At 72.5% G+C, this 57,671-nt stretch carries 45 protein-coding genes, 1 tRNA gene and 1 pseudogene (1 of these 47 running past the window's edge); 30 read left to right on the top strand and 17 right to left on the bottom strand.

Annotation, left to right across the window (positions count from 1 at the left end):
* The 16 genes from ADL34_RS21760 to ADL34_RS21835 form a co-directional block, all read left to right on the top strand.
* Nucleotides 1-784: phosphopantetheine-binding protein (locus ADL34_RS21760; protein WP_159038967.1), on the top strand; the 784-nt coding region annotated here is incomplete at its 5' end.
* Complete coding sequence (locus ADL34_RS37055) at nucleotides 781-8,016, top strand: amino acid adenylation domain-containing protein (protein WP_062668544.1); 7,236 nt, start codon at nucleotides 781-783, stop codon at nucleotides 8,014-8,016. The genes ADL34_RS21760 and ADL34_RS37055, both read left to right, overlap by 4 nt.
* A gap of 48 nt (nucleotides 8,017-8,064) precedes the next feature.
* Nucleotides 8,065-8,271: an MbtH family protein gene (locus tag ADL34_RS21770; RefSeq protein ID WP_062668543.1), complete on the top strand. Its 207-nt coding sequence runs from the start codon at nucleotides 8,065-8,067 to the stop codon at nucleotides 8,269-8,271.
* A gap of 2 nt (nucleotides 8,272-8,273) precedes the next feature.
* Nucleotides 8,274-9,239, top strand: coding sequence for an ATP-binding cassette domain-containing protein (locus tag ADL34_RS21775; RefSeq protein ID WP_062668542.1), 966 nt, complete (start codon nucleotides 8,274-8,276; stop codon nucleotides 9,237-9,239).
* Complete coding sequence (locus tag ADL34_RS21780) at nucleotides 9,236-10,078, top strand: ABC transporter permease (protein WP_062668541.1); 843 nt, start codon at nucleotides 9,236-9,238, stop codon at nucleotides 10,076-10,078. Before ADL34_RS21775 ends, ADL34_RS21780 begins: the two co-directional genes overlap by 4 nt.
* Before the next feature lie 113 nt (nucleotides 10,079-10,191).
* Nucleotides 10,192-10,443, top strand: a complete 252-nt coding sequence (locus tag ADL34_RS21785; RefSeq protein ID WP_062668540.1) for an acyl carrier protein — start codon at nucleotides 10,192-10,194, stop codon at nucleotides 10,441-10,443.
* A gap of 44 nt (nucleotides 10,444-10,487) precedes the next feature.
* Entirely contained in the window at nucleotides 10,488-11,717 is a 1,230-nt protein-coding gene (locus tag ADL34_RS21790; RefSeq protein ID WP_062668539.1) for a beta-ketoacyl-[acyl-carrier-protein] synthase family protein, read from the top strand.
* Nucleotides 11,718-11,726: 9 nt separating this feature from the next.
* Entirely contained in the window at nucleotides 11,727-12,854 is a 1,128-nt protein-coding gene (locus tag ADL34_RS21795; RefSeq protein ID WP_062668557.1) for a beta-ketoacyl synthase N-terminal-like domain-containing protein, read from the top strand.
* Nucleotides 12,851-13,579 (top strand): 3-oxoacyl-[acyl-carrier-protein] reductase, encoded by a 729-nt coding sequence (gene fabG / locus ADL34_RS21800; RefSeq protein ID WP_062668538.1) that lies wholly within the window; start codon nucleotides 12,851-12,853, stop codon nucleotides 13,577-13,579. Before ADL34_RS21795 ends, fabG begins: the two co-directional genes overlap by 4 nt.
* Nucleotides 13,579-15,306: a phytoene desaturase family protein gene (locus ADL34_RS21805; protein WP_062668537.1), complete on the top strand. Its 1,728-nt coding sequence runs from the start codon at nucleotides 13,579-13,581 to the stop codon at nucleotides 15,304-15,306. The genes fabG and ADL34_RS21805 overlap by 1 nt, the downstream gene beginning before the upstream one ends.
* 50 nt (nucleotides 15,307-15,356) lie before the next feature.
* Nucleotides 15,357-16,388 carry a 2,3-diaminopropionate biosynthesis protein SbnB gene (gene sbnB, locus ADL34_RS21810; RefSeq protein WP_062668536.1) on the top strand — a complete coding sequence of 344 codons (1,032 nt, stop codon included), beginning with the start codon at nucleotides 15,357-15,359 and terminating at the stop codon, nucleotides 16,386-16,388.
* Between the two features lie 99 nt (nucleotides 16,389-16,487).
* Nucleotides 16,488-16,949: a MaoC family dehydratase gene (locus ADL34_RS21815; RefSeq protein WP_062668535.1), complete on the top strand. Its 462-nt coding sequence runs from the start codon at nucleotides 16,488-16,490 to the stop codon at nucleotides 16,947-16,949.
* A 146-nt stretch (nucleotides 16,950-17,095) separates the two neighbouring features.
* A complete protein-coding gene (locus ADL34_RS21820) occupies nucleotides 17,096-18,415 on the top strand; it encodes a sensor histidine kinase (RefSeq protein WP_062668534.1) in 1,320 nt (439 codons plus the stop codon).
* Nucleotides 18,379-19,023 (top strand): response regulator transcription factor, encoded by a 645-nt coding sequence (locus tag ADL34_RS21825; protein ID WP_062668533.1) that lies wholly within the window; start codon nucleotides 18,379-18,381, stop codon nucleotides 19,021-19,023. The genes ADL34_RS21820 and ADL34_RS21825 overlap by 37 nt, the downstream gene beginning before the upstream one ends.
* Nucleotides 19,024-19,163: 140 nt before the next feature.
* The gene (locus ADL34_RS21830; RefSeq protein ID WP_062668532.1) at nucleotides 19,164-19,460 is read left to right on the top strand and encodes a hypothetical protein; all 297 of its coding nucleotides are present in this window, start codon (nucleotides 19,164-19,166) and stop codon (nucleotides 19,458-19,460) included.
* 346 nt (nucleotides 19,461-19,806) lie between these two features.
* Nucleotides 19,807-20,478 carry an enoyl-CoA hydratase-related protein gene (locus tag ADL34_RS21835; protein WP_062668531.1) on the top strand — a complete coding sequence of 224 codons (672 nt, stop codon included), beginning with the start codon at nucleotides 19,807-19,809 and terminating at the stop codon, nucleotides 20,476-20,478.
* A gap of 49 nt (nucleotides 20,479-20,527) precedes the next feature.
* Here ADL34_RS21835 and ADL34_RS21840 read toward each other — a convergent pair whose 3' ends face one another.
* The 4 genes from ADL34_RS21840 to ADL34_RS21855 form a co-directional block, all read right to left on the bottom strand.
* On the bottom strand, nucleotides 20,528-20,866 hold the full coding sequence (locus tag ADL34_RS21840) for a MerR family transcriptional regulator (protein WP_062668530.1): 339 nt from the start codon (nucleotides 20,864-20,866) through the stop codon (nucleotides 20,528-20,530).
* A gap of 153 nt (nucleotides 20,867-21,019) precedes the next feature.
* A complete protein-coding gene (locus ADL34_RS21845) occupies nucleotides 21,020-21,301 on the bottom strand; it encodes a CBS domain-containing protein (protein WP_062668529.1) in 282 nt (93 codons plus the stop codon).
* 120 nt (nucleotides 21,302-21,421) lie between these two features.
* A complete protein-coding gene (locus tag ADL34_RS21850; protein ID WP_402549295.1) occupies nucleotides 21,422-22,882 on the bottom strand; it encodes a DEAD/DEAH box helicase in 1,461 nt (486 codons plus the stop codon).
* A gap of 293 nt (nucleotides 22,883-23,175) precedes the next feature.
* Entirely contained in the window at nucleotides 23,176-23,379 is a 204-nt protein-coding gene (locus tag ADL34_RS21855) for a cold-shock protein (protein ID WP_062668528.1), read from the bottom strand.
* A 475-nt stretch (nucleotides 23,380-23,854) separates the two neighbouring features.
* Here ADL34_RS21855 and ADL34_RS21860 point away from each other — a divergent pair, with 475 nt between their 5' ends.
* The 5 genes from ADL34_RS21860 to ADL34_RS21880 all read left to right on the top strand — a co-directional run bounded on the left by ADL34_RS21860 (nucleotide 23,855) and on the right by ADL34_RS21880 (nucleotide 30,923).
* Nucleotides 23,855-24,052: a hypothetical protein gene (locus tag ADL34_RS21860; RefSeq protein WP_062668527.1), complete on the top strand. Its 198-nt coding sequence runs from the start codon at nucleotides 23,855-23,857 to the stop codon at nucleotides 24,050-24,052.
* Nucleotides 24,053-24,175: 123 nt separating this feature from the next.
* On the top strand, nucleotides 24,176-27,937 hold the full coding sequence (locus ADL34_RS21865; RefSeq protein WP_062668526.1) for a toll/interleukin-1 receptor domain-containing protein: 3,762 nt from the start codon (nucleotides 24,176-24,178) through the stop codon (nucleotides 27,935-27,937).
* Nucleotides 27,938-28,080: 143 nt separating this feature from the next.
* A complete protein-coding gene (locus tag ADL34_RS21870) occupies nucleotides 28,081-29,427 on the top strand; it encodes a glutamate decarboxylase (RefSeq protein WP_234375070.1) in 1,347 nt (448 codons plus the stop codon).
* Between the two features lie 274 nt (nucleotides 29,428-29,701).
* The gene (locus ADL34_RS21875; protein WP_063892352.1) at nucleotides 29,702-30,262 is read left to right on the top strand and encodes an SMI1/KNR4 family protein; all 561 of its coding nucleotides are present in this window, start codon (nucleotides 29,702-29,704) and stop codon (nucleotides 30,260-30,262) included.
* A gap of 178 nt (nucleotides 30,263-30,440) precedes the next feature.
* A complete protein-coding gene (locus tag ADL34_RS21880) occupies nucleotides 30,441-30,923 on the top strand; it encodes a DUF5994 family protein (RefSeq protein WP_062668523.1) in 483 nt (160 codons plus the stop codon).
* Between the two features lie 88 nt (nucleotides 30,924-31,011).
* Here the strand turns inward: ADL34_RS21880 and ADL34_RS21885 are convergent, their stop codons facing one another.
* From ADL34_RS21885 to ADL34_RS21915, 6 genes and pseudogenes are all read right to left on the bottom strand, one after another.
* Nucleotides 31,012-31,359, bottom strand: coding sequence for an STAS domain-containing protein (locus tag ADL34_RS21885; RefSeq protein ID WP_062668522.1), 348 nt, complete (start codon nucleotides 31,357-31,359; stop codon nucleotides 31,012-31,014).
* 311 nt (nucleotides 31,360-31,670) lie between these two features.
* The gene (locus ADL34_RS21895; RefSeq protein WP_062668521.1) at nucleotides 31,671-32,375 is read right to left on the bottom strand and encodes a DUF5994 family protein; all 705 of its coding nucleotides are present in this window, start codon (nucleotides 32,373-32,375) and stop codon (nucleotides 31,671-31,673) included.
* A gap of 94 nt (nucleotides 32,376-32,469) precedes the next feature.
* Nucleotides 32,470-33,658: pseudogene (locus tag ADL34_RS21900) on the bottom strand (PP2C family protein-serine/threonine phosphatase).
* A gap of 133 nt (nucleotides 33,659-33,791) precedes the next feature.
* Entirely contained in the window at nucleotides 33,792-34,304 is a 513-nt protein-coding gene (locus ADL34_RS21905; protein WP_234375071.1) for a DUF5994 family protein, read from the bottom strand.
* Between the two features lie 103 nt (nucleotides 34,305-34,407).
* A complete protein-coding gene (locus ADL34_RS35015) occupies nucleotides 34,408-35,535 on the bottom strand; it encodes an STAS domain-containing protein (RefSeq protein WP_079034183.1) in 1,128 nt (375 codons plus the stop codon).
* A 573-nt stretch (nucleotides 35,536-36,108) separates the two neighbouring features.
* Nucleotides 36,109-36,181 (bottom strand) — tRNA-Arg (locus ADL34_RS21915).
* 200 nt (nucleotides 36,182-36,381) lie between these two features.
* Here ADL34_RS21915 and ADL34_RS21920 point away from each other — a divergent pair.
* On the top strand, nucleotides 36,382-36,957 hold the full coding sequence (locus ADL34_RS21920) for an NADPH-dependent FMN reductase (RefSeq protein WP_062668519.1): 576 nt from the start codon (nucleotides 36,382-36,384) through the stop codon (nucleotides 36,955-36,957).
* Nucleotides 36,958-37,033: 76 nt separating this feature from the next.
* Here ADL34_RS21920 and ADL34_RS21925 read toward each other — a convergent pair whose 3' ends face one another.
* Together ADL34_RS21925 and ADL34_RS21930 are read right to left on the bottom strand one after the other, a co-directional pair.
* Entirely contained in the window at nucleotides 37,034-38,680 is a 1,647-nt protein-coding gene (locus ADL34_RS21925; RefSeq protein WP_062668518.1) for an IclR family transcriptional regulator domain-containing protein, read from the bottom strand.
* A 78-nt stretch (nucleotides 38,681-38,758) separates the two neighbouring features.
* A complete protein-coding gene (locus ADL34_RS21930) occupies nucleotides 38,759-40,042 on the bottom strand; it encodes a M6 family metalloprotease domain-containing protein (RefSeq protein ID WP_062668517.1) in 1,284 nt (427 codons plus the stop codon).
* A 372-nt stretch (nucleotides 40,043-40,414) separates the two neighbouring features.
* Between ADL34_RS21930 and ADL34_RS21935 the strand changes: the two genes are divergently transcribed.
* Entirely contained in the window at nucleotides 40,415-41,059 is a 645-nt protein-coding gene (locus ADL34_RS21935; protein WP_062668516.1) for a TetR/AcrR family transcriptional regulator, read from the top strand.
* Nucleotides 41,060-41,304: 245 nt separating this feature from the next.
* Nucleotides 41,305-42,846 (top strand): MFS transporter, encoded by a 1,542-nt coding sequence (locus ADL34_RS21940; RefSeq protein ID WP_062668515.1) that lies wholly within the window; start codon nucleotides 41,305-41,307, stop codon nucleotides 42,844-42,846.
* Nucleotides 42,847-42,965: 119 nt separating this feature from the next.
* On the opposite strand, the gene ADL34_RS21945 is transcribed toward ADL34_RS21940, so the two are convergent.
* Nucleotides 42,966-43,481: a MarR family winged helix-turn-helix transcriptional regulator gene (locus ADL34_RS21945; protein WP_062668514.1), complete on the bottom strand. Its 516-nt coding sequence runs from the start codon at nucleotides 43,479-43,481 to the stop codon at nucleotides 42,966-42,968.
* Between the two features lie 192 nt (nucleotides 43,482-43,673).
* Here ADL34_RS21945 and ADL34_RS21950 point away from each other — a divergent pair, with 192 nt between their 5' ends.
* The 3 genes from ADL34_RS21950 to ADL34_RS21960 all read left to right on the top strand — a co-directional run bounded on the left by ADL34_RS21950 (nucleotide 43,674) and on the right by ADL34_RS21960 (nucleotide 46,841).
* Entirely contained in the window at nucleotides 43,674-44,459 is a 786-nt protein-coding gene (locus ADL34_RS21950; RefSeq protein ID WP_062668513.1) for a dioxygenase, read from the top strand.
* A 379-nt stretch (nucleotides 44,460-44,838) separates the two neighbouring features.
* Nucleotides 44,839-45,837, top strand: a complete 999-nt coding sequence (locus ADL34_RS21955) for a sigma-70 family RNA polymerase sigma factor (RefSeq protein ID WP_062668512.1) — start codon at nucleotides 44,839-44,841, stop codon at nucleotides 45,835-45,837.
* A gap of 350 nt (nucleotides 45,838-46,187) precedes the next feature.
* Entirely contained in the window at nucleotides 46,188-46,841 is a 654-nt protein-coding gene (locus ADL34_RS21960; RefSeq protein ID WP_079034179.1) for a TetR/AcrR family transcriptional regulator, read from the top strand.
* On the opposite strand, the gene ADL34_RS21965 is transcribed toward ADL34_RS21960, so the two are convergent.
* Entirely contained in the window at nucleotides 46,838-47,806 is a 969-nt protein-coding gene (locus ADL34_RS21965; protein WP_062668554.1) for a helix-turn-helix transcriptional regulator, read from the bottom strand. The two genes, ADL34_RS21960 and ADL34_RS21965, sit on opposite strands and share 4 nt — an antisense overlap.
* A gap of 185 nt (nucleotides 47,807-47,991) precedes the next feature.
* On the opposite strand from ADL34_RS21965, the gene ADL34_RS21970 reads away from it, so the two are divergent.
* The 3 genes from ADL34_RS21970 to ADL34_RS21980 all read left to right on the top strand — a co-directional run bounded on the left by ADL34_RS21970 (nucleotide 47,992) and on the right by ADL34_RS21980 (nucleotide 51,797).
* On the top strand, nucleotides 47,992-49,611 hold the full coding sequence (locus tag ADL34_RS21970; RefSeq protein WP_079034178.1) for an MFS transporter: 1,620 nt from the start codon (nucleotides 47,992-47,994) through the stop codon (nucleotides 49,609-49,611).
* 146 nt (nucleotides 49,612-49,757) lie between these two features.
* Nucleotides 49,758-49,952, top strand: coding sequence for a hypothetical protein (locus ADL34_RS21975; RefSeq protein WP_062668510.1), 195 nt, complete (start codon nucleotides 49,758-49,760; stop codon nucleotides 49,950-49,952).
* A 48-nt stretch (nucleotides 49,953-50,000) separates the two neighbouring features.
* A complete protein-coding gene (locus tag ADL34_RS21980) occupies nucleotides 50,001-51,797 on the top strand; it encodes an HEXXH motif domain-containing protein (protein WP_062668509.1) in 1,797 nt (598 codons plus the stop codon).
* A gap of 23 nt (nucleotides 51,798-51,820) precedes the next feature.
* Here ADL34_RS21980 and fxsT read toward each other — a convergent pair whose 3' ends face one another.
* The 3 genes from fxsT to ADL34_RS21995 all read right to left on the bottom strand — a co-directional run.
* The gene (gene fxsT, locus ADL34_RS21985) at nucleotides 51,821-55,660 is read right to left on the bottom strand and encodes an FxSxx-COOH system tetratricopeptide repeat protein (RefSeq protein WP_234375072.1); all 3,840 of its coding nucleotides are present in this window, start codon (nucleotides 55,658-55,660) and stop codon (nucleotides 51,821-51,823) included.
* Nucleotides 55,657-56,604 carry an ATP-binding protein gene (locus ADL34_RS21990; protein ID WP_062668508.1) on the bottom strand — a complete coding sequence of 316 codons (948 nt, stop codon included), beginning with the start codon at nucleotides 56,602-56,604 and terminating at the stop codon, nucleotides 55,657-55,659. Before ADL34_RS21990 ends, fxsT begins: the two co-directional genes overlap by 4 nt.
* Nucleotides 56,605-56,713: 109 nt before the next feature.
* Nucleotides 56,714-57,671 carry the 3' portion of an effector-associated domain 2-containing protein gene (locus ADL34_RS21995; RefSeq protein ID WP_159038968.1) on the bottom strand. It continues 524 nt past the right edge of the window, so only the last 958 of its 1,482 coding nucleotides appear in the window; its start codon lies off the right edge, out of view; the stop codon is at nucleotides 56,714-56,716.

Below are 57,671 nucleotides of genomic sequence, written 5' to 3' on the forward strand. Positions count from 1 at the left end.
GCGCGGCTATCTGGACGATCCGGGCCGGACGTCCACGACCTTCATCGCGGATCCGTTCGCGGGTTCGGGTGCGCGGATGTACCGCACGGGTGACCGGGTGGTGCAGCGTGGGGACGGGCAGCTGGAGTTCATCGAGCGCCGGGACCACCAGGTCAAGATCCGCGGACGCCGCGTCGAACTGGGCGAGATCGAGGCCACCGTCCGAGGGCTCGACCAGGTCGCCGACGCGGCCGTGGCCGTCGTCCCCGACGCCTCGGGCAACCCGCGCCTGGTCGGCTATCTGACCGGACCGGCCGTCACCCCCGACGCCGTACGGGACGAGCTGGCCCGGGTGCTGCCCGCCTACATGATCCCGTCCACCTGGCTCGTCCTGGACGCCATGCCGCTCACCGCGAACGGCAAGCTCGACCGCAAGGCCCTGCCCCGGCCCGAGCACGCGGACGACGCGCAGCCCACACGGGGCCCGCGCGACGAGCGCGAGGAGATCCTCTGCGGCATCCTCGCCGAGGTGCTCGGGACGCCGGCCGTCGGCGTCGACGAGGACTTCTTCGCGCTCGGCGGCGACAGCATCCGGTCCATCCAGGTCGTCAGCCGCGCCCGTACCGCCGGGCTCGCCCTCACCACCCGGGACGTCTTCACGCACCGCACGGCCGCCGCGCTCGCCCGCGCCGCCGCGGAAGCCGAGGCCGCGCCGGCGGCGCCCGAGCCCGAGGGCGAGCTGATCTCCCTGACCGACGACGAACTGGCCGACCTCGAATTCGAGCTGAGTGAGGATCTGTCGTGACCGAGCCGAGAACCAGGACCAGGATCAGCGAGGTCCTCCCGCTCTCCCCGCTCCAGCAGGGCCTGCTCTTCCTGTCCTCCTACGACCGCACCGGCCCGGACCTGTACACGCTCCAGTTCGTCGCGGACATCGACGGCGACCCGGGGGACGTGGAGCGCCGGCTGCGCGCCGCGTCCACCGCCCTGCTGCGCCGCCACCCGAACCTGCGGGCCTGCTTCCGCAACCGTAGGAACGGCGAGCCGGTGCAGGTCGTCCCGCACGAGGACGAGGTACGCCCGCCGTGGTCCGTCCACGACCTCGCGGACCTGCCCGAGGAGGAGCGGGAGGCGGAGGCGGCCCGGATCGCGCGCGAGGACCGGCTGCGGCGCATCGACCCGGCCCGCCCGCCCCTGATGCGGTTCGCCCTGCTGCGGCTCGGCGCGCACCGCTGCCGGCTGGTGTGGTCCGTGCACCACATCCTCGTCGACGGCTGGTCCCTGCCGCTCGCGGTGCGCGAGCTGACGCTCCTCGCCGACGAGCGGGGCGCGGCCTCCCTGCCCGAGCCCCCGGCCTACCGGTCCTTCCTCGGCTGGCTCGGCACCCGCGACCGTGCCGCGGCCCGTACGGCCTGGGCGGGGCTGCTGGAAGGGCTCGACGGACCCGTGCGGGTCGCCCCGGACGCGGACGGCGCGGACACCGGGCTCCCCGAGACGGACCAGGCCCGGCTGTCCCAGGAGGACACCGCCGCCCTCACGGCGTGGGCGCGCGGACGCGGGCTGACCCTCAACTCCGTGGTGCAGGGCTGCTGGGCGGTGCTGCTGGGCCGGCTCACCGGACGCGACGACGTGGTTCTCGGCGCCGTCACCTCCGGGCGGCCCGCCGAGGTGCCCGGAGTCGAGTCGATGATCGGGCTGTTCGCCAACACCCTGCCGGTGCGGGCCGACGTACGGCCGTGGCGGCGGGCGAGCGAGCTGTTCGAGGAACTGGCCCGGCAGCAGCTGGAGATGATGCCGCACGAGCATCTGCCGCTCGCCGAGGTGCAGTCCGCGAGCGGCGTCCAGGGCGACCTCTTCGACACCGTGCTCGCCTTCCAGAGCTACCCGCTGGACGAGGAGGGGCTGCGCCGGGAGACCGGCGGCACCGTGAGCGCGGCCCGGGTGCACGCCGCCACCCACTACCCCCTCCACCTCACCGTCGTACCGGGGGAGCGGCTGGAACTCCAGCTGGCGTACCGGCCGTCCGTGCCGGGCGGCGCGAAGGTGCTCGGCCGGCTCGTGCGCGTCCTGCGCCAGGTCGCCCAGAACCCGGACGTCCTCCTCGCCGGCCTCGGCGGACTCGCGCCCGAGGACGAGCGGCGCGTCCTCACCGAGTGGAGCGGCAACCCCGCGTCCGGCCCGGACACCGCACGTCGAGCGACCGTCCCGGAGCTGTTCGCCGCGCAGGCCGCCCGCACCCCCGACGCGGTGGCGGTCACCGCCGGCGCCGACCACCTCACCTACCGGGAGCTGGACCGCCGCGCCAACCGGCTCGCGCACCTCCTCGCCGCCCGGGGCGCCGGGCCGGAGACCTTCGTGGCGGTGTCGCTGCCGCGCGGCGCCGACCTCGTCGTCGCCGTCCTGGCCGTACTGAAGGCGGGCGCCGCCTACCTGCCGCTGGAGCCCGCCCACCCGGCCGACCGCGTCGCCCACACCCTGCGCGACGCCCGCCCCGTCATCCTGCTGACCCGCACCGGCACCGACCTGCCCATCGGCCCCGGCACCGCCCGCCTCGACCTCGACACGGCCGCGACCGGCGCCGAGCTCGCCGCCCAGCCGGACACCGCTCCCCGGACCGCCGTCACCCCCGGCCACGCGGCCTACGTCATCTACACCTCCGGCTCCACCGGCCGCCCCAAGGGCGTGGTGGTGCCGCACCAGAACGTCGTCCGGCTGCTCGACTCCACCGACGCCTGGTTCGGCTTCGGACCGGACGACGTGTGGACGCTGTTCCACTCCATCGCCTTCGACTTCACCGTGTGGGAACTGTGGGGCGCCCTGCTGTACGGCGGACGCCTGGTCGTCGTCCCGCACGACGTGTCCCGCTCGCCCGACGCCTTCCGGGACCTGCTCGCCCGCGAACGGGTCACCGTCCTCAACCAGACCCCGTCCGCCTTCTACCAGCTGATGCGCGCGGACGCCGACGCGCGGGACGAACTGTCCCTGCGGCACGTGGTGTTCGGCGGTGAGGCCCTCGACCTCGGCCGACTCGCCGACTGGTACGCGCGGCACGCCGACGACGCCCCGCGCCTGGTCAACATGTACGGCATCACCGAGACGACGGTCCACGTCTCCCACCAGGAACTGGACGCCGCGACGGCCGCCGCCGGCGGGGGCAGCGTCATCGGGCGCGGCATCCCCGACCTGCGGGTGTACGTCCTGGACGGCGCGCTGCGGCCCGTGCCGGCCGGAGTGCCCGGCGAGCTGTACGTGGCCGGTCCGGGTCTCGCGCGCGGCTATCTGGGGCGCCCCGGGCTGACCGCCGACCGGTTCGTGGCCTGCCCGTTCGGGCCGCCCGGCGCGCGCATGTACCGCACCGGCGACCTGGCCCGGTGGCGGGACGACGGCACCCTCGTCTACCTGGGCCGCGCCGACCAGCAGGTGCAGCTGCGCGGCTTCCGCATCGAGCTCGGCGAGATCGCGACCGTCCTCGGCGGGCACCCGCGTGTCGCCGAGGCGGCCGTCGTCGCCCGCGAGGACCGCCCCGGGGACCAGCGGCTGGTCGCGTACGTCGTCACCGACGACGACTTCCGCGACCGTGAACTGACGGCATCCATCAGGGACTTCGCCGCCTCACGGCTGCCCGAATACATGGTCCCCGCCGCCGTCGTCCGGGTCCCCGCGCTGCCCCTGACCGCCAACGGCAAGCTCGACCGCCGCGCCCTGCCCGCCCCGACCTACGCCACCTCCGACCGCGCCCCGCGCACCCCCGCCGAGGAAACGCTGTGCGCGGTCCTCGCCGATGTGCTCGGCCTCGAACGCGTCGGTGTGGACGACGACTTCTTCGCGCTCGGCGGGCACTCGCTGCTCGCGACCCGCGTCGTCAACCGGGTCCGCGCCGAACTCGGCGCCGACCTGGGCCTGCGCGACCTGTTCGAGGCCCCGACGGCCGCCGCGCTCGCCGCCCGCCTGCCCGCCGCCGCACCCGGCAGACCCCCGCTCACCGCACGCCCCCGCCCCGCCACCCTGCCCCTGTCGTACGCCCAGCAGCGGCTGTGGTTCATCGAGCGGCTCGGCGCCCCGGGCGGCCTCTACACCATCCCGCTGGCCGTCCGGCTGAGCGGCCCCCTGGACGTACCGGCGCTGGAGGCGGCGCTCGGTGACGTCGTCGCCCGGCACGAGGCGCTGCGGACGGTGTTCCCGGCCCGCGCCCTGCCGTCGTCCGCCTCCACCGAGCCGGCCGGCACCGGGGCCTCCCCCGTTCCCGGTGCCGGCCCCACCGGGGGCGTCGGCCCGGCCGAGCAGCGAGTGCTCGCACCGGCCGACGCCCCCGTCCCACTGCCGGTGACCGCCGTCGACGAGGCGGGCCTGGACGCCGCGCTGGCCGCCGAGGCGGGCCGCGGCTTCGACCTGGAGCGGGAGATCCCGCTGCGGGCCCGCCTGTTCGCGGCCGGCCCCGGCGAACACGTCCTGCTGCTCGTCCTGCACCACATCGCGGGCGACCGCTGGTCCCTCGCACCCCTCACCCGCGACCTCACTACCGCCTACGAGGCGCGCCGCGCCGGCCGCGCCCCCGCCCCGCGCCCGCTGCCCGTGCAGTACGCGGACTACACGCTGTGGCAGCGCGAGGTCCTCGGCGACGAGCACGACCCCGGCAGCGAGCTGGGCCGCCAGCTCGCGCACTGGACGAAGGCCCTCGACGGGCTCCCCGAGGAACTCCCGCTGCCCTACGACTTCCCGCGCGGCACCCGCGCCGGGCACCACGGCGGTCTGGTCCGCGCCGACGCCCCGCAGGAACTCGTCCGCGCGCTGCGCGCGTTCGCCGCGCGGTCCGGCGCCAGCGTCTTCATGGTCCTGCAGGCCGCGCTCGCCGCCCTGCTGACCCGGCTCGGCGCGGGCACCGACATCCCGCTCGGCACCCCGGTGGCGGGACGCTCCGACGAACAACTCGACGACGTCGTCGGCATGTTCGTCAACACGCTCGTGCTGCGCACCGACACCGGCGGCGACCCGGACTTCCACGGACTGGTCGCCAGGGTCCGCGAGTTCACCCTGTCCGCGTACCACCACCAGGACGTGCCGTTCGAGAAACTCGTCGAGACGCTCAACCCGGAACGGTCGATGTCCCGGCACCCCCTGTTCCAGGTCATGCTGGGCGTCCAGCAGGACGCGGAACTGCCCCGAGGCGGCACCAGCGGCGGCCTGACCGTACGGCCCCGGGAGGTGCCCGGGTCCACCGCGAAATGGGACCTGTTCCTCCAGTTCACCGAGGAGGGCGCCGACGGCCTGTCCCTCGCGCTGGAGTACCGCACCGACCTCTTCGAACCGGCCACCGCCCGGCGGATCGCCGACGCCTGCCTGCGGCTGCTGGGCTCGGCGCTGGCCGACCCCGACGCACCGCTGTCCCGGCTCGACGTCCTCGACCCGGCCGAGGGCGCCTACCTGCTGGAGCGGGGCACCCGCCACACCGGCACCGACCGGACCACCGTCACCGAACTCGTGGCCCGCCGCGCCGCCGCCGCACCGGACGCCGTCGCCCTCGTCCACACCGGCGCCGACGGCCGCCGCGCCGAGACCACGTACGCCGGCCTGGACGCGGCCGCCAACCGCCTCGCCCACCTGCTCGCCGGACGCGGCGTCGGCCGCGGCGACCTCGTGGCGCTGCGCCTGGAGCGGGGGCCGGCCACCGTCACGGCCCTGCTGGCCATCGCCAGGACCGGGGCGGCGTACCTGCCGCTCGACCCCGCCCACCCGGTGGAGCGGACGCACGGCATGCTGGCCGACAGCGGGGCCCGGCTGCTGCTCACTGAGGAGACGCTGGCGGACGCCACGGCCGGCTGCCCCGCCGACGTCGTCGTCCTGGACGCCCCCGACGTGCGGGGCACCCTCGCCCACCTCCCGGTCACCCCGCCGGACACCGCCCCGCCCCGCCCGGACGACCTCCTCTACGTCATCTACACGTCCGGCTCCACCGGACGCCCGAAGGGCGTCGCCGTCACGCACCGCGCCGCCGTACGGCTCGTCCAGGGGCTGCCCGAACTCGCCCTCACCGACGGCGACACCTTCCTGTACTTCGCGCCGGTCGCGTTCGACGCGTCCACCTTCGAGATCTGGGCGCCGCTCGCCCACGGCGCCCGGCTCGCGATCTGCCCGCCGGGCCCCGCCGACCCCGGAACGCTGGGCGACTTCTGCCGGCTGGCCGGGGTGAGCGTGGCCTTCCTCACCACCCAGTTCGTCAACGCCGTCGCCGACACCCGGCCCGACGCGCTCGCCCCGCTGCGGGTGCTGCTGACCGGTGGCGAGGCGCACTCCCGCGACCACCTCGACCGGCTGCGCGCCGCCCTGCCCGGCACCCGCGTGTACAACGTGTACGGGCCCACCGAGGCCACCACCTTCGCCACCCTCCAGGACTGCGCCGAGGCGGCCGACGCCCCGGCCGGCGTGCCCATCGGACTGCCCATCGGCGACACCCACGCCCATGTCCTGGACGAGGCGCTGCGGCCGGTGCCGCGCGGTGTGGTCGGCGAGCTGTACCTGGCGGGGCCGGGTCTGGCGCTCGGCTATCTCGGCCGGCCCGGCGCGAGCGCGGAACGGTTCGTCGCCTGCCCGTTCGGCGCGCCCGGGCAGCGGATGTACCGCACCGGCGACCTGGTGCGCTGGGACGCACGCGGCCGGATCGACTACGTGGGCCGCGCCGACCAGCAGGTGAAGATCCGCGGCTTCCGCATCGAACCCGGCGAGATCGAACGCCATCTGACCGGCCACCCGGCCGTCGCACGGGCCGCCGTCCTCGCCCCCGCCGGACCCGGCGGGCAGCGCCGGCTCGTCGCCTACGTCGTCCCCGCGCCCGGCCGCTCCGCGCCCGACGCCTCCGACCTGCGCGCCCACCTGGCCCGCTCCCTGCCCGGCTACATGGTGCCCGCGGCCTACGTCACGCTGCCGGACCTGCCGCTCACCCCGAACGGCAAGCTCGACGTCCGCGCCCTGCCCGCCGCCGCAACCGCCCCCGCCGACCGGACCGTACGGCCGCCGCGCACCGACGCGGAACGCATCCTGTGCACGGCCGTCGCCGAGGTGCTCGGCACCGGACCGGCCGGCCCCGACGACGGGTTCTTTACCCTCGGCGGCGACAGCCTCAAGGCGATCCTGCTGGTCAACGCCGCCGCCCGGGCCGGACTGCGGATCAGCCTCGCCGCGGTCTTCGAACACCGGACCCTGGAGTCGCTCGCGGCCTCCGCCGCCGTGGCGGGCGAGGACGTCGACCCACTCGGCCCGATGCTGCCCATCCGGCCCGCCGGCATCCTGCCCCCGCTGTTCTGCGTCCACGGCGGCCTCGGCTTCGGCATCCCCTTCGCCGCGCTCGCCGAACACCTCGACCCAGCCCGGCCCGTGTACGCCCTCCAGGCCCGCGGCCTCACCGCCGGGGAGCCGCTGCCCCGGGACCTCGGCGAGGTCGCCGACGACTACGTGCGGCGGATCCGCGCCGTCCAGCCGGAGGGGCCGTACCACCTGCTCGGCTGGTCCTACGGCGGAGTCGTCGCCCACGAGATGGCGGTCCGGCTGCGCGCCGCCGGGCAGGACGTGGCCTACCTGGCCAACCTGGACGCCTTCCCCGGCGACGCGGACGGCGCCACGCCCACCGACGAGGAGTTCCTCGCCGACTTCCTCACCGAGGCGGGCGTCGGCACCGCGGGGCTCGACACCCTCACCCCGGCCGCCGTCGCCGCCCACCTCGACCGGCTCGGCGGCCCGCTCGCCGGGCTCGGCGCGGCCACCCTGGAGCGGCTGCTCCGCGTCATGCGCAACCACCTCGACCTGTTCCGGCGCTTCACCCCCGGCCGGTTCGACGGCTGCCCGATGACGCTCTTCCTCGCCGCCGAGGGCGTCACCGGGGAGGAACGCGCCCTGCGGGCCAAACGCTGGGAGCCGCACCTCGCGGCCGCCCCGACGACGTACGACGTCGACTGCGGCCACCAGCGGATGCTCGCCCCGGGCCCGGCGGCCGTCATCGGCCGTCACGTCGAACACGACCTCGCCGCCCTCGCGGCCGCCCGCTGACGCGGACACCCGAACGTCCGACCCTTCCGCACAGATCAGGAGAACCCCATGGCCAACCCCTTCGACAACGAAGACGGCACCTTCCTCGTCCTCGTCAACGACGAGGGGCAGCACTCCCTGTGGCCGTCCTTCGCGGCCGTGCCCGACGGCTGGCGGGTCGTGCTCGACGCGACCGACCGGGCCACCGCCGTCGCCCACGTGGAGAGCAACTGGACCGACATGCGTCCGCTCAGCCTCCAGCGGCAGGCGGGCTGAGCGTGTCCTCGTCCGACATCGCCATCCTCGCCGAGGGCCTCGGCAAGACGTACCGCTCCCACACGGCGCTGCACGGCATCGACCTGTCGGTGCCGGCCGGCACCGTCCTCGGTGTCCTCGGGCCCAACGGCGCCGGCAAGACGACCACCGTGCGCATCCTCGCCACCCTCGTCCAGCCGTCCGCCGGCCGGGCCACGGTCGCCGGGCACGACGTCGTCCGGGACAGCCGCGAGGTGCGCCGGCGCATCGGCCTGGCCGGCCAGTACGCGGCCGTCGACGAACTGCTCACCGGACGCGAGAACATCGTGCTGCTCGCCAGGCTCCTACGGTTCGGACGGCGCGGCGCCGCCCGGCGCGCCACCGAACTGCTCGAACGCTTCGAGCTCACCGAGGCCGCCGACCGGCCCGTCGGCACCTACTCCGGCGGGATGCGCCGCCGCCTCGACCTCGCCACCTGTGTCATCGGCGAGCCCGAGGTGCTGTTCCTCGACGAACCCACCACCGGCCTCGACCCCACCAGCCGGGCCGTGCTGTGGGACATCGTCCGCGACCTCGTCGCCGGCGGGGTGACCATCCTGCTGACCACCCAGTATCTGGAGGAGGCCGACGAACTCGCCGACCGGATCGCCGTGATCGACGCCGGACGCGTCATCGCCGAGGGCACCCCGCAGTCCCTCAAACGGCAGGTCGGCAGCGAGTTCCTGGAGGTCACCGTGGCCCGCCCGGAGAACCTGGGCGACGCGGTGGCCGCCCTGTCCGGGCTCGGCGGCCGGCCCCCGGCCGTCGACGAGGGCGCCCGCCGGGTGTCGGTGCAGCTCGGCCCGGACGGCCTGGACGAGGTGGCCCGCGCCGCGCTCGCCCTGCGCGAGAAGGGCGTGCCCCTCGCCGACTTCGAACTGCGCAGGCCCACGCTCGACGACGTCTTCTTCGACCTCACGGGCACCGGCCGGAAAGAGGAGACCCAGTGACGGCCACGGCCACGACGACCCGCCCCGCGCGCTCCGGGGGCGCCCTCACCGGGCACTTGGGGGACACCCTGGCGCTGGCCGGCCGGCACCTCACCCATCTGCGGCGCTCACCCGGCCGGCTGATCCTCGTCACGATGAACCCGCTGGTCATGCTGATCGCCGTCGGCTACCTGTTCCGCAACTCCATGCAGGTCCCCGGTCACGTGGCCTACGAGGACTTCATCATGGCCGGCATCGCCATCCAGGTCGGCCTGACCAGCGTCGGCCCCACCGCGATCGGCGTCGCCCTCGACCTGCGGCACGGCCTGGTCGACCGTTTCCGCTCCCTGCCGATCTCCCCGGCGTCCGTACTCGTCGGACGCACCCTGTCCGACCTGTTCGTCGGCGCCGTCAGCCTCACCGCCGTGTCCCTGGCCGGCCTCGCCGTCGGCTGGCGCCCGCACGAGGGCGCCCTGCGCACCGCCGCCGGATTCGCCGTCCTGCTCGCCTTCGTCTACGTGATGCTCTGGGTGGGAATTCTGCTCGGCACGACCCAGAAGAACGTCGAGGCCATCGACGGCACCGGCGCCCTCGTCCTCGTCGTGTTCAGTTTCCTGTCCAACGCCTACGTGTCCGTGGGCGGACTGCCCGGCTGGCTGCGCCCGGTCGCCGAATGGAATCCGGTGACGAGCGTCATCACCACCTGCCGGCGGCTGTGGGGCAACGACCCCGCGGGCGCCGCCGGGACCGGGTTCCCCGCCCAGCACCCCGGGACCGTCACCGCCATCACGCTGACCGCGCTGCTGGTCGTGGCCGTGCTGGGCAGCGTCCGGGGCTTCCGGCGGGCCGTCGGACGCTGACCCGGCAACGCCCGTCAGCGGTCCATCAGTTGGACGTCAGCGCGCAGTCACCGGCGCTCACTACGTTTTTCCGCGACAGCAGAACTCAACCGTCATAAACGGAGGAATCAGCAATGACGACGGTCGCTCCCGAACGCCTCAGCCGTATCCGGGAAATCATCGCCGAGAACATCGACGTCGACCTCGGCACGCTTTCCGACACGGCCCTGTTCATCGACGAACTCGGCGCCGACTCGCTGAAGCTCATCGACGTCCTCAGCGCCCTGGAGATGGAGTACTCCATCGTCATCGACATGAACGAACTCCCCAGGATGGTGAACGTCGAGGCCACCTACCAGGTGACCGCGGCGGCCGCCGGCTGGTGACCGGCACCCCCCGTCCCGAGCGTCCGTCCCTCCGAAGGAGTCCCATGTCCACCGCACCAGCACGCCGCCGGGTCGTCCTCACCGGCTTCGGGGTGATCTCCAGCATCGGCACGGGTGTCGAGGAGTACACGGCGGGGCTGCGGGCCGGCCGCTCCGGCGCACGGCCCATCACCCGGTTCGACACCGAGGGCTTCGGCCAGAACACCGCCTGCGAGGTCCCCGACTTCGAGCCCGGGCGGTGGATCCGCAACGTCCCCCTGGACGACATGGGCCGCGCCGGCCAGTACGCGGTCGCCGCCGCGCGGATGGCCGTCGAGGACGCCGGGCTCACCGAGGCCGACCTCGGCGAGCGGCCCGCCGTCGTCACCGTCGGCACCACCGACGGCGAGTCCCACGACATCGCGCTGCTGCTGGAGCAGGAGCTCGCCGCCGGCGACCCCGAGGCGATGGACCCGGTGCTGTCCCGCCGCGTCAACGCGGGCCGCCTGTCCACCGTCATCGCCCGCGAACTGCGCATGCCGAACGTGGAGGCCACCACCGTCACCACCGCCTGCGCCGCCGGGAACTACTCCATCGGCTACGGCCTGGACGCGATCCGCACCGGCGAGGTCGACCTCGCGCTGTGCGGCGGCGCCGACGCCGTGTGCCGCAAGGCGTTCGCCCTGTTCAAGCGGTTCGGCGCGCTCACCCCGGACGTGGTGCGGCCCTTCGACAAGGACCGCCAGGGCATCCTCACCGGCGAGGGCGCCGGCATCCTCGTCCTGGAGAGCCTGGAGTCCGCGCTCGCCCGCGGAGCCCGCATCCACGCGGAGGTCCTCGGCTACGGCCTCAGCTGCGACGCCGCCCACCCCACCGCGCCCAACCGCGACGGCATCGCGCGCGGCATCCGCCTCGCCCTCGACGACGCCGGCGTGCAGCGGGAGGACGTCGACTTCATCTCCGCGCACGGCACCGGCACCAAGGCCAACGACAAGACCGAGTCGGCCGCCATCGTCGACGTGTACGGCGACAGCCCGCCGCGCACCGTCGCCGTGAAGTCGATGCTCGGCCACTCCATGGGCGCCGCCAGCGCGCTCGGCGCGATCGCCTGCGGCATCGCCCTCGAGGAGGGCTTCATCCCGCCCACCATCAACCACCGCGAGACCGACCCGGACTGCCCCCTCGACGTCGTGCCCAACCGGGCCGTGGAGGCGGACGTACGGATCGTGCAGAACAACTCCAGCGCCTTCGCCGGCAACAACGCCGTCCTGATACTCGGCACGTACGGGGAGTGAGTGACGACCATGAGCACCGCAACAGCCAGACCGGAGGCCACGCTGCCGCCCGGCACACCCGTCATCACCGGCTGGTCGGCCGTCTCGCCGTACGGCGTCGGCCGTGAACACTTCGCCGCCGGGGTCCGCGCCGGCGCCAAGACGGCCGTGAAGGCGGACGCCGCGCTCGGCTCCCTGCCGTCCTCCGACGTCTGCGTGGTGCCCGGCTTCGACATCCAGGAACTGCTCGGCAAGCGCGGCACCGCCAAGATGGACCGGCTCACCGCGCTGGCCCTGGTCGCCTCCGACGGCCTCCTGCTGGACGGCGACGGCAACCGCGTCGTCGAGACCGACGACCTGACCGGCGTCGTCCTCGGCATCACCATGGGCAGCCTGGAGAACGTCACCGACTTCCTGCGCCAGTCCTACACCAACGAGCGCCCCTTCTACGTCGACGCCGGACGCATCCCGTTCGGCAGCCTCAACCACGCCGCCGGCGCCACCGCCATCCGGCACGGCCTGAAGGGCCCCAACACCACCGTCGCCGGCGGCCGGGTCAGCGGCCTGCTCGCCCTGAACTACGCGCGCCGCCTGATGCACCAGGGCCGGGCCACCAAGTACCTGGTGGGCTCCGCCGAGGAGTTCTCCGCCGCGCACGCCTGGTTCGAGCACACCGCCGCCGCCCCCGGCGACCCGGCGCCGCTGCTCGGCGAGGGCTGCGGCCTCTTCCTCCTCGAACCCGCGGACACCGCCGAACGCCCCGCGCTGGCCGCCGTGCTGAGCGTGGAGACCCGCGTCGACATCGACGACGACCCGCGGGCCGCCGTCACCGCCTGCGCCCGCCGCGCCCTCGACCGGGCCGGCGTGGACGCCGCGGACCTGTGGGCCGCCGTGCCGTGCGCCGCGCCCACCGCCGCCGGACACGCCGAGCACGAGGCCCTCGCCGCCCTCGCCCCCGCCGACGCGCTCTCCCGCGTGCCGTCCATGGAGCTGCTCGGCGACACCAGCGCCGCCTCCGCCTCGTTCCAGATCGGCGCCGTCCTCGCGGTCGCCGAGACCGACCCCGGCTCGGCGGGCCGCACCGCGCTGGTCACCGCCGTCGACCGGGACGGCGCGGTCGCCGCGGCCGTCCTGCGCCTGATGGGAGAGCAGCGGTGATCGCACTGGTCAGCGGCGGCTCCCGGGGCATCGGCAGGGCGATCGTGACCCGCCTGGCCCAGGACGGGTACGACGTCGCCTTCTGCTACCGCTCCGACGAGGACGCCGCCGAACGCCTCACCAAGGAGGCCGCCGAGCACGGCACCCGGGTCACCGCCACCCGCTGCGACGTCGCCGACGCCGACGACGTACGCGACTGGTACGCGCGCACCGAACGCGAGCTCGGCCCCGTCGACGCCGCCGTCACCTCCGCCGGCATCACCCGGGACCGGCCGCTGGTGCTGATGCCCGAGGACGACTGGAACCAGGTGCTGCGCACCAACCTCGACGGCGTCTACCACGTGTGCCGGGCCGCCGCGTTCTCCATGAGCAAGCGCCGCAGCGGCGCCATCGTCAACCTGTCGTCGGTCGCCGGCGTGTACGGCAACGCCGGGCAGGCCAACTACGCCGCATCCAAGGCCGGGATCATCGGCTTCACCAAGTCCCTCGCCAAGGAGTGCGGGCCGCGCGGCGTCCGCGTCAACGTGGTCGCGCCCGGCCTCATCGAGACCGACATGGTCGGCGGCATGCCGGAGGCCGCCCTGCAGCGGCAGCTGAAGAACGTGGCCCTGGGCCGCCTCGGCCGCCCCGAGGAGGTCGCCGACCTGGTGTCGTTCCTCGTCTCCGAGCGGGCCGCGTACATCACCGGCTCGGTCCTCGAGATCCACGGCGGCGGCACCTTCTGATGAGCGGCGGAACCCGACCCCAGCAGCGCGGCCCCCGCGACCTCGACGGCCGGCACTACGACGCGATCGTCGTCGGCAGCGGCATCGGCGGCCTCGTCGGCGCCGGATACCTGGCCGCCGACGGCCGCCGCGTCCTCGTCCTCGAACAGCACGACGTGGCCGGCGGCAACGCGCACGTCTTCCGGCGCCGCCGCAAGTACGAGTTCGACGTCGGCACCCACTACCTCGGCGACTGCGGCGAGGACGGACTGCTGCCCGCCGTGCTGTCCGGGCTCGGCGTACGCGACCGCGTGCGGTTCCGACCCATGGACAACGAGGGCGGTTTCGACCGGATCATGACGCCCACGGCCACCGTGGACGTCCCGGCCGGCTGGGAGCGGTACCGGGCCCGCCTCAAGCAGGCCCTGCCCGCCGAGGCGGACCGCGTCGACCGGTTCGTCGACCTCGCCGTCGCCGTGGCCGGCGCGAGCCGCGCCGGGCTGATGGGCGAGTCCATGGTCGAGCTGTTCCGCCGCTCCCCGCAGACGATGCGCTGGACCCGCCGCACCCTCGGCCGGGCCCTCGACCACTGCGGACTGTCCCCGAAGGGCCGCACCCTGCTCGCCGCCCAGGCCGGCAACTACGGCGCCATGCCCGACGGGATCGGCTTCGCCGAGCACGTCAACATCATGGACCACTACCTGCGCGGCGCGTACTACCCGGAGGGCGGCGGCCAGACCCTCGTCGCCGCGTTCGTGGAGGCCCTGGAGTCCTGCGGCGGCGAGCTGCGCACCCGCACCGAGGCGCGCCGCATCCTCATCGACGACGGACGCGCCACCGGCGTCGAACTCGCCGACGGGCAGCGCGTGTTCGCCCCCCTGATCGTCTCCAACGCCGACTACCGGCGGACCGTCCTCGACCTGTGCGGCGGCGAGGAGTCCTTCCCCGCCGACCTGGTCGCCCGGACCCGCGCGGCGACCATGCGCAGCGCGGTCGTCGCCGTGTACGTCGCCCTCGACACCGAGCTGGACGGCCTGCCCAACGCCAACATCTGGTGGCACGACAGCGACGACATGGAGGCCGCCCACGCCGACGTGCTCGACCGCTACGAGCGCCACGGCGTCTTCGACCGCGTCCCCCAGCTCGCCTTCTCCTTCGCCTCGCTGAAGGACCAGGGCTCGAAGGCGGTCTGCCCGCCCGGCCACAGCAACTTCCAGCTGATGACCGGCTGCCCGCCCGGCCATGCCTTCTGGGGTGTGCGCGGCGGACCCGCTGACGGCGAACCGTACCGCCGCGACCCCGCCTACCTGGCCCGCAAACGCGAGGTGACCGAGCTGGTCCTGGACGCCGCCGAACGCGTCCTCGGCCCCTTCCGGGACCGGATCACCCATGTGGAGACCGCGACCCCGCTCACCAACGAGCGCTACATCCGCGCCAGCGGCGGCACCCCGTACGGCATGGCCAGCTGGGGCTCCGACGGCCGCCGCCCGGACGTGCGCACGGACGTCGAAGGGCTCTACGTCGTCGGCCAGAACGTCCGCTACGGCAGCGGTGTCGGCGGCGTCGCCACCGGCGGCATGGCCGTGGCCTCCCAGATCCTGGGCCGCCCCCTGCTGGCCGAGGTGTACGGCGGCACGGTCCTCGGCGACCCCGCCCGGCTGCCCGAGAGGCACCCGGACTGGGACCCGCTGCTGGTGTCCCGCGGCCGCGCCCGGCAGGACGCCAAGGGCCTCGCCCGCATCGGCTGACCCGGCCCCCGCCCCGTACGACCCTTCCACCTCTCAGGAGCAGCATCCCCATGACTCAGGTCCCCCCTTTCTCCGTCGTCTCCGGCGCCCAGGTGCACCGGGCGCTCGACGGGCACGAGAACGAGGTGGTCGCGGCCGTCGAGGCCGCCTACCGGCTGCACGGCGAGGGACGGACGGTCAACCCGGACTCGTACTTCCTGCGGTTCCCGGACCGTCCGTCGTCCCGGATCATCGCGCTGCCCGCCTCCGTCAAGGGCGACGTCGGCGTGCACGGCATCAAGTGGATCTCCAGCTTCCCGGAGAACGTGGCCGCGGGCATCCCGCGCGCCTCCGCCGTGCTGATCCTCAACGACGCCGAGACCGGCTACCCGTTCGCCTGCCTGGAGAGCTCCATCATCAGCGCCGCCCGCACCGCCGCCTCGGCGGCGCTGGCCGCCGACCGGCTCAGCACGGCCCGCGGCACCCGGCCCACCCGGGTCGGCTTCGTCGGCGTCGGCCTGATCGCCCGCTATCTGCACACCTACCTCGCGGCGAGCGGCTTCGACTTCGAGGCGATCGGCGTGCACGACCTGTCCGCCGAGCACGCCGAGGGCTTCCGCGGCTATCTGCGGCGCGCCGAGGGCGACGGCGTCGACATCACCGTCCACGACAAGGCCGAGGACCTGATCCGCTCCAGCGACCTCGTCGTGTTCGCCACGGTCGCCGGGGAACCCCACGTCACCGACCCGCAGTGGTTCACCCACCACCCGCTGGTGCTGCACGTCTCCCTGCGCGACCTGTCACCCGAGATCGTCCTCGACTCCTGGAACGCCGTCGACGACGTCGAGCACTGCCTGAAGGCCGGCACCTCCCCGCACCTGGCCGAACAGCGCGCCGGGAACCGCGACTTCGTCGCCGGGACCCTGTACGACGTGCTCACCGGTGCCGTCACCCCGCCGTCCGACCGCACGGTGATCTTCTCCCCGTTCGGCCTCGGCGTCCTGGACCTGGCCGTCGCCAAGCACGTCTACGACCGCGTCGCCGCCGCCGGTGAACTGCACACCGTGCCCGGCTTCTTCCACGAGCTGAAGCGGTACGGCTGAGCCACCGCTGACGAACGACTGACGGCGCGCTGACGGCCGGGGCTCTCTGGCCGGGGCGCGCCTTGTCCCTGTCCCGAACAGCCCAACAGAATCGACGTCATGAGATCTTTCGCCAGTCTGGCCGACTTTGCCGCCGCCACCGGCGAACACCTGGGGTACAGCGAGTGGCAGCGGGTCGGCCAGGACCGGGTCGACCGGTTCGCCGAGGCCACCGGCGACCTCCAGTGGATCCACGTGGACCCCGAGCGGGCGGCGCACAGCCCCTTCGGCGGGACCATCCTGCACGGCTACATGACCCTCGCCCTGCTGCCCGAGATGATGCGCGCCATCTTCGACATCGAGAAGATCGAGATGGGCGTCAACTTCGGCCTGGACAAGGTGCGTTTCCCCCGGCCCGTACCCGTCGGCTCCCGTGTCCGCGGCGGCGCCCGGCTGACCGGCGTGCGCGAGACCCCCGCCGGCCACCTCGCGGCCGTCCGGATGACGGTCGAGGTGGAAGAGGGAGGACGCCCGCGCTCGGCCTGCGTCGCGGACACCCTGTCGCTCTTCATCGGCCCCTGACCGATCGGCGGGTGGAACCAACCCCCCTTTCCAGCCGCCGAAGAGGGGAGTTTTCCCCACCGCGCCGACACCCCGGCCGTGGCCAGAATGAGGACACGGGCGTTTCGGCCCACGTACCGCACAGGCAGCAGAGAGGAGCGAGCCGTATGGACCGCACGATGCAGCTCGGGGTGAACCGCGCGCCCGACGAGATCAGGGGATTCTCGGTCGCGGCCGGACTGGTCGGGCTGCGCAGGGTGATGACCCTGTGCTGGATGGCGTCGGCGGCCTTCGGCCGGTCCCTGGCGGTGTCCGGGGCGATCTGGCTGGTGGGGCCCGGCCTCGGCGTGGTGCCGCGCGCCATGGAGGGCGTGCGCAACCTCGCCGCCCGCCAGCGCGAGCTGGCCCTGCGCTGGTCAGGGGTGGAGATCCCCGGCCCGCCGGGACCGCTGCCCCCCGCCCCCGAGGGAGCGTCCGGGGCCGCCGCCCGCTACCGGTGGATCATGAGCGACCCGCAGACCCGCCGGGAGTGGGTCTGGGTGCTCGTCGACCCGCTGGCCGGCGCGTTCTTCGCGTTCTTCCCGCTGGCCCTGATCCTCAGCGGTGTCTGGGGCGTCTTCCTCGCCTTCTTCGGCGTCCCGCTGTCCGTCGAATGGGACGGCCTGTGGTACCAGTTCATCCCGATCGAGGGCCAGGCCACCGCCGTCCTCGCCGGCGTCCTGGGCGTCCTCCAGGTGCCGCTCGCCCTGTGGGTCGCGCCGCGCGCCGTCCGCCGGCACGCCCTGTACACCCGCTCCATGCTCGCCCCCAGCGAAGCCGAGCTGATGGCCAGCCGCATCCAGCACCTGGCCACCACCCGCTCCGACGCCGTCGACACGCAGATGGCCGAGATCCGCCGGATCGAACGCGACCTGCACGACGGCGCCCAGGCCCGCCTGGTCGCGATGGGCATGACCCTGGACGCCGCCGAACACCTCCTGGAGACCAACCCGGAGGCCGTGCGCGCCCTGCTCATCGAGGCCCGCGAGTCCTCCTCCAAGGCGCTGGAGGAGCTGCGCGACCTCGTCCGGGGCATCCACCCGCCGGTCCTCGCCGACCGCGGACTCGCGGACGCGGTACGGGCGTTGGCGATGATCTGCCCGGTCCGCACCGAGGTCCACGTCGACCTGCCGGGGCGTCCCGAGATGCCCGTCGAGTCCGCTGCGTACTTCGCGATCTCCGAGATCCTGACCAACGTCGCCAAGCACTCCGGCGCCGACCGGGCCTGGATCGACATCCGTTACGATCGCGGGATGCTGCGCATCACCGTCACGGACGACGGCCAGGGCGGTGCGGACGTCTCGCGCGGCACCGGTCTGCGGGGCATCGAGCGCCGGCTCGCCACCTTCGACGGCGTCCTCGCCGTCAACAGCCCCGTGAACGGCCCGACCATGGTGACGATGGAGCTTCCGTGCGTATTGCCCTCGCCGAAGACCACTTCCTCCTGAGGGACGGGCTGATCCGTCTCCTCGGCGCCCACGGCCACGAGGTCGTCGCCGCCGTGGACAACGGGACGGAACTGCTGGACGCGCTCATCGAGCAGCAGCCGGACGTCGCGGTCGTCGACGTCCGGCTGCCGCCGACGTTCACGGACGAGGGCCTGCGCGCGGTGCTGGCCGCCCGCGAACGCGTCCCGGACCTCCCGGTCCTGCTCCTCTCCCAGTACGTCGAGCCGCTGTACGCCCGCGAGTTGCTGGCCGGCGGCGGCCGGGGCGTCGGCTACATGCTGAAGGACCGCGTCACCAACGGCGGCCACTTCCTCGACTCCATCCGCCGGGTGGCCGAGGGCGGCACCGCGATGGACCCCGAGGTGATCTCCAAGCTCCTGGTCCGCAAGGAGCGCGACGAGGCGGTGGGCAGCCTCTCCGAGCGCGAGCGCGAGGTCCTGGAGTGGGTGGCGCAGGGCCGTTCGAACGCGGGGATCGCCCAGGGCCTGTTCATCTCCGAGAAGGCCGTCGCCAAGCACATCGGCAACATCTTCACCAAGCTCGGCCTGCTGCCGACGGACGGGGACAACCGCCGGGTGCTGGCCGTGCTGGCGTATCTGGACCAGTAGCGGGGGTGTACGGGGTGCGGTGAAAGATGACGATCATCGGCGAGTCGCACCGACATGTCGTATTTCGTCACATTAGCCTCTCGTAACTGTACGAAGTCGATCTCTCGCGGATCGCACCCTCACACCTCTCCGGAGATGACATGCACAAGCTTCGCAAGGCTGCCGTCGTGGTCGTCGCCCTCGGCAGCGCCGGAATCCTGGCCAGCGGCACCGCCACGGCCCAGGGTCTCGACGGGCACGGTGACAAGAAGGGCGGGGACAAGGTCAGCGTCCTGCAGAGCTCCAACTGCAAGTCGCACGACCTGAACCTGGACGTCCTCGGCGAGGTCGGCGTCCTGAACGGCGCCCTGGCCAACGCGCTCAACGGCGAGGGCGACCCGGCCGCGCAGAACACCCACCTCGGCTCGAGCATGGGCTGCGACAACAGCGCGTTCTGAGGTCCGCCCGGAGGAACGGCGTTCCGCGCCACGCCTCTCGGGGCGGGGACCGGCCGGTGGAGTACGGGCCGTGAGGAACACCCGGCCCAAGGCCGGTCCGCCGAGTGGACGCGTCAGCGCCTGAGGTGCGATCGACTCCACGATCACCCCGATGACCGACCAGGGGCCCGACCCGCGCGAGCGGACCGGGCCCCTGGTCGGCGTTCGTGCTGCCGGTGGGGGCCGGCCTCCTGCGCCGACGCGGCCTGCCCCTTGCGCGCGGTATGCCGCCGTCATAAGTTACTAAGCGGTCGCTCATGAGTCGTTCCCCGCTCGCCCCTGCCGCCCGCCCCGAAGGAGAGCCGTCATGTCGTCGCTCGACCGCCAGGAAAACGTCTTCGTCCTCGACCTGGGGGACGGCGAGAACCGCTTCCACCCGGACTGGATCGCCGCCGTCGGGGGCGCACTCGACGTGGTGGAGAAGGCCGACGGCCCGCGCGCCCTGGTCACCTCCGCCACGGGCAAGTTCTGGTCCAACGGGCTCGACCTGGAGTGGCTCACCGCGCACGCCGACGAGTACCACGACTACGTCGTCTCCGTGCACCAGTTGTTCGCGCGCGTGCTGTCCCTGCCCCTGGTGACCGTGGCCGCTCTCCAGGGCCACACCTTCGCCGCCGGCGCGATGCTCTCCCTCGCCCACGACTTCCGGGTCATGCGCGCCGACCGCGGCTACTGGTGCCTGCCGGAGGCGGACATCGACATCCCCTTCACGCCCGGCATGTCCGCCCTCATCCAGTCCCGGCTCACGCCCCGGACGGCGCACGAGGCGATGGTCACGGCCCGCCGCTACGGAGGCGCCGACGCGGCGGCCGCCGGCATCGTCGACCAGGCGGTCCCCGACGACGCCGTACGTTCCACGGCGATCGAACTCGCCCAGGCCCAGGTGAACAAGGCGGGCGACACCGTCGGCACCATCAAGGCCCGGATGTACGGCCCGGTGCTGTCCACCCTGCGCTCCACGACGAACCCGCTGGGCTGACCTCACCCGCTGCGCTGACCTCACCCGCCGGGCTGACCCCTACGGCCGGTCAGTCCCCGGAACCGCCGGACCCCTTCTCGGCGGCGCGCCGGTACTCGGCGTTGATGCGCTGCGCCTCCTCGAGCTGGTCCTCGAGGATGATGATCCGGCACGCGGCCTCGATCGGCGTCCCCTGGTCGACGAGCTCACGGGCGCGGGCCGCGATCCGCAACTGGTAGCGCGAGTACCGGCGGTGCCCGCCCTCCGAGCGCAGCGGAGTGATCAGCCGCGCCTCGCCGAGCGCGCGCAGGAAACCCGGTGTGGTGCCGAGCATCTCGGCGGCCCGGCCCATGGTGTACGCGGGGTAGTCGTCGTCGTCCAGCCGGTCGCTGAGCGGGGAATCTGCCATGTCACCTCGATGTACAACGCGTCACGGGGCCCGGCGCCGACCGGCACCAGGGCCCCGCACCACATGTAACACCATGGGACCGTCCCGTTGCTCCGCCACCCTTGCTCGGGGCGGCGCCGGGACGCGACGACTCCGTCCTGCGCGCCTACGCGCCTACGCGGCGACCGGCGCCTCCAGGACGTCCCGCAGCCGGACCCGGTCCGTGTAGGCGGGGCTGCGCCGCAGGACGGCGAGCCGGGCCAGGGTGACCAGGCCCGTGCTCTCGTCGTCCGCGTCGCACAGGACGAGGTGGTCGACGCGGGCGCCGGCCATGAGAGACAGTGCGACCTCGACCGTCATGTCGTCCCGGACCCGCGGCCCGGCGATGTCCCGCCCGTCGGCCCCGGTCACGGGGGAGCGGTGTGCTGTCCGGTACTGCGGCTGGACCGTCGTCATGGCTGCTCCTGCGGGTGTGGGGGTCGGGTGGGCGGGCATGGCGCCGAAGCGTCGAGACACCGTGGTGCCGAGGCACCGGGGTGCCGGGGCACCGGGTGCCGGGGTATTCGGGCGGGGCCCCTAGGCGGCGGAACCGAACCCGGACGCGCGCCGCCCCTCCTGGCGCACGGCCTGGCCCCGTACCGGCGCGCCGCGCCCGGGACGCCGGCGGCCGCGGGACGAGGAGGACGCGCCGCGCGGGCGTGACGCTTCGGGCGCGGCGATGACGACCGGGACACCGGAAGGCGCCTGCGCCCCGGTGATCCGGCTCAGCTCCGCCTCGCCCGAGCGCACCTGGGCGATCCGGGGGCTGATGCCCGCCGCGTCCATCAGCCGGCTCATGCTCCGGCGCTGTCCGGGCGTCACCAGGGTGACGACGCTGCCGGACTCGCCGGCCCGGGCCGTACGCCCGCCGCGGTGCAGATAGTCCTTGTGGTCGCTGGGCGGATCGACGTTGACGACCAGGTCGAGGTTGTCGACGTGGATGCCGCGCGCCGCGACGTTGGTCGCGACCAGCACGGTCACCTGCCCGTTCTTGAACTGGGCCAGGGTCCGGGTGCGCTGCGGCTGGGACTTGCCGCCGTGCAGCGCCGCAGCCCGCACACCGCTGCTCAGCAGGTGCTTGGTCAGCTTGTCCACGGCGTGCTTGGTGTCGAGGAACATGATGACGCGGCCGTCGCGTGCCGCGATCTCCGTCGTCGTCCGGTACTTGTCCGCGTCGTGGACGTGGAGCACGTGGTGCTCCATCGTGGTGACCGCGCCGGCGGACGGGTCGACGGAGTGGACGACGGGGTCGCTCAGGTAGCGGCGGACCAGCAGGTCGACGTTGCGGTCCAGGGTGGCCGAGAACAGCAGCCGCTGCCCGTCCGGGCGCACCTGGTCGAGCAGCGCGGTGACCTGGGGCATGAAGCCCATGTCGGCCATCTGGTCGGCCTCGTCGAGGACCGTGATGCCGACGTCGTCCAGGCGGCAGGCGCCCCGGTCGATCAGGTCCTTGAGCCGTCCCGGCGTCGCGACGACGACCTCGGCGCCGGCGCGCAGCGCGCCGGTCTGCCGTCCGATCGACATCCCGCCGACGACCGCCGCCATACGCAGGCCCACGGAGCGGGCGTACGGGGCGAGGGCGTCCGTGACCTGCTGGGCGAGCTCACGGGTGGGGACGAGGACGAGGCTGAGCGGCCGCTTCGGCTCGGCACGCCGCCCGGCCGTACGGGCCAGGAGGGCGAGGCCGAACGCGAGCGTCTTGCCGGAGCCGGTGCGGCCCCGGCCGAGGACGTCACGACCGGCGAGCGAGTTCGGCAGGGTGGCCGCCTGGATCGGGAACGGCACGGACACGCCTTCGTGGCTGAGCGTCGCCATCAGCTGCCCGGGCATGTCGAGGTCGCTGAACGACGTCGCGGCGGGCAGGGCGGGCGTCTTCGTCACCGGCACCGCGAACTCGTCGCTCCGGCGCCCGCCGGTCCGCCGGGGACCGGAGCCACGCCGGAAACGGTCGGGGGCGCGGGAGGTGCGGGTGTCGGATGTGCGGGGATTACTGGACATGCGGGAACGCTGCATGCGGAACCTTCCGTCGGGGCACGCAGCAAGGAATTCCCGCAGCACAGAAGCGGCGCAGAGAATCTCGAAACGAGCCGAAAGTCGAGGGGCGAACCGGACGGGCGCAAGAGGTGGCCCATCAACGGGGATCGCCGAAAAGCGAAAAAGTGAACTGGGGAAACTAGCCGGGGGAAACTGGCCGGAATGACTGGCCTGGAAAGTTGCCCGGAAAACAGCGAGCTGGGGCCCGCACCCCAGAGGTGCGGGCCCCAGCTGCGAAGTATGCGTCGGTGCCGACGTCAGGCGGCGACGATGTTCTCCGCCGTCAGGCCCTTCTGGCCCTGAGCGATGTCGAACGACACCTTCTGGCCCTCCAGCAGCTCACGGAAGCCCTGGCTGGCGATGTTGGAGTAGTGGGCGAAGACGTCGGCGCCGCCGCCGTCCTGCTCGATGAAGCCGAAGCCCTTTTCCGCGTTGAACCACTTCACGGTACCGGTAGCCATGTTGTTTCTCCTTCGGAGTCGGTGGCAGGAAAGCGCCCTGTGCGCATTCCGTGTCGCCGTGTCGATCACCCCGTCGGAAAAGCATTCCTCTGGCAACCACACCTGCAACTGATAACGACAGTAGCACGCCGAAGCCGCCGATGCGGAGCTAATATCCCGGAACGGATGGATGGGGCAGAATTGCTGGCCCGAACGACACACGAATATCTGTCGCGGCCGACACAGATATTATCCGGGCAGTCCGACAGGGGCCCCTCACCGCACGCGGTCGACACTCCAGGCGATGGCACCGGCCACCCCGACGACCCCTTGGACATCGAGACGACGCCCCGCCCCCCGGGCCACGACCCGCTGCCGCACGACGGCCCCGTCACAGGGCACGGCGACCTTACCCCCACCGCAGACGACCGTACCGACACGACCGTAATGACAAGGCCGTTGTGCCCGCAGATAGGGTCCGCCGGAAGGGGGACGCATGATCGATCGAGAAAGCTCCTGGACGGACGACAGCGCCGAGCGCGAGGCCGTCCGGCGGGCGAAGAGGACGACCAGGCTCGGCTGGACCGCGATCGGCTGCACCACGGGAGCGGTGGGCTGCGCACTGATCGCCGCGGCGGTCCTCTGGCTTGCCGTGGTGGCGGTGAGCCTCTTCGTCGTCGTGGCGAGCAACTGACGTCCGCCGGAGCCGGATCCGGAGCGTGGGCGGTCATGGAACGGCATGAGCGGGAGGCACTCCCGTCCGGCGACGACGGGGCGTCGCCGGTGCCACCATGGGGACGAGCGAACGGAGCCCGTATTGGTCGACGTCTTCGTCAACTACCGCACGGACGACGCAGGGTACGCAGCCGCGGCGTGCTACGAGCTGCTGGCACGCGCCTTCGGTCCGGAGCGCGTCTTCCGCGACTGTGTGTCGATGCTGCCCGGCGAGCTCTACCCGGAGGCGATTCGGCAGGCTCTGGAGGAGACGCGGATCCTGCTGGTGCTCGTGGGACCGAACTGGTTCGCCCCGGACCCGGGCGGCGGCCGACGACTGGTGGACCGCGAGGACGACTGGGTACGCCGCGAGATCCGCCGTGCGTTCGCGCGGAACATCCGCGTGGTACAGGTGCTGCTCGACGGCGCGTCTCCCGTCGAGGCGGATCAACTCCCCTCGGACATCGCACGGCTGGCCCACTGCCAGGCGGCGTACGTGAGCCACCGGACTCTCGGCGACGACGTACGGCGGCTGGTGGCGGACATCACCGACCTGGTCCCGGAACTCGCGCTCCCCGACCTCTTCCCGCCGCAGCGAGACTTGCCCCCCGACCCTCTGCCCAGCCTGCTCCTGCAAGCCGACTACGGCGTGGTCCCCTTCCAGCGGGCCGACGACGAACTGGACCGGCTGACCGACTGGCTGGCAGCGCAGGACCAAGTCGCCGCCCGCCTGCTGACCGGCCCGGGCGGCCAGGGCAAGACCCGGCTGGCGACCGAGGCCGTCGAGCGGGCGAAGGCGGACGGATGGACGGCGGGTCTGCTCGCCGAGGAAGTGCCCGCGCCGGTACTCGACCGCGTCCACGAGTTCAGCGGCCCGGTACTCGTCGTCATCGACTACGCCGAAGCCCGTACCGAGCAGATCGCGAAGCTCGCGGCACAACTGATCGCCCGGCCCGTCGAACAGGGACCGGCACGACTGCTGCTGCTCGCCAGATCGTCCGGGGTGTGGCCGCATCTGCTCCGCAGCCACCGCGACGACCGCGTCTCGCTGCTCTTCACCGACCTGACCGAGCGCGCGCTGCCGCCGGTCGTCACCGAGCCCGGCGACCGACTCGCCGAGTACGCCCGGGCCCTGGACGCCTTCGCCGCCCTGCTGGGACACCCCGTGCCGTCGACCGCCGCTCCGGACGCCATCGGTTCAGCACGGTACGACCGCGTACTGGATGTGCACGCCGCCGCGCTGGCGGCACTCCTCGACGAAGCCGCACCGGACGCCGCACCGGCCCGGCGTGATCCGCTGCTGCGCGTGCTCGACCACGAGCGACGCCACTGGGCGGCGACGGCGGTGCCGCACGAGCTGTCGACTCCGGGCCGACTACGCCACGACCAGGTGGTCTCGGCCGCCACTCTGTTCACGGCGCACAGCACAGCGGAGGCCCGTGAACTGATCACCGCGTTGCCCACGTTCGACGGCGAGGGCTACGAGGTGGTCGAGCGCCACCTGCGCTGGCTCGACTCCCTCTATCCCGGCCCGGACGCCCTCAACCCGCTGCGGCCGGACCGGCTCGGCGAGGACCTGGTCGCGGCGACGCTCCTCGACCAGCCGGAGTTCCTCGAGTGGGTCGCACCGGTGGTGCGGGAGCCCCAGGTCGCGCGTGCGCTGACGGTGCTGGGGCGAGCCGGGCCGCGGTACCCCCACGTCAGGGAGGCGATGGCCGCCCTGCTCGCCGCCGACCCGGCGGCCAGGCTGCCGCTGGCGATCGGTGTCGCGACGCAACTGCAGGACACCATGCTGGTCGAGGTGCTGAGCGAGGTGAGCGGCGCCGCCGCCGGGTCGGGGCTCGATCTGGCGGAGTCCGTGATCGACCACCTGCCCGACAGCAGCCTGACTCTGGCCGCGTTCTCGGTGGTCAGTACCCGGGCGGCCCTCGACGCGGAGCGGCGCAAGGAGCATCCCGACACGGAGACGGTCGCCCAGCTGACGCACGATCTGTCGATGCGGCTGTCTGCCGTCAATCAACACGACACGGCACTCGTGCACGCCGCCGAGGCGGTCGCGAGGTACGAGGAACTGGCGGATGGAGACACGGAGTTCAGCCCGGAACTGGGTTCGGCGCTGAACACCCTGGCATGCGCCTACTCCGGTGCCGGCTTCCCCGAGGAGGGCCTCGACGCGGCAGCCCGCAGCTGCGACCTGCTGAGCCGCGTCGACCACGGCTCCCCCGAGCACCGGCAGCTCTACGCCACCGCCCTGACGAACTTCGGGAACGTACTGAGCGACTTGTCCCGTCACCAGGAGGCCGTCGACGCCGCGGAACACGCGTTGCGGCTGACGACGGCACTCCATGACGAGGCCCCCGAGGAAGACCGGGTGGAGTGTCTGCACCGGCTGGCGAACGCCCAGCACAACCTCTCGGCGATCCGCGCCGGAGCCGGCCTCCACGCCGGCGCGCTTACCGCTGCCGAGGAGTCGGTGCGCGCCTTCCGGGACCTCGACGCCTCCGACAGCGACCGGTTCCGGGACGCCTTCGTGCGGGCGCTGGACAACCTCAGCGCCGCCCACTCGGAACTCGGGCAGGCACCGGAGGCGGCCGAGGTCGCGGAGACGGCCCTGCGCCTCGCTCGTGACCTGGTGGAACGCCACGGCCAGGGCTATCTCCACTTCCTGGCGGACGCACTGAACAACAGCGGCGCGGCACTTCGGCGGCTCGGCCGCCACGACGAGGCCGCCGATCGGCTCACGGAGGCCGTGGCGCTCTACCGGACCCTCTCCACGCTCTCCCCGGGCGTCGAGCTGCCCGCGCTCGCCGGCGCGCTCCACAACCTGGGCAACTGCCTGTTCGAAACCGGTCGGTCGCACAAGGCGCACGACGTCTACGACGAGTCGACCGACATCTACCGCAAGCTCGCCGATCCCCGCCCGGACACCCATGAGCCCGACCTCGCCGAGGCCCTCCTGGCCCAGGCCGACGTCCTGCACGACCTGGAGGAGTACGAGGAGGCGCTGGCTCTCGCGGCGGAAGCCGCCGCGATCCTGAGGCGACTGGCCGACTCCGGCGGGGCGGTCCTGCGCCGCAAGCTGGCCAGAGCCCTGCTCCTGCTCGCCTTGATCCACGACGACATGGACCGGGGCCCCGAAGCCGTCGACTACGCGGCGAGCGCCGCAGGTCACGTCGGCGACCTGGTCGCGTCGGCGCCCGAGGACCTTCCGGACCAGCGCGGCGACTGGGCCACCGCACTCTTCACCCATGGGCGGGTCCTCGACGGCAACGACAACGCGGACCGCGCGGTCGAATCGTTCACACAGGCGACGGACGTGCTGCGCGCCCTGCTTCGGGAAGCGGACGAAGTCACCCACCGCGACCTGCTCGGCACGGTGCTGCACGCGCACGCCGGGAGCCTGAGCACCTTGGGGCATCACGAGGAGGCCCTCGCACGCATCGAGGAAGCCGTCCACATCCGTCGCGAGCTGGACCAGACCCTCCCCACCAACCGCCAAGCCCTCTTCGAGTCCCTGAACAACCTGGCGGACACGCTCAACGACCTCGAACGCCGCCCTGATGCCCTGGCCCCGGCCGACGAGGCGGTGGAAGTGGCGGGCACCCTCCGCGAGGAGGACGACGGCCAGTCACTGGTCCAGGCCCTGGTGACGCGGGCGTCCGTGCGGGCCGGGGACGAAGAGTCCGCGGTCCAGGACCTGGTCAGAGCCTGGCACGCAGCACTGACCGCGCAGGACGAGGTCCTCGAGGGCTTCGTCCTGGACGTCCTGGCAGAGCTGCACGACCGACGCCCGCGCCGAACCCGCCGCGCCTGGCGAGCCCTGACAAGCGAGCCGTACCCACTGCCTCGCCTGCCTCGCCACTGAGCGACGGTCCACCACGTCGTCACCACACGACCGGCCGCCCGGCACGTGCGTACAGCCTGGCTGGTGTGCCGACCGCGCGGTGTGTCTCGCGTCTGCGGCAGACTCCGGGCTGTTGAATTCACTGTATGACTAAAAGTGACAACATGGCACTTTTCGGTAACCGATTCCTGACGGTGCCCGCTCCCTCCGAGACCTTCCCCGAGGAAGGCATGACCGCGACGGACGCGATGAGGCTCGTGGACGTTGATCTCGCCATGGAGGGCGATCCGCAGCGCAATCTGGCCACGTTCGTCACCACGTGGATGGAGCCGGAAGCCCAGCGGCTGATCGCCGAGAACCTGCACCGCAATTTCATCGACCATGCGGAATACCCCATCTCCGCCGAGATCGAGCAGCGCTGCGTGCGCATGCTCGCCGACCTTTTCCACGCGCCCGGCAGGACGTCCGGATGCCGGACCCAGGGCTCCTCCGAAGCGATCATGCTCGGCGCGCTGTCGCTGAAGTGGAAGTGGCGCGAGCGCCGCCAGGCGGCGGGCCTCTCGACCGACCGGCCCAACCTGATCTTCGGCGGTGACGTCCACGTCGTGTGGGAGAAGTTCTGCCGCTACTTCGACGTCGAGCCCAGGATCGTGCCGCTTGCGGAGGACAAGTACACGATCGGCCCGGAAGACGTGGCGCCCCACCTCGACGAGAACACGATCGGTGTCGTCGCTGTCCTCGGCACCACCTTCACCGGGCACATGGACGACGTCGTCGGGATCGACGAACTCCTGCGGGACGTGCGCAACAAACGGGACCTGGACATTCCGATCCATGTCGACGGCGCCAGCGGCGCGTTCGTGTGGCCCTTCCTCTACCCCGAGTCGAAGTGGGACTTCCGGCTCGAGCAGGTCCGTTCGATCAACGTCTCGGGACACAAGTACGGACTGGTCTACCCCGGCATCGGATGGCTGGTCTTCCGTGAACAGTCCGACCTCCCCAAGGACCTCGTCTTCCACGAGAACTACCTGGGCAAGACCGACGCGACGTTCACGCTCAACTTCTCCACCGGTGCGTCGATGGTGCTCGCGCAGTACTACAACTTCGTGCGGCTCGGCCGCCAGGGCTACACCTACATCATGGAGATGATGCAGAAGAACGCCCGCGCACTGGCGGACAATCTGCGCAGCAGCGGCCGCTTCGAGGTGATCGGGAGCGACCTCGAGCAGCTGCCGCTGGTCGCCTTCCGCCTCGCCGGCGACCACGCCTACGACGAGTCCGACCTCGCCTGGCAGCTCTCGGCCGAGCGTGGCTGGATGGTGCCGGCCTACACCCTCCCGCCCAACGCGGAACGGGTGAAGATCATGCGCGCCCTGGTCAAGGAGACTCTGAGCCGCGAACAGATCGACCGCCTGGCCCAGGACATCGCCGACGCATGCCGCACGCTGGACGACAAGGGAGCGACCCACAGCACCGAGCGGACCCAGGTCAAACGCGGCACCGGCTACTGACGCACCGCGTCGAGCCCCGCTCGCGCCCGCTCGATGCCGGCGCGCCCTGACGGCAACGCGGGTGGACGGACTCTGCGGACGCCCGACGCAGCCGACCACCTTCCCACCTCAGTACCGCTGCGGCGGCTGATGCGCCGAACGCTCGTACTCTCCCGCCGCTCCCTGTTCGGTCTGGTGCCGACGCGGTGCTGGTGAGCCCCCCGCGGCACTGTCAGTGCGTATCGCTAAGGTCGCCGGCACCGAGAGTTGAGCAGAGAACCATCAGGGGGACTTCATGGCGAGCGGGATCACGGCGGCTGTTGTGGACGCGTGGGACGAGATCGAACGGTGGTACGAGGCCCAGGGTGCCGCGCATCTGATCCTGCCCCCAGCCTCCGACGAGCAGATCGCCGCCCTCGAGAAGTCGCTCGGCATCGAGCTGCCTGAGGCGGTCACCGCCTCGCTGCGGCGGCACAACGGATCGACGGACGGCGGCTGGCCCACGGGCACGCTGTTGTCGTGCGACGGCATCCTGCGAGAAGTGGGTGTGTGGCGCGAGCTCCTCACCAGCGGCGACTTCGACGACGTCAAGGACTTCGTCGCGGAAGGCGAGGCACTCAAAGCGGGCTGGTGGCAGCTCGGTTGGGTCTCGCTCGATGCAGACGGCGGCGGAAACGGCGCGGTGCTGGACCTGTCGCCGGGTCCGGGGGGAAAGGTCGGGCAGGTCATCGACATGGACCACGAAACCGGGCCGAGCGGTCCCGTGGCGAGTGACTTCGTCGGATACCTGACGGCGATAGCCACCCGGCTGGGCGACTTCGCAGTGGTCGACGGACAGTACGTCGAGGAACAGTAGCGGGGCCCATCCGAACCTGCGACACCCGCTTCAGGAGCTGGATCCGTTCCCTAGGGGGCGGGGCGGGGCGACAGGGGAGGCGATCCTGCAGACGTCGCTGCGGGTGGCGCCAGGAGTAGCGTGGGGGCTGCGGGGCGGGGTCCCGTCGTCGCACCGGCCCTACAGACGGGTGGTCACCATGACCAGCTCGGATACACCACCTGTTCCCCGGCGTCTGCCCAGTGGCGCCCACGAGGCCGTGCGGCCGGGATCCGCGCTTCTCCGGCTGGAGACGACCGAATCACGCAAAGGCGTCCTCGACGGCGCGTGGTGGCCTCGCTCGCGTGACATCGGCGCCGAGCTGCCCGCCCTGCTGAGCGCCCTCGTCACCCACCTCGGCCCCGTGTCCCGTGTGGGGCTGGATGCCACCGCCTGGGAGGGTCTCCCGACGCGTGTCGTCGTGGACGACCACGTGGTGCACGTCGACTCCTTCCCGGTCGGTGACGACACGGTGCTGATCACCCGGGGTGACCGGGACATCTTCTCGCTGATGGTCGTCCCGCCCTACGCGACACCCGATGCCGCCCGCGCCGCGATGGCCCAGGCGGTCCGGGCGGACAACGTCAGCGACGCGGAGCAGATCCTCATCGACACGGGGAGCGGGCACGGTCCTCTGGGCTGAGGGGTCGGGGCGCGACCGGCGTACGACTTGACCGCTGCACCAGCGCTCTCCGTCTGGCGGCCCGTTCCCTGGGGCGCCTCTGCCGACGTCAGGCCCGCTGAGGGCGCGCCCCTCCCGGCCTCATCGGGTAGAGCAGACCATCGGAGCCCGTGTCCATGAGCAGTCGTTCGGTCTGCGGGGAGGGGTGGTGCAGCAGGAGGAACGCCTGGGCCTCGGCGGCTTGCTCGGACACGTCGAGGAAGACGCTCAGGCCGCTGTCGTCACAGCGGTCGACGGTGGTCAGATCGACGTCGATGAGGGTGATGCCGTCCCGCAGACACTGCTCCAGAGCGGCGCGCACCCGGGGCGCGGTGACGGGGTCGATCACACCGGCCAGGGTGACCAGGGCCCGCGCGCCCCGGTCGTGCCGGTAGATGTTCAGCTGCGGAAGAGTCATGACGCCTCGGTTCAGATGCTCGGGTCCTCGGGTGCTCCAGAGCCTGCGTCCACGCCCCGGGCTCGCGTCGCCGCGGGCCGGGGCGGTGGGGCCAGGCGGCCGGGAGGCCGGCCGGAGGCCCGGATACCGACCCAGGACGCGGGGTCCGGCTGGGGCGCGCCACGGCCACGGCGATCAGGCCGCGGGGTGCTGTACCGGTACACCGCGATTCTGTGGGCGTGCTGGAGCCCGAGCCGGTGGATCACGTACGCCGCCACTGCGACGAGGACCAGGAAGGCGAGGGCTGTCAGGAAGGCGTTCATGGCGGCACCTCACCCACCGATGATCAGCCGGCTGCCGGGCCCTGGCGGACCGGTCCGTCCGGTGGCGGCCGCGGACACCGCCGAGGCACCGCCCTCGTACTCCCATGCCTCGTCCGGGTCCAATGGCCGGTCAGTGGCCGGGACGCCGTGCAGGGCCTCCTCAGCGTCGATGAGCGCGCTTGCGGTCAGGGGCGGACCGTCGCCCTCGGACGCGGCCGCCATCAGCCGGGCCGCCGACTCCGCCCCGGTCCCGGGCGGGATGACGAGGAGATCCCAACGGCCGGTGCCGTAGGAGAGCAGCAGCAGCTTGTGCGGGTCGATCTCCGGCGTGAACCAGCCGACTTTGACGGTGTGTCCGCTCACGGGGATCGCACGGGGGATGACCGGCCAGTGCTCCGGGTTGACGGCGATGCGGGTGATGCGGCCCCACAAGGGATCCAACACATCCGTGAGCGCGGGCAGTTCACTGGACAGGTTCCGGGACCGCGGCCACCACGCTCCGTCCAGCAGCCCGCGGGAACCGCCGTCGCTCTTCAGCGCGAGACGCGCGGCCGGGGCTGCGACGGGCTCGTGGTGCGGCAGGGGTTGATGCAAGATCGCCGACATGGCGCGGACCCGTCTCCGGGGCCACCTGTGCGACGGCCCGGTGTCGTCCTTCGCCGGGGACGACCCGGCGTGGAAGCCGGTGTGCGAGATGCCCTCGGTACTGCCCACACTACTCCGCGTTCACCGGCGGCGAGGGGTAGTGGTCGCACGGATGTGCGGTACTTGCCGCCGTGCGACGGTGACGGACGGCGGGGACGAGAGGTCAGCCGCGCCACTCCGCCATGAGGAGCGTCGCGTCGTCGCTGGTCTGTCCGCCCCGCGCCCGCTTGAGCGTGTGGGACAGCGACCGCGTCACCGCCCGGATGCCGCGGCCGGTCCTCTCCAGCTGGTTCACACAGTCGATCAGCTGGTCCTCGCCGAACTCCTCCCCGCCGCTCTTGTGTTCCTCGACCACGCCGTCGGTGAAGCAGAGGACCCGGTCCCCGGGCATCAGCCCCAGTTCGCTCACCCGAGGCTCCGCACCGCCCAGTCCGACGGGAAGGGTCGTCGGGGCGACCAGACGCTGTGCGACGCGATGGTCACGGACCAGGATCGGCGGCGGGTGCCCGGCATTGACCCACTGCACCCGCCCCGTCGTCGTGTCCAGCTGCATCATCTGCGCGGTGACGAAGTGCTCGGGACCGAACTGCTCTGCCGCGGTCCATGAAGGCGTAGATCTCCGGCAGTCCGATGCCTGCGCGGCGGGCGTGGCGGTAGGCGCCGATGGCCACCGTGGCCATCGTGGCCGCGTCCAGTCCGTGGCCCATCGCGTCGATCATGACCACGTGGAGGACGTCGCCGTTCAACGCGTAGTCGGAGCTGTCGCCGCCCGTGTCGTAGGCGGGTTCCAGGATCCCGGCCACGGCGACCCGGGGCATGATCATGGCCAGCGGTGGCAGCAGGGACCACTGGATCTCCGCGGCGACGCTCATGCCCTCATCGCGTCGGACGTCGAAGAACAGGTCGGAGTAGCCGTGCTTGGTCACCAGAAGGTCGGCCACCAGGCCGGAGATTCTGAGCAGGAGGCGGCGGTCGTCGTCATCGACGCTGTCCAGCGTCACCGCCATGACTCCCACCTGGTCGCCGCCGTCCAGCAGGGGCAGATGGACCCGGACGCCGTATTCCTGAGTCACCTCCACGGGGACGGCGTCGAGAAAGCAGCGGCCCGCCTCGGAGTCGTCGATCATCTGCGGTTCCCCGCCGGTGAGGCCCTCCCCGGGCAGGGGTACGAGCACCAACTGGCCGTAGTCCTGCAACAGCACCTGCGGACGGCGGCCACCGAGCCGTTCCAGCACGTCGGCGACCAGCGGCCCGATGAGGTGGGGCGGGAGTTCGTGCGCGCTGTCCAGGATCTTTCCGAGGAGCGCTTCCCCGAAGCTCTCGGACCGGTCCCCGCGCCGTCGTGCCGGCATCCCCTCACCTGCCGCGGTCACACTTCGGGCGGGGGCGGCCCCGGATGCCAAAGGTCGTGTCGGTGCCATGGCTCCATCATGCGGTCGTGGACCTCGGCCCGCCGGTCACGCGGAGTCGGCCGAGACCTGCTGCTCATCCCGGTCCGGCTCCGCCTTCCGACTCCCAGGTGTCCTGTCCGTCGAGGCCGCTCTCGGCGAGTGCCAGCAGGCGCGATGCCGACAGGGGGTTCGCGGGGCCGGCGGCAGCGGCCAGCAGCCCGGTGGCCACTCGGGCCGGCTCGTCCGGGGGGATCACCAGCAGTTCCCAGCTCCCCACGGTGCCGCAGTCCACGGTGATGGCATGCGTCCCGGCGGCGGAATCGGCCGGCACCACCTCGATCACGTGGCCGGGCGCCATCACCTTCTGCGGGGCATCGGGCCAGGCGACCGTTCCCACGGTCACGCGGGTGACGGTGCCGACGCCCGGATCCAAGGACCCGATGAGCGCGGGCAGTTCCAGTCCCAGTGCGTCGCAGCGCGGCCAGCATGCGCCGTCCAGCGGGCCATGGCTGACACCTGGCATGAGGCGCAGCCGCGGCAAGGGCATACGGTAGGAGTGCCCATCACCTGGGGCCGTGCCTTCGGCGGGCTCTGTGGTGGCGTTCATCGTGAGGATCCCGACCCGGGCCGTGCGGTTTGCGGCTGCCGTGCCGTTCACTCGCCGGGAACGGCACCGCCCTCATATTGCGCCCGGAAGTTCTCGATACCTCTCACGTTACTCCCGACTGCGGCAGGCGGCGTGGCGGGCGGCCATCGCACTGCCGCACCACCGGCGAGCCGCCGGGCTGCCCTTCGGCGGACCAGGTCAGCAGGCAAGGGGCGACAGGGCCGGGCAGGCCGACCACCTCACCCATGTTCTGCCAGCCCCAAGAGGAGAAGGCGGCTCGTGCTCCCCGGTCGGAGGGATGAAGCAGAGTGACTCCGAGGGAGGAGTGCAGGTCTGTGAGGAGACGCTGTTGCAGGCGGTGGGCGATGTCGCGGTGCTGAACGTGCGGATGCGCCACGACCTGGGTCAGGACGACGAACCGCGCGCAGGAGGTGAGCCGTTGGACGATCTCCTGGAGCGTTCCGCCGCCGTGTCGGCCGTCGGAGGCCTCAGAGTCCACCGGAAAGCCGAAGGCACAACCGACCAGCACCGTGGTCTCGGCGACCAGCAGGGCGAAGCCGGGGCGGTGGGCGGTGACCGCCAAGCGCTGCAGGAAGTCTCCGCGGTCGTGGTACACCTTGCCGGCGGTGCCCGCGACGGCCTCCGCGGCCAGGTCGGCGATGTCCTCGCCCATGTCTTCTACCTGCCGGCGGGTCAGCCGGCGAAGGCGGATACCGTCCCTCAGGACCGGCTGGTCCGGTCGACGAGCGCGGTCCTCAGGCGCCCGCGTCCCGCTGCTCATGAGGTCGCCGGAGGCGAGGGGCGGCAAAGGGCTCGCGGGGTCCGCGAGGAGCAGTGAAGTCGATCCGGTGGCATCGAGGAGCCGGGTGATCTGCGCGCACGGATGGTGCAGCCGCAGGCGCGCGTGGACCCGGCCGGCGCGCCGTGCTGCCGACAGGAGGACAGCCAGGCCCCTGGCGTCGCAGGAGCCGACCGTGGCCAGGTCGATGTCGATCACGGTGACACCGTCCAGCAGGCACTGCTCGACCGCGGCCCGCAGAAGCGGCGTCGTGGCCGGCCCGATGTCGCCGGCAAGCGTCACGAGTGTCCGCTCTCCCCGGTTCCTGCGATGGATGTCCAGCCGGGAAAGGGCCGTCGCGTCTCCACGGCGGGGTTGCTGACCTGTGCGGCCGCTCAGTGCGGCCCCTGCCGTGACGAGCTTGCGCTGAGTTGCTTCGACCGCGACGGACATGGTGCCGACCTGTCTCCGCGCCGACCGCATGGGAGCGGCCCGGATTCACTCGTCTCTCGCCGAGGACGACCCGGCGTGGGGGCCGGAGTGCGTGATGCCCTCGGTACGTCAACCGTACGTCGGCCCCGACCGGAAGCGGCTGCGTCGAAGGACGCGCACCTCACAGCCGAGGGCCGGCGTGAGAGCGGGGGCGCCAGGACGCCTCGGCCCTGTTGCGGCAGGTGCCACAGGATGTCCGACGCGCGCCGGCTCGGGATCGGCACCGACCGCCGCCCACCCCCCCCGGACACGGCACGGCGCTGCCGTCCGCGCACGAAGCCGGACGGCAGAGCGGGCGGACGAATTGAATGCCAGCTCACTTCCGAACCCGCAAGCGACGCGACCTCCGCCGACCGGGTCTCCGAACCCGTCCGAGCGAAACGTTCCCCGCCAGGACGGCCGGCGACAAGCGTGACCGGCTCTGCGCAGCTCCCCGCCATCCGCGCGCACGGCGGGTGTGTCGTGTGGGTGCCGCAAGCGCAGGAGCCCTTCCGTCCGCCGGACGGAAGGGCTCCTGAACTGCTGCTTCTCCTGTGCCCCCGGCAGGATTCGAACCTGCGACACCCGCTTTAGGAGAGCGGTGCTCTATCCCCTGAGCTACGAAGGCGCGGATCGTGGAAGATCCGGCGACTAGCCTAGCGGATGCTCGATCCGTCTTGGGAGAGTTCCGGTTTGCCCAGGTCAGGGCGTGGTTTGTGGGTCAGGGGGGCCGGGGCCCGCCATCGGGCGCTTGACCTCAAGTTAAGTTGAGTTTCTAGGTTTCCCGTGTCGGCCCCACCAGAGGGTCCACGAGAAACGAGGAGACCCATGTCCCACGCGCCCCTCAAGATCGGTGTGCTCATCGGCAGTGTTCGGCCCGGGCGGTTCGCCGACAAGGTGTCCCGGTGGTTCCTGTCCGAGATCGGGCAGCGGGACGACATGGAGACGCACGTCATCGATCTGTCCGAACCCGTGCTCGCCGACGAGCTCAAGCTCACCCTCGAACAGTCCGACGCCCCGACCCTCGCCCGGCGGATCGGTGGGCTCGACGGGTTCGTCGTCATCACGCCCGAGTACAACCACGGCTATCCCGCCGCCCTCAAGCTCGCCGTCGACTACGTCTACCGGGAGTGGCGCGCCAAGCCCGTCGGGTTCGTGTCGTACGGCGGGATGGCCGGTGGGCAGCGGGCCGTGGAGCAGTTGCGGCAGGTCTTCGCCGAGATGCACGCCGTGACCCTGCGCGACACCGTCAGCTTCCACATGGCCTGGGAGCGGTTCGACGACGACGGGCGGCCGCACGACGAGGACGGCTCCGCCAAGGCCGCCGCCGTGCTGCTGGACCAGCTCGCCTGGTGGGGGCTCACCCTCCGGGAGGGTCGCGCCCTCCGGTCCTATGACGGGTGAGCCGGCCCCCATCCGTCCATCCGTCCAGCCGTCCGTCCAGCCGTCCGTCCAGCCGTCCGTCCATCCGTTCGATTGTTCAGAGGGATAGGCGTACGTGCGTGAAGCGGGTCGCCTCGCGCAGGTCGTCCTCCAAGCCCGCTGCCGCCGCCCGTAGGTGCGGGAGTACCTCCCGGGCGCACTCCTCCCGCGTTCGCCGGGCCCTGTGGACCGTCGTCTCGATCGACGCCGTCACCTCGCCCTCGCCGTCGCGCACCGGTACCGCCAGGGAACGCAGGCCCGCCTCCGGCTCGTCGTCGGACAGGGCGTGGCCTTGGCGGGCCACCGCGTCCAGGATGGCCGTGAGGTGGTCGGGGTCGGGGGCCGACGGGTGGCACAGGGCCCGTTTGCGCAGGTCCGGGGGGAGGTCCGCCAGGAGGACGTGCCCTGCCGGGTTCGCGTGCGCCGGGCGCCGCACTCCGACCTCGACGCCGGCGCTCAGCGCATGGGCCGGCGCGGTTGCGGCCGTGCAGCGGGTCTCCTCGCCGGACGGCGTCAGCACCGCCAGGGAGACCGACTCGCCGATCCGGTCGGAGAGTTCGGCCAGGTGCGGGGCCGCGATCCGGGACAGTGGCATGCGGGAGAGGGGTGGGAAGCCCAGGGACAGTACGCGCGGGGTCAGGCGGAAGGTCCGTGTGCCGGAACGTCGGACCAGGCCCAGGTGGCCGTAGGTGAGCAGGGCCCTGCGTGCCGTCGCGCGGGTCAGTCCGGTCGTACGGGCCACGTCGGTGAGCGTCAGGTCGCCGCGGCCCTCCCCGAACGCGGTCAGGACCGTCAGTCCGCGCGCCAGCGACGCGACGAACTCGCGGCCCAGTTCCTGCTTGGAGGCGCCCGTCCAGGACGCGAGCCCCGCCGGACCCGCGGCCGGCCCGGGGATCGGGGCGTCGCGCAGGGCGCGTTCCATCGCGGTCGCCGTGTTCCGCAGGCGGGGGAGGTGGGTCTCGCACAGGCCGGCGGCCGTGTGCCGGCCGGTGTGGCTGACGACGCTCGCGGCGCAGACGATCCGGCCGGCCTCGCGGGGGTCGCGGACCGGCACGGACAAGGTGAGCAGGCCGGGCCCGGTGAGCTGGTCGTCCATGGCCCAGCCGTCCCGGCCCGCCCTCCTCGCCCGCTGTTCGAAGTCCTCGTCCCGATGACGAGACCGGCGGTCGTGCCACGTCTGCCAGTCCGTCTCCCGCCACTCCGCCGCGAACACCGCGCCCGGCGCCGTACGGCCGGCCGGGAGCAGCTCGCCCAGCGGGAAGCCGAGGGACAGCGCCCGGGAGTGCGTGGACTGGTGGACGAGGCGTACGCCGTCCCGGTCGGGCACCGCCAGCGTCACCGACTCGTCGGCCTCCCCGGCGAGCGCGTCGGCGTACGGCGCGAGCAGCGCGGGCCAGCCGAGGGCGGCGAGGTAGGCGTTGCCGAGCTCCAGCACACGCGGCGCCAGTGTGACGTCGCGGCCGTCGAGGCGGACGTATCCCATGCGGGCGAGGGTGGCGGCGACCCGGTCGACGGTGGATCGCGCGAGCCCCGTGGCGCGCTCCAGGGCGCTCGCGCTCAGCGTCCCGCCCGCCTCCGTCAGCCTGAGCAGCACCGTCACGCCGCGGATCAGCGGGGCGACCGCCTCAAGCGGGTTGACCGCCTCGCCGGGTGCGGCGGCACCGGAAGGGTCGTCACCGTCGTACGGAATCCTCTTCGCGGGCATCTGCTCTCCGTACGGCGGTCGTGGCAGCCCTCACCGTAGACCGGCGAGCCGGAGACCACCGGTCGCCACCGCCATGACTCACCGCTCCCGCGTCACCCGCACCCGGTACCCCCCGTGCACGTCCACCCCCACCACCGCGACCCGCACCCCCCGCTTGTCGTCCCGGAACTCCTCGCCCGGGGTGAAGGTCGCGTCGGACAGTTCCGCGTGGACGTTCGGGCTGCGGGTGCAGCCGCCGCTGTCCTCCTGGGAGTCCAGCACCTTCACCGGGCCCATTCCGGTGTCGACGTCGGCGTCGACCCGGTAGACCAGGACGCCGGGGCGGCAGACGGCCTCGTCGTTGCCCTCGCGGGTGCGCAGTTCCAGGGCGTAGCCGGAGTGCGGGCCCAGCGGCACGAACAGCAGCTTCGGGCCGCCCTTGCGGGCCAGCGGGGTCAGGGCGTACTCGTCGGTCCCGGGGGCGGCCGCGCAGCGGACCTGGCTGTCGTCCAGCCAGCCCAGCTTCCACTTGTGCCAGCCGAGCAGGTCGTTGTTGGCCCCCCAGTCCTCGCTCATGATGTCCCAGTGGCCGACCGCGCCGCCGCCCTCGGCGGTGTACAGGTCGGGCAGGCCGAAGACGTGGCCGTTCTCGTGGGGGAGGACGCGGTAGCCGGTGCGGTGGTAGGAGCCGGAGCCGTCGTCCTGGCGGGAGTACACGAAGGAGGCGTTGGTGACGGAGACGCCGTCGGCCACGGGGGCCTCCACGTTGCCGGCGAAGGTCACCGACAGGACCGTGTCGAGGGCGGAGGGGCCTGCGTTCGGGGTGACGAGGACGTTCAGGAAGTCGTACGACGTGAAGTCGACCCGTGTGTCGGCGGCGACGACGATGTCCTGGACCAGCCGGCGGTACCCGGGGTCGAAGGGGGCGCCGCGCTCTATGCCGTACTCGCGGAACGACTTGGGCATCCGCAGCCAGTCGGGGACCGGCGTCTCGGCGCGGTAGTCGAGGCGGCCGTAGGAGCTCGTGCGGAACCATTTCTGGGTCTGCGGGAAGAACTCGCCGTAGCGGTCGAGCGCGTCGCCCGTGCCGGGCGCGTCGGGGAAGTCGACCATGAGGGTGAGGGCGCGGACGGTGCCGGTGGAGCGGGCGTAGCCGCGAGGGGTGGGCACGCCCTCCGACATCTGGACCGCCGGCGGTCCGCTGATCATGCAGGGGCCGAGCGCTGTGGCGTGCTCCGGGGATATGGGTCCGGCCCCGGCCACCGTGGAGGTGCCCGCCGTGAGGTGCCCGGTGCCTGCCGAGGTGCCGACCGCCATGACCAGGGCGGTGACGGAGGCGAGGGCGGCCACACGGCGGGGACGTATCCGGCGGTACGGCTGCATGCATGGGCCCTCTCAGTCCATGGCAGCTCGCCGGACCGCGCGCTGCACCCTCTCGATCACCCTGTGTCGGGGGTCGCGGGCGCGCGCGTTGGAAAGGACCGAACGTGTGGGTTCCGCGGCGGCGCTCGGCGGCCTCGTGACCCCGAGCCGCTCGGCGGCTTGAAAATGTGACCCAGGTCACAGGAATAAGAGGCTGGGGAGGGAAATAACCGGGGACCTCTTCCCCGTTTAGACCTGTGTCCGCGCGAAACGGGGAGCACTTCCCCGGATCGCCCACCGGGTCGCAGAGGCCCACCAGGTCGTAGAGGCCCCCCGGGTCGCACAACCTGGGGGAAGCGGACACCGAGCATCACAGGAGACGAGGAGTACACCGTGCAGACCGCCACCCCCGCCGTGCGCAAGGCACCCCGGCCCCGCGCCGACGCCCTGCGCAATCGGGAGCGGATCGTCACCGCCGCCCGTGAGATGTTCGTCGAGCACGGCCCCGATGTGCCGCTCGACGACGTCGCCCGCCGGGCCGGCGTCGGCAACGCCACGGTGTACCGCAACTTCCCCGACCGCGACGCGCTGGTGCGTGAGGTCGTCTGCTCCGTCATGGACCGTACGGTGGCGGTGGCCGAGCTGGCGCTCGCGCAGACCGGGGATGCCTTCGAGGCTCTGGAGCGCTTCGTGCACGCCGCCGCCGACGAGCGGATCAGCGCACTGTGCCCGATGGTCCAGAGCACCTTCGACCAGCACCATCCGGACCTGGAGGCGTCGCGCGAGCGATGCGAGAGCCTCGTCGCGGCGATCATGGACCGCGCGAAGGCGGCGGGGCAGCTCCGGTCCGACGTGGACGTCGGCGACGTCATGATCACCGCGGCCCAGCTCAGCCGGCCGCCGGCCGGCACCGGCTGCGGCATCGCGGACCGCTACGTCCACCGCCATCTGCAGCTGTTCCTGGACGGACTGCGGGCCCCGGCCCGCTCCATCCTTCCCGGTACGGCACTGACCATGGAGGACCTGCGCAAGGCCTGACGCGACCCGTCCCGCAAGCACATGTCCTGAACCGACCGGAAGCACATGTCCTGACCGATCCGAAGCACATGTCCTGACTGACCCGAACGTCCGACCCGCCCGCCCCGCCGGCACACCGGCCGATGATTCCGGGGGACCACGGGGGTCGTCACTCGCACAGCCGTAGTCCAGCGGCCGTCACAGTCGACGAGCCGTCCCCTTTCCTTTCACTTTTTCCGTCACGAAGTCCCGAAGTGGGTACACCCATGTCTGAAACAGCCGTAAAGGCTTCCGGCGGCGCCCTCGGCGCTGCCGATCCGAACCGATGGAAGGCGCTCGCCTTCATCGCGATAGCCCAGCTGATGGTCGTCCTGGACGCGACCATCGTGAACATCGCGCTGCCCTCCGCCCAGCAGGACCTGGGCATCTCCGATGGCAACCGGCAGTGGGTCGTCACGGCCTACGCCCTCGCCTTCGGCGGCCTGCTGCTGTTCGGCGGACGCATCGCCGACCTCTGGGGCCGCAAGCGCGCCTTCGTGGTCGGCCTGGGCGGCTTCGCCGCCGCCTCCGCCCTCGGCGGGGCGGCCACCAACGAGGCCATGATGTTCGGCGCCCGCGCGCTGCAGGGCGCGTTCGGCGCGCTGCTCGCCCCGGCCGCGCTCTCCCTGCTCGCCGTGATGTTCACGGACGCCAAGGAGCGCGCCAAGGCGTTCGGCATCTACGGTGCGATCGCCGGTGGCGGCGGTGCCGTCGGCCTGATCCTCGGCGGGTTCCTGACCGAGTACCTGGACTGGCGCTGGACGTTCTTCGTGAACATCCCGTTCGCCATCGTCGCCGCGCTCGGCGCCTGGTACGTCATCCGTGAGCCGCAGGGCGGCCGCAACCGCTCGACGCTCGACATCCCCGGCGTCATCCTGTCCACGCTCGGCCTGGTCTCGCTGGTCTACGGCTTCACCCGCGCCGAGTCCGAGGGCTGGAGCGACCCGACCACGATCGGCATGTTCGTCGCCTCCGGCGTGCTGCTGCTCTCCTTCGTGATCGTGGAGTCCCGGGTCAAGGCCCCGCTGCTGCCGCTGCGCGTGGTCACCGAGCGCAACCGCGGCGGTGTCTACCTCTCGCTCGGCCTCGCGATCATCGCGATGTTCGGCCTGTTCCTGTTCCTGACCTACTACCTGCAGATCGTGAAGGGCTACTCGCCGGTCAAGACCGGCTTCGCCTTCCTGCCGATGATCGCGGGCATGATCACCGGGTCCACGCAGATCGGCGCCCGGCTGATGACCCGGGTCGCGCCGCGGCTGCTGATGGGCCCCGGCTTCCTGGTGGCCGCCGTCGGCATGCTGCTGCTGACCCAGCTGGAGATCGGCTCCTCGTACGCCGCGCTCCTGCTGCCCGCGATGCTGCTGCTCGGCCTCGGCATGGGCACCGCGTTCATGCCGGCCATGTCGCTGGCCACCCTGGGCGTCAAGCCGCAGGACGCCGGTGTCGCCTCGGCCATGGTCAACACCTCGCAGCAGGTGGGCGGCGCGATCGGTACGGCTCTGCTGAACACGATCGCCGCCTCGGCGACCACGTCCTACATCGCCGACCACATCGCCGGCGCGTCCAGCCGGTCCCAGCAGCAGCTGGTCCAGGCGCAGGGCCTGGTGCAGGGCTACACCAGCGCCATCTGGTTCGCCGTCGGCATCCTGGCCGCCGCCGCGGTCATCGCCTTCACCCTGGTCAACGCCGGCCGTCCGGGCGGCACGGCGGTGGCGTCCTCCGCGGAGGGCGCCGAGGAGGCACTCCCGGTGCCGGTCGTCGCGCACTGACGCACGGACGACCGCGGCCGTGAGGCCGTACTCCTGAGGGACCAGGCGTGCGTACCGGGAAGGGGACGCCCGGTGCGTACGCCACGAAGGACCTGCCCCGGCTCGCTGGAACGAGCGGTTCAGCGCAGCCAGGGCAGGTCCGCACCCGCTTCGCTCGGCTGAAGGCCCTCGGCGACGATCGTCATGATCTCGCCGAGGGCCTTCTGCTGTTCGGGGCTCAGCCGGTCGAACAGCGCCTGCCGCACGGCCCGCACATGGCCGGGCGCGGTCCGGCGCAGCACCTCGAGGCCCTCGTCGGTCAGGACAGCGAACTGGCCCCGCTTGTCGTCGGGGCAGTTCTCGCGGCGCAGCCAGCCGTTGCCCTCCAGCCGGGCGACGGCGTGGGAGAGCCGGGAGCGGGTGATCTTCGCGTACATCGCCAGCTCGGTCATGCGCAGCCGGCGCTGCGGCGACTCGGCGAGCGCGACCAGCAGGCCGTAGTAGAGGTGGGGCATGCCCGCGTCCCGCTGGAGCTGACGGTCCAGATGGTCGTCGAGCAGGGTCGTCGCCTCTATGTACGAGCGCCACACGCGCTGCTGGTCCTCGGTGAGCCAGGGGGACTCCTCCACCGGGGTGGACGTCGATGCGCTGTTCATGCACTCCACTGTACGAGCACTCTTCTTGAACTTTGAACTATCCCGGCGTACGGTCGTGGGAGACGAACGTTTTAGATTTGAAGCACTTCGGCCGGTCGGATGCCGCCCTGGATCGCATCCGTCAGGGACGGCCGGAGTGCTTCCACGGAGATGAGACCCGGTCGCCGCCGGGGCTCGGAGGGAGTGCCCGCCATGTCCGCCGCCGCCCAGGAGCGCATGCCCGCCCTCTACCTCAGCCACGGCGCCCCGCCGCTCGCCGACGACCCCGTCTGGCCCGGCGAGCTCGCCGCCTGGGCCGCCGGACTGCCGCGCCCCAAGGCGATCCTCGTCGTCTCCGCGCACTGGGAGGAGGCCCCGCTCGCCCTCGGCGCCACCGCGCCCGTGCCACTCGTGTACGACTTCTGGGGCTTCCCCGAGCACTACTACCAGGTGACCTACCCGGCCCCCGGCGCCCCCGAGCTCGCCGACTCCGTCCGCAAGCTGCTGCGCGCCCCCGGCGTCCCCGTCCAGGACATCCCGGACCGCGGCCTCGACCACGGCGCCTACGTCCCCCTCGTCGAGATGTATCCCGACGCGGACATCCCCGTCCTGCAGATCTCCATGCCGACCCTCGACCCCGTACGGCTCATGGAGGTCGGCCGCAAGCTGGCCCCCCTGCGCGACGAAGGCGTGCTGATCATCGGCTCCGGCTTCTTCACCCACAACCTCGCGGCCCTGCGCCAGGGCGGAATACCGGCCTGGTCCGTGGAGTTCGACGACTGGGGACGCCGCGCCCTGGAACAGCGCGACTGGGACGGGCTCCTCGACTTCCTGCACAAGGCCCCCGCCGGCCGCTACGCCCACCCCCGCACCGAGCACTTCGCCCCCCTCTTCGTGACCATGGGCGCCGCCGAGGCGGCCGGGGAGCTGGACGGGCAGAAGTCGGTGATCGACGGCTTCTGGATGGGGCTGGCCAAGCGCTCGGTTCAGTTCGGCTGAGGCGGGCGGGATCGTCCGCCCTGGCAACCTTCCGTGGGCGCCGACCGTCTTCAGGGACGGAAGGGCGGACGACGGCGACGGCCCCTCCGCCGAACGGCTGGGCGACGCAGGTGTGAGCGGGATCTCACCGATCGACCTCCGGCGGTGCCCGCTCCAGGGTGAAATCCCTGCCCATCCCTTCTGACCTGCGAATCCGTGGCCCGAACGGCGGTGGGGCGCCCGTGTGGCCCGGCAGGATACTGCAAGATCAGATAAATAGGGGGGCGGGTTGGGAATTCTGTCCTGATTCAAGTCGTTGTTCCCATCGAATGCAGGGCACTCGAGAAGAGTCCCAAGCGTTCAAAGGACCACCCGCCAGCCCAATCGCAAGGGAGCACGCATGGCAACCCGTGCCGTCGCCCGTCGTCAGTCCGCCACCGGCGAGGCCGTCGACGCGGCCAGCAGTGTTCGCGCCCATGGCGGCGAGATCGCGGACCGCGACCTGGTCGGCATGTATCTCGACGAGATCGCCCGTACGCCGTTGCTCGACGCGGCCAAGGAGGTCGAGCTCTCGCAGATCATCGAGGCGGGTGTGTTCGCACAGCAGGTCCTCGACGGGTACGAGGAGTCCAGCGCGGACGCCACCCGTGAGGAGCTGGAGGCCCTCGTCGCCGAGGGCGAGCGGGCCAAGGACGTCTTCATCCGCTCCAACCTCCGCCTGGTCGTCGCCGTGGCCCGCCGCTACCCCCGCAGCGGCCTGCCCCTGCTCGACCTGATCCAGGAGGGGAACGCCGGCCTGGTGCGCGCCGTCGAGAAGTTCGACTACCGCAAGGGCTTCAAGTTCTCCACGTACGCCACGTGGTGGATCCGCCAGGCCATCACCCGCTCCATAGCCGACCAGTCCCGGACCATCCGCCTCCCCGTCCACCTGGTCGAGGAGCTGGGCCGCATCCGCCGCGTGCAGCGCGAGTTCAACCGCGAGCACGGCCGCGACCCGGAGCCCGCGGAGATCGCCGCCGAGCTCGGTTCGACCCCGGAGCGCGTGACCGACGTCCTGGACTGGGCCCGCGACCCCGTCTCGCTGAACATGTCGGTGGACGACGAGGGCGAGACCCAGTTCGGCGACCTGCTGGAGGACACCTCCGCCGTCTCGCCCGAGCAGTCCGTCCTGACCCTGCTGCGCAGCGAGGAGCTGGACGACCTGATCGGCCGCCTCGACCAGCGCACGGCGTCCATCATCAAGATGCGGTACGGCATCGAGGACGGACGCGAGCGCACGCTGACCGAGGTCGGCAAGGAGCACGGTCTGACCCGCGAGCGCATCCGCCAGATCGAGAAGCACGCCCTGCTGGAGCTGAAGAAGCTGGCGCGCAGCACCGGCTTCGACGCGGCCGCGTAACGCACGCGGCCGCGGGGGCGGCGCCGCCGAGGGGCGTGCGCCGGGTGGCGAAAGACCGCGCAAACATGGCCGCGGAACGCTGCTTCAACCCCCAGGGCCCAGGGAACAAGACCTCAGGGCAAGGGAGTTCGACTCCCACCACGGACCGCGTCCCGACGCACTCCCCCGGCGCCGGGACTTTCCCCGAGCCGGGCTTCGGCGCCCATCCCCCCTGGGTGCCGGGGCCCGGCTCCACCCATGTCCCCGTCCGAAGGGGGCATGCGCGAGCGGACAAAGGGCCACCCCGTACCTGAACCACGGGGTGACCCCTCGGATGGCAGATTGTGTCACATGGGCATAGCCTGCAGGACGTGAGCAGCCCCACCCCCGCACCGCCCCCGGCCACCGCCTCCCTCACGGAACGACGCAAGGCGGCGACCCGCGCCGACATCGCCCGCGCCGCGGCCGGCCTCTTCGTACGGCAGGGGCTGAAGGCGACCCGGGCCGAGGACATCGCGCAGGCCGCCGGTGTCGCGCCGCGCACCTTCTACCGCTATTTCGCCACGAAGGAAGAAGCGGTCGCCCCGCTCTACACGGACGGCGCCGAACGCTGGACCCGGGCCGTCCACGACGCCCCCGCCTCCCTGTCGGTGCCGGAGGCCCTGGAGCACGCGGTCCGGCACACGCTCACCCCCGGCGAGGGCGTCTCCGGCGCTTCCTGGGAATGGACCCGCACCCTGGTCCGCCTCGCCCTCCGCGACCCCGCTCTGCACCGGGTGTGGGCGGAGGTCTGCCACGCCACCGAGGCCCGGCTGGCCGAGGTGCTGGCGGCGCGCGGAGTGGGCGACAACGTTGCCCCCGGCCTGGCCTTCCCCGCGGCGGTGGCCGCGGCCGTGGTCCGCGTGGCGGTGGAGACCTGGGCCACCGGAGACGCCCCTGCCGACGGCCCGGAGGGCCCCAGGGCGCGCGCCCTGGCCAACCTGGAGGCGCTGAAGGACTTCCCGTGGGGCAGCCCTCAGCGCTAGCCGACGGCCGCCCGGCTCAGCCGGCCGCCCAACTCCTCGACGGACCGCACCAGTTCCTCCGGCGCCTCGACGGTGAACTCGCAGCCCACCATCGCCAGCCGCACCGCAGTCCACTCCGGGGCGCCCCCGCTCGTCCCCCGCACCCGGCACGTCCGTCCGTCCTCCAGCGGCTCCGGCACGCCCAGCCACCCCGGCAGCCGCGCGGCGACGAACTCCGCGGGCGCGGCGAACGTCACGGAGAACTCGTACGACTCCGCCCACCCCCACATGGACCGCCGCAGATACTCGGCGGCGCTGCCCGTGGGCAGCTCCCGCGGAGCGAACCGCGCCCCCGTCGCGAACGGCTCGCTCACCCGGTCCACCCGGAACGTCCGCCAGTCGCCGCGGTCGAGGTCGTACGCGACCAGGTACCACCGCCGCCCGGTCGACACCAGCCGGTACGGCTCGGTCAGGCGCCGTGACGCCGTGCCGTCCTTCGCCCGGTACGCGAAGCGCAGGCGCTCCCGCCCCGCCACGGTCGACGCCATCACGGTGAGCGTCTCGGGCGCGATGCTGGCCCCGTCCCCGCTCGCCAGTGGCGTGGTGGCGGCCTGCAGGGTGCTCACCCGGTGCCGCAGGCGGGCCGGCAGCACCTGCTCCAGTTTCGCCAGGGCCCGCACGGACGCCTCCTCGACGCCCTCGACGGCGTGCCCGGCACCGGCCCGCAGCCCCACCGCGATCGCCACGGCCTCCTCGTCGTCCAGCACGAGCGGCGGCATCGCCTTGCCCGCGACGAGCCGGTAGCCCCCGTCGGACCCCTTGGTCGCCTGCACGGGATAGCCCAGCTCCCGCAGCCGGTCGATGTCCCGCCGCACCGTGCGCCGGGACACCCCCAGCCGGCCGGCGAGTTCACCGCCGGGCCACTCGCGGGGCGTCTGGAGGAGGGAGAGGAGGGTCAGCAGCCGTGCCGGAGTGTCCGTCGTCATGGGTTCGAGCATGCCGCACGTCTAGGACACGATCTGACCTATTGGGCCCGTAGCTTCGTTGCATGACCTCAGGCGAGCGCAGCACAGCGACACCGCGACAGCGAACGACCCCGACGGACGGGCCGACGGCGAAGGACCGGCCCACGGCGACGGACGGGCCCACGGCGACGGACGGGCCCACGGCGATGGCCACGACGGCCGAGGGCGCCACCCCCGTGAGGCCCGGCCCGGCACCGGAGGCCGCGGCGGCCCCGGCCGACCGGCGCCGCTGGTTCGCGCTGGCCATCGTGATGACCGCGGCCTTCATGGACCTCGTGGACGTCACGATCGTCAACATCGCCATCCCGTCGATCCAGCGCGAGGCCGGGGCCACCTTCAGCCAGATCCAGTGGATCACCGCGGGCTACGCCCTCGCCTTCGCCGCGGGCCTGATCACGGGCGGCCGGCTCGGCGACATCCACGGCCGCAAGCGGCTGTTCCTCATCGGCATCGGCGGCTTCACGCTCGCCTCCGCGCTGTGCGGCTTCGCCGTGAACCCGGAGATGCTGGTCGCCTCCCGCATCCTCCAGGGCGGCATGGCCGCGCTGATGGTGCCGCAGGTCCTGTCGATCGTCCACGCCACCTTCCCCGCGCACGAACGAGGCAAGGTCTTCGGCCTGTTCGGCGCGATCGTCGGCCTCGGCGCGGTCAGCGGCCCGCTCCTCGGCGCCCTGCTGACGGAGGGCGACCTCTTCGGGCTGGCATGGCGCCCGATCTTCCTGATCAACCTGCCGGTCGGCATCGCCGGCCTGATCCTCGGCAGCCGTTTCATCACCGAGTCCAAGGCCCCGAGGGCCCTCAAGCTGGACCTGGTGGGCGTCGCCCTGGTCACCCTCGGCCTGCTGATGCTGCTCTACCCGCTGACCCGGGGCCGCGAGCTGGGCTGGCCGCTGTGGGGCTACCTGTCGATGGGCGGCTCGCTCGTCGTGCTGGGGGCGCTGGTGGCGTACGAGCGGCGCAAGGGCGCCCGTGACGGCTCCCCGCTGGTCGAACTCTCCCTGTTCAAGGTGAAGAGCTTCGCGGCCGGTATCGCCGTCCAGACGGTGTTCGGCGTCGCGCTCGGCATCTTCTTCCTGGTCTGGACGCTGTACATGCAGTTCGGGCTGGGCTGGAGCCCGCTGAAGGCCGGCCTCACCGGCATCCCGTTCTCGATCGCCGTCTCCACGGCGGCCGGCCTGTCCGTCCAGCAGCTCGTCCCGCGCTTCGGACGCACGGTCCTCCAGGCGGGCGCGCTGCTCATGGGCACGGGCATCCTGCTCTACATCTGGGAGGCCGGCCGCTACGGCCTCGCCATCACCCCCTGGCAGATGGCCCTGCCCCTGATCGTGATGGGCGCCGGCATGGGCCTGATCGTGGCCCCGCTGACGGACGCGATCCTCTCCGAGGTGCCGCGCGAGCACGCCGGTTCGGCGTCCGGCCTGATCAACACGGTCCAGCAGATGGGCAACGCCCTCGGCCTCGGCCTGGTCTCCGTCGTCTTCTACGGCGTCGTCGACGACCGCCTGACCGAGGCCACGACCCCCACCGCGGCGGGCACCGCCTTCGCGGACGGCTTCCAGCACGCGCTGGGCTGGGTGGCGGCGGTGATGGCGGTCATCTTCCTGCTGATGTGGGCCCTGCCGGGCCGGGCAGAGGGACCGGGGACGGACGACGAGGCGAGTGACCCCGCGGAGCGCGACCCGGGCGCGCACGCTGGGCGCGCGCGCTCCACGTCGGCTCAGGACGGACCCCGCGAGCAGGAGGAACGCCTCGTGCACGCGCTCTGACCCCCCGGATAGCTCCCCCCTGGTGGGCCCGCGCAGAGACGGAATGTAATCTGCGACACACCAACGTTCTGTGCGGGCCCGCGCAGGACACGCCAGCGTCCTGTGCGGGCCCGCAGAGGACGGACGAACGAGAAGCGGCAGGCGTCATGGCATCGAGAGAACAGGCTGCTCCGACGGAGGCGGCGGCGCCGGAGACCGCGCCGTGGCTCCCCACCCTCTCGGCACTCTCCCTGGGTGAGCTCGCCGCGCTCGACCCCGCGGTGCTGGACGCGCCCATCGAGCAGCTCAAGCGCCGCGTCAACAAACCCCTCTCCACCATCGCCGGAAGTTCGGGCAGCTAACCCTGGCGAATGGCCCCCGGATCGCCGGGGCGCGCCTAGCATGACCTGATGCGTCATCACCAGCTCTCCCCGCCTGTCTTCGAGGCCCTCGCCTCGACCGGCGAGGACGTGTCGGCCGTCGAGGCGTTGCTCGACGTCGAGTGCAGCCGCCGTCTCCTGATGCTGCGCACCATCCTGGACGCCTGTGCGTCGACGCCGATGGTGGGCGAGGCGTGGGAGCTGCTGGAGCGTGCCGAGGGCCTGGACCCGAAGGGGTTCCGGACGGCCCTGCTGGACCCCCAAGTGGGGGTGTGGGCGGCTGGGTTGATGCGCCGCCTGCCGCCGAAGGAGACCGAAGGGCGGGAGAGGGCCGGGGAGGAGCCGCCCGTGTGGGTGGAGGCGGGGTTCCTCGGGCAGTTCGCGGCCGTCGTGGCCTTCGAGGCCGGGGTGGACTTCGACATCCGGGTGCCGATGCGCCGGGGCCGGGTGTTCCTTCCCCGGCTCGGGCGTGCCCACCTCGGCTCCGACGAGCCGTGGGGCACCGCCGGGGTGTCGGCGCGGGGCGGGGTCCTGCGGGTCGCTGCCCACGGGGTGACCGTGACGGTCCCGGCGGACGCGGACACCGACGGCCCCGGCTGGGAAGGGCTGCGCCGGATCCGGGCCGAGCACGACGGTCAGGCGCTCACCGTCGTCCTGGACGACCTGGGCGACCACCGGGCCGTGCCGGGGCTGGCCACCACGGGTCGGCTGACGGGCACTCAGTTCACGGTCTGGCACGGATGGTTCACCGCGATGTGGCCACTGCTCGTGGACGACCACCCGGCCAGTGCGCGAGCGCTTGCCGCGGGGGTGCGGTCCGTGGTTCCCCTGCCCCGAGGTGAGCGTCTGCGGGCACGCGCCGCGTCCTCCAGCGACGCGTTCGGCTGTGTGCTGCTGTCGGCGCCGGACGAGGACGCCGAGGCGCTGCCCGCCCAGCTGGGCGTCGCGCTCATCCACGAGTTCCGGCACAGCCTGCTGAACGGGCTCATCTTCCTGACGCCGCTCTTCGAGGACTCCGGCGAGCTCTTCCACGCACCCTGGCGCGACGATCCAAGACCCATCGGTGGGCTCGTCCATGGCGCGTTCGCCTTCTCGGGAGTCACCCGCTTCTGGCACACACGCGGCACGGACGGCCTCGCCGGATTCGAGTTCGCGCTCTGGCGCCACGCCGTACGGGACGTCCTCGCGACCTTGCGGCACCGGCCCGCGCTCACCCCGCTGGGCGACGACCTCGTGACGGCCCTCACGGAGCAGACCGCCTCCTGGGAGACGGACAGGGCGGGGGAGACGGAGTCCCGGCTCGCCGACCTGGCGGCGGCCCACCACCACGCCGCGTGGCGGGCCCACCATGTGCGTCCGCCGGCCGCGGACGTCGACGACCTCATGCGCCTGTGGGAGGCCCGGCGCCCCAGGGACGAGCAGACCCGAGCCGAACGGCCGGACGACGCGGTGCACACGGACCCCGACGCCTGCCGGCTGGACGTGCTGGCCCTGCTGGCGCGGCTGAGCCTCATCGATCCGGACTCCTTCACACGGCTGCGCGCCCAGGACGACCCGGGAGCCGAGGTGGCCGGAGCCGGCCCCGGCGACCTGGCGCTGGTGGCCGGTGACACACGGCACGCGGTGAAGCTGTACGCCGACGAACTCGCCCGGCCCGGCGCACGTCCGGCGGCCTGGGCCGGACTAGGACTGGCTCTCGTCGACAGCGGACAGAAGGCCGCGGGCACGGCGCTCGTCGAGCAGCCCGAACTCGCTCGTGCCCTCAGCGGCGCCCTGAGCGTGCCCCCGGACCCGGTGGCCCTGGCCCAGTGGCTCGGCGGCGCCTGAGGTCCGGCGCCGCCCACCCCCTCCTACAGCGGCATGGGGTCTATGTCGCAGTCCGCCCGGTGCTCCCAGTCCGCCGCGCGCTCCACCGCCGGATGCGCGGTGCCCAGCTTGCGGGCGAGGCGTTCACGGGTGTCCGCGTGCAGGGCGTCCGCCTCGTCGGTGCGCCCCAGGGCGCGCAGGTCCATGCCGAGGTTGGCGGCGCAGGCGAGGGTGGACGGATGGTCCTCGTCGAAGGTGTCCCGTGAGCGGCGCAGCGTCTCCTCGTCCAACGCGAGCGCCGTGGGGGCGTCCCCCAGCGCGTAGTGGTCGCTGGCCAGGTTCGTACGGCACACCAGGGTCGAAGGATGGTTCTCGCCGAGTGCGGCCGTGAACTCCTCCAGGACGACGCCGTTGATGTACTGCGAGGCGGCCGGGTTCCCCAGGAGCCGGTAGGTGATGGCCAGGTTCAGCGCGGCCGACAGGGCGTGCGGATGGTGCCGCCCGTAGGTCTTCTCGTACTGCTCGCAGATCTGGGTCCCGATCAGCAGCGACTGCGCCAGGTCTCCGCTGTGCCGCAGGTGCACCGTCAGTTCGAGGGTGGCCGCCATCGTCTCGGGGTTCTGGTCGCCGTATTTCTCGCGCAGTGCCGTGCGGACCCGTTCGGCGGTCGTCAGCGCCTCCTCGTGCTCACCCGCCTTGCGCAGGGCCACGGCCAGGTGCCGGAAGCACGACAGGCTGAGCGGGTTGTCCGGGCCCAGCAGGGCGGCCGAGCGCTCCACGATCTCCCGGTGGTACGTCAACGCGGTGGCGTACTCGCCCAGTTCACGGTTGTCCAGGATGAACCCGAGCCATGTGCGCAGCGTGTCCACGTGGTCCTGGCCGTACATGTTGATGTAGCTGTTCCAGGTCATCTCGTCGATGTCCCGGGCCCGGGCGAAGTCGCCGGCGAGGCGGAGGCTGACACCCAGGTTGTGCGCCGCGCGCAGCGTCTCCGGGTCGTCCGGTCCGAGCATGCGCAGATACTGCCGGTGCACGGACTCCGTCAGCGTCAGGGACTCGGTGAAGTCACCGCGCACCCGGTGGTCGATGGCGACGTTGCCGAGCGCGTCGATGGTGTCCTGGGCGTCCGGGCCCATGGTGCGCCGGTAGGCGTCCAGGACGGAGGAGTTCAGGTCGGCGGCCTCCTGGTAGGCCCCCATCGTGAAGAGCAGGAAGCCCAGCCAGCGCGCGACGAGCAGGGTCTGCGGATGGTCGTGTCCCAGGGTCTCGGACCACATCTCGTACGCGGTGCGGGCGAGGTCCCGGCCCGAGGTGTAGTCGCCCCAGCGCAGCAGGTAGATCACCTCGTTCACGACGAGGTTGCGCACCCAGTTCTCCTGCGACCGCACCGCCTCCGACACCACCACGTGCGGATAGAGCGAGCCGTACCGGTCCCAGCGGTTGATGTCGTTCGGGTCGTTCGGGTCGTTCGCGGCGAGCAGCAGATGGGCGCCGCGCCGCATCGTGCTGCGGTCCTCCTCGGTCATCCGGTACAGCAGCGCGGCCTGCACCAGCCGGTGCATCTGGAGGGAGTTGTTGCGGTGGTTGAAGCGGGCCAGCGAGTAGCGGCCGATCTCACGGATGACCTGGCCGAGCCGGATGGGGTCCTCCAGCGCCGCGTCCAGTTCGGGGGCTATGGAGCCGCGGGGCATACGGGCGAACAGGGCCCGCGCGATCGGCTCCGGCGCGTAGAACGAGCAGACCTGCAGCAGCTGGTAGGCGGCCGGGTTCTTGGTCTCCAGCTGGTCCAGCGAGATGTTCCAGGCGGCGATCACCGGGTGCTGGTTGTCCAGGGGGGCCGTCCCGCGCAGCAGATCGACGCGTTTCTCGTCGAGCAGGCGCAGGTATTCGTCGACGAGCATGCCGGTCTCGGCGTGCCAGGCCGCCGCCTGCTCGATGGCCAGGGGCAGGTCGCCGAGCGCCTCGGCGAGCCGGTCGGCGTCCTCGTCGCTGATCTCCGGTCCGCGCAGCCGCAGCAGCTGCTTGCTCTCCTCACGCAGGAAGACGTCGACCTCCAACGGCCTCGCTATGGAGGCCCACTGGGGGTTGCGGGAGGTGATGAGGATGTTGCCGGGCCCGCCGGCCGGGAAGAACTGCTGGACCGCCTCCGGGCTCTCGGCGTTGTCGAACACGAGCAGCCAGTTCGAGTAGGGCTTGCCGATACGCAGCGCCTCCAGGACGGCCGCGACGGTGGAGGACGCGTCGCTGCCCGGGGTCAGCCCGAGGCGCGGGGCCAGTTCGACGAGGGAAAGGGAGATCTGCGCGCTGCGCTCGGCCGAGATCCACCACACGACGTCGTACTCGGTCATCTTGCGGTACAGGTATTCCACGGCCAGCAGACTCTTGCCGACTCCGCCCATGCCGTGCAGGGCGTGTGGCAGGACCGCGGTGGCCTTCTCGACCAGCAGCCGCCGGTGCAACTGATCGAGGAGCTCCTCACGGCCGGTGAAGTTCGGGTTCCTCGGCGGGATGTTTCCCCAGACCGTGGGCGTGTTCCTGGTGCGCTCGGTTCCCACGGTGCCTGCCGGGGCCTGCTGCGGCATCGCCGGCCTCCTGTTCCCCTGATGCGTCGGACGGTCGGCGTCGCCCGGGGGGCGGGCGACGGCGTGGCTGGGTGTGCGGGGTGCGGTGGTGCCCTCGGATGGTGCGCCGTGCTGATCGAGGTGGGCGGCGAGAACGGCGTCCACCTGTCGTGCCGGTTCCAGGAAAGGGCCGGACAGGGCGTGGAGCACAGCGCTCTCCGCCCTCAGCCACGGCCCGGACTCCTCGTTCACCTCGGGAAGTCGGGACACGACGGCCCCACTCAGCAGCCGGGGCAGTCGCCACAAGTGTTCCCCGTCGTCACCCCGCCGATCCCCCACCAGCTCGACCACTCGTACGAGATCGGTGCGGCGTCCGGCCGCGAGCAGCTCCTCGCGCACCCCGGGCTCGAACTCGTGGCAGCGGCCGCCGAGCGCGGGCCGGACCAGCCCGTGGGCGAGGAGCTGGGCGAAGTCGGCCAGTGAACCGCCGGGAGGCAACCGGGCGAGCACCTGCCGGACGACCGGCGGCTCCAGCGGGACGGCGGCGAGCAGTGTGGCCATGGTGAAGACGTCGCGGGTGACGGCGGAGCGGAAGTGGGCCACCCGACCACCCGGTTCGAGGGGCGGCCCCACATCGCCGTCGCGCTCCGGCAGGCCGCCGCGTGGGAACATCACCGTCAGCGGCACCCAGTCCGGTGGGCCGGCACGCAGCAGCGCCGACCACGCGTTCAGCCAGCGGGGGGACAGTTCCAGCACCGGGACAGGGACGTCCGGGCCGTGGCGCGGAGGCCGGCCGTCCACGTCGGGGCCGAGCCCGCGTGCCCGCCAGCGCAGCAGATGGTTGGGTGCGCCGGGACCCGGGGAACGCAGCATCACCTGCCAGCCGCGCAGCGCCGTCGCCGGCCACACCGCGTGCGGCAGAAGGTGGATCAGGGCGACCGGTCCGGCCTGCCCCCAGCGGCGCAGCAACGGCTCCACGGCATGGCTGCGCCAGCGCGGTCCGGAACCGTCGGTGAGCAGCAGGGTCAGTCGGCCGCCGGCGACCTGCCGGGGCAGTCCGGCCGGGTCCGTGCTGCGGTCGTAGGGCAGCCGGTGGGTCGTGATGCGGCCATGGGCGCCGGTGCGGTGCAGTGTGCGGACGAAAGCGCGCGCGGTCTCCTCCCAGACATCCATGGTGGGGCCGCGGTCGACGATCACGGCCACGTCCCAGGGCCGCCCCCGGCCGCGGTCGTCCGCCGCCCCGGCCCGGCCGAGCGCCCGTCCCGCACGCCGCAGGGCATCGGGCAGCCCGGGCGGCAGCTCGGACCAGAAGCCGGTGGTCACGGCTCCTCCGGGGCCGTCCACGACCACAGGGCGTCGACAGCCGGCTGCCATCCCCGTTCGTCGGCGACGCTGCTCAGGACACCGCTCGCCGCCAGGTGCAGGGCGTCCAGCAGCCGCTCGACGACGGGTCCTTCGGCGCGGGCGGCCCGTTCCAGGAGGGCGTCCACGACGTCCGGTGCCGGAGTTCCGGGGTGGCCCGGCGGATAGTGGCGCGCGGCGATGGCTCGCAGGGTCTGTCCGTCCGGGCGGTGCGTCCGCAGCGGGACACAGTGCCGGAGGAGATCGAAGGGCATGTCCCGCTCACCGGTGCTGGTGATCACCACCACGGGGAAGGCGTGGCAGCGCACCACGCCGCCGGGCAGCGTCACCACGGCGTCCGGGTCGTCGTCCGTGGCCATCCGGCCGCTGCCGCCGGGCAGGCTGAACCCCCCGGCGGCCAGCACCGTGCACAGGTCCTCCGGCAGGGAGATCTCGGCACGGTCCAGCCGGTCGATCAGCAGGACCCGGGGTCTGCGGTACGGCAGGAGCGCGGTGCCCAGCGGACCCAGCCGCCCCTCGTGGGCGTACAGCCCCTCCCGCAGCGTGCTGAGGCTGGTGATACGCCAGTGCAGGACACGGCCCAGCGCCAGCTCGCGGCTGATGCGATGGGCCAACGACGCCTTGCCGCTGCCGGGTTCACCGGTGACCAGCAGGGGACGGCTCAGACACAGCGCCGCGTTGACCCGGTCCGCCTCGTCCGGTGCCAACGGCATCGGGGCGTCGCCCTCGCCGAGCAGCAGGGCGGCGTTCGGGTCGTCGGGGGGCGCCGGCAGCAACGGGCCGCCGCCGAAGCTGCGCCGTCCGGGCGGATCGGGCCAGGGCGCGCTGACGGGGCCGGGCCGGCCGGTGCCCCGGTAGACACCCCAGGGGGCCGGCTCGTGCGAGGGCTTATTGGTCGGCGGCATGAGAGGTGTTCCTCCGGCTGACGCTGATCGGCGACGGATACGGGCGGACACGAGAGGTACGGGAAGACGACTGCGGCCGGGCCGGGCCGGGCCGGTCACGGTCCCCGTCTCATGGCCACCGTCCGTCCGGTACGACGGGCTTGCGGTCCGGGTCGTCCCACAGCACGGTCAGATGACGGCCCAGGTGATGCCCCTCCCGGCCGTCGCCGTCGTGGATGGCGGCCTGGCGCCGGTAGGCGGCGACCTTCGCCGGGAAACGCTGCCAGCCCTCGGCGAGCAGAGCCCGTACGGCGTCCAGGAACTCCTGGGTGGAGCGGTCCGTGCGGTGCCAGATCACCACGGGCAGCCCGCTGCGCAGGGCTGCTTCCAGCTCGCGTCGGCCATGACCCGCACCGGGCAGCGGCGGCTCGCTCAGGACCGTGGCCACGACCTGCTGGTTGTCGCCGAGGCGGGCTTCCAGACCGCGCAGGTGGCCGCCGTCGCCGGCCACGGCAGGGACGTAGAGCGACTGCGCGGGCGGCTCGCCCAGCGAGAGCTGCAGCCAGCGGTGACGCCAGAACCGGTGCCAGGCACTGTTCTGCAGGCGGTCCAGGCTGCGGATCACCACGGGATAGTCCACGGCCAGTGGCACGTGTATGGCCTCCGTGGTGTCCCGCGGCCACCAGTCGACCGGCAGGTTGAGCAGCTCGAAGGGGAGCACGAACTCCAGCCACAGATCGGCGGGCCGGTCACCGGCCGCGCTCTCGACCGAGCGGACGATTCCGCTCACGGCGTCCTCCAGACCCTCCTTGGGCACCTGCGGCAACGCGTCGCCCTGCTCCCAGTGCGGGCCGCGCGCCAGGGACATGAAGGAGTGGGACACCGTGTAGAACGCGCTGTCCAGCGGGTCCGGGGTGATGTGGATGGCCAGGAACTCCTGGTGCGGCCGCACCGGGGCGGTGGGCGACCGGAACCGGTGCGCGCGCTCCAGATCGAGCAACCCCGCCAGCCCGTACCTCAGCGCCCACTGCCGGTTGCGGGCGAGGACCTCGCCCGCGAGCGTGGTGTTCATCGAGTCGGTGCTGCGG

It is taken from the genome of Streptomyces sp. NRRL WC-3605, assembly GCF_001509795.1.
Taxonomy (GTDB): domain Bacteria; phylum Actinomycetota; class Actinomycetes; order Streptomycetales; family Streptomycetaceae; genus Streptomyces; species Streptomyces viridochromogenes.

Excerpts from the sequence above, each read along its gene's own strand:
- ADL34_RS21770 (WP_062668543.1), top strand. The coding sequence starts at position 8,065 with ATGGCCAACCCCTTCGACAACGAAGACGGCACCTTCCTCGTCCTCGTC.
- ADL34_RS21785 (WP_062668540.1), top strand. The coding sequence starts at position 10,192 with ATGACGACGGTCGCTCCCGAACGCCTCAGCCGTATCCGGGAAATCATC.
- ADL34_RS21790 (WP_062668539.1), top strand. The coding sequence starts at position 10,488 with ATGTCCACCGCACCAGCACGCCGCCGGGTCGTCCTCACCGGCTTCGGG.
- ADL34_RS21795 (WP_062668557.1), top strand. The coding sequence starts at position 11,727 with ATGAGCACCGCAACAGCCAGACCGGAGGCCACGCTGCCGCCCGGCACA.
- ADL34_RS21805 (WP_062668537.1), top strand. The coding sequence starts at position 13,579 with ATGAGCGGCGGAACCCGACCCCAGCAGCGCGGCCCCCGCGACCTCGAC.
- sbnB (WP_062668536.1), top strand. The coding sequence starts at position 15,357 with ATGACTCAGGTCCCCCCTTTCTCCGTCGTCTCCGGCGCCCAGGTGCAC.
- ADL34_RS21815 (WP_062668535.1), top strand. The coding sequence starts at position 16,488 with ATGAGATCTTTCGCCAGTCTGGCCGACTTTGCCGCCGCCACCGGCGAA.
- ADL34_RS21820 (WP_062668534.1), top strand. The coding sequence starts at position 17,096 with ATGGACCGCACGATGCAGCTCGGGGTGAACCGCGCGCCCGACGAGATC.
- ADL34_RS21830 (WP_062668532.1), top strand. The coding sequence starts at position 19,164 with ATGCACAAGCTTCGCAAGGCTGCCGTCGTGGTCGTCGCCCTCGGCAGC.
- ADL34_RS21835 (WP_062668531.1), top strand. The coding sequence starts at position 19,807 with ATGTCGTCGCTCGACCGCCAGGAAAACGTCTTCGTCCTCGACCTGGGG.
- ADL34_RS21840 (WP_062668530.1), bottom strand. The coding sequence starts at position 20,866 with ATGGCAGATTCCCCGCTCAGCGACCGGCTGGACGACGACGACTACCCC.
- ADL34_RS21845 (WP_062668529.1), bottom strand. The coding sequence starts at position 21,301 with ATGACGACGGTCCAGCCGCAGTACCGGACAGCACACCGCTCCCCCGTG.
- ADL34_RS21850 (WP_402549295.1), bottom strand. The coding sequence starts at position 22,882 with ATGTCCAGTAATCCCCGCACATCCGACACCCGCACCTCCCGCGCCCCC.
- ADL34_RS21855 (WP_062668528.1), bottom strand. The coding sequence starts at position 23,379 with ATGGCTACCGGTACCGTGAAGTGGTTCAACGCGGAAAAGGGCTTCGGC.
- ADL34_RS21860 (WP_062668527.1), top strand. The coding sequence starts at position 23,855 with ATGATCGATCGAGAAAGCTCCTGGACGGACGACAGCGCCGAGCGCGAG.
- ADL34_RS21870 (WP_234375070.1), top strand. The coding sequence starts at position 28,081 with ATGGCACTTTTCGGTAACCGATTCCTGACGGTGCCCGCTCCCTCCGAG.
- ADL34_RS21875 (WP_063892352.1), top strand. The coding sequence starts at position 29,702 with ATGGCGAGCGGGATCACGGCGGCTGTTGTGGACGCGTGGGACGAGATC.
- ADL34_RS21880 (WP_062668523.1), top strand. The coding sequence starts at position 30,441 with ATGACCAGCTCGGATACACCACCTGTTCCCCGGCGTCTGCCCAGTGGC.
- ADL34_RS21885 (WP_062668522.1), bottom strand. The coding sequence starts at position 31,359 with ATGACTCTTCCGCAGCTGAACATCTACCGGCACGACCGGGGCGCGCGG.
- ADL34_RS21905 (WP_234375071.1), bottom strand. The coding sequence starts at position 34,304 with ATGAACGCCACCACAGAGCCCGCCGAAGGCACGGCCCCAGGTGATGGG.
- ADL34_RS35015 (WP_079034183.1), bottom strand. The coding sequence starts at position 35,535 with ATGTCCGTCGCGGTCGAAGCAACTCAGCGCAAGCTCGTCACGGCAGGG.
- ADL34_RS21920 (WP_062668519.1), top strand. The coding sequence starts at position 36,382 with ATGTCCCACGCGCCCCTCAAGATCGGTGTGCTCATCGGCAGTGTTCGG.
- ADL34_RS21925 (WP_062668518.1), bottom strand. The coding sequence starts at position 38,680 with ATGCCCGCGAAGAGGATTCCGTACGACGGTGACGACCCTTCCGGTGCC.
- ADL34_RS21930 (WP_062668517.1), bottom strand. The coding sequence starts at position 40,042 with ATGCAGCCGTACCGCCGGATACGTCCCCGCCGTGTGGCCGCCCTCGCC.
- ADL34_RS21940 (WP_062668515.1), top strand. The coding sequence starts at position 41,305 with ATGTCTGAAACAGCCGTAAAGGCTTCCGGCGGCGCCCTCGGCGCTGCC.
- ADL34_RS21945 (WP_062668514.1), bottom strand. The coding sequence starts at position 43,481 with ATGAACAGCGCATCGACGTCCACCCCGGTGGAGGAGTCCCCCTGGCTC.
- ADL34_RS21950 (WP_062668513.1), top strand. The coding sequence starts at position 43,674 with ATGTCCGCCGCCGCCCAGGAGCGCATGCCCGCCCTCTACCTCAGCCAC.
- ADL34_RS21955 (WP_062668512.1), top strand. The coding sequence starts at position 44,839 with ATGGCAACCCGTGCCGTCGCCCGTCGTCAGTCCGCCACCGGCGAGGCC.
- ADL34_RS21965 (WP_062668554.1), bottom strand. The coding sequence starts at position 47,806 with ATGACGACGGACACTCCGGCACGGCTGCTGACCCTCCTCTCCCTCCTC.
- ADL34_RS21970 (WP_079034178.1), top strand. The coding sequence starts at position 47,992 with ATGGCCACGACGGCCGAGGGCGCCACCCCCGTGAGGCCCGGCCCGGCA.
- ADL34_RS21975 (WP_062668510.1), top strand. The coding sequence starts at position 49,758 with ATGGCATCGAGAGAACAGGCTGCTCCGACGGAGGCGGCGGCGCCGGAG.
- ADL34_RS21980 (WP_062668509.1), top strand. The coding sequence starts at position 50,001 with ATGCGTCATCACCAGCTCTCCCCGCCTGTCTTCGAGGCCCTCGCCTCG.
- ADL34_RS21990 (WP_062668508.1), bottom strand. The coding sequence starts at position 56,604 with ATGCCGCCGACCAATAAGCCCTCGCACGAGCCGGCCCCCTGGGGTGTC.